Origin of the sequence: Bradyrhizobium sp. SEMIA (assembly GCF_014844175.1) — a bacterium.
Lineage (GTDB): Bacteria > Pseudomonadota > Alphaproteobacteria > Rhizobiales > Xanthobacteraceae > Bradyrhizobium > Bradyrhizobium arachidis.
In genome coordinates this window covers 3,410,663-3,468,333 of record NZ_CP046601.1, presented here as the reverse complement: position 1 = coordinate 3,468,333, position 57,671 = coordinate 3,410,663, and the positions used below count along the sequence as shown (strand labels likewise).

At 65.1% G+C, this 57,671-nt stretch carries 47 protein-coding genes and 3 pseudogenes (1 of these 50 cut by a window edge); 17 read left to right on the top strand and 33 right to left on the bottom strand.

The window, feature by feature from the left end; genetic code table 11:
* Positions 1-1,391: pseudogene (locus FOM02_RS17015) on the top strand (molybdopterin guanine dinucleotide-containing S/N-oxide reductase) (it extends 930 nt beyond the left edge of the window).
* Positions 1,392-1,754: 363 nt separating this feature from the next.
* Entirely contained in the window at positions 1,755-4,151 is a 2,397-nt protein-coding gene (locus FOM02_RS17010; protein ID WP_265441916.1) for a hypothetical protein, read from the top strand.
* Between the two features lie 155 nt (positions 4,152-4,306).
* Here FOM02_RS17010 and FOM02_RS17005 read toward each other — a convergent pair whose 3' ends face one another.
* The 4 genes from FOM02_RS17005 to FOM02_RS16990 form a co-directional block, all read right to left on the bottom strand.
* Positions 4,307-5,293, bottom strand: a complete 987-nt coding sequence (locus FOM02_RS17005; protein WP_027564581.1) for a helix-turn-helix domain-containing protein — start codon at positions 5,291-5,293, stop codon at positions 4,307-4,309.
* A gap of 394 nt (positions 5,294-5,687) precedes the next feature.
* Positions 5,688-6,740 (bottom strand): alpha/beta fold hydrolase, encoded by a 1,053-nt coding sequence (locus FOM02_RS17000; RefSeq protein WP_027564580.1) that lies wholly within the window; start codon positions 6,738-6,740, stop codon positions 5,688-5,690.
* Between the two features lie 75 nt (positions 6,741-6,815).
* Complete coding sequence (locus tag FOM02_RS16995) at positions 6,816-7,523, bottom strand: hypothetical protein (RefSeq protein ID WP_027564579.1); 708 nt, start codon at positions 7,521-7,523, stop codon at positions 6,816-6,818.
* A gap of 118 nt (positions 7,524-7,641) precedes the next feature.
* Entirely contained in the window at positions 7,642-10,476 is a 2,835-nt protein-coding gene (locus tag FOM02_RS16990) for an ATP-binding protein (RefSeq protein WP_027564578.1), read from the bottom strand.
* Between the two features lie 320 nt (positions 10,477-10,796).
* Between FOM02_RS16990 and FOM02_RS16985 the strand changes: the two genes are divergently transcribed.
* The 4 genes and pseudogenes from FOM02_RS16985 to msrA all read left to right on the top strand — a co-directional run bounded on the left by FOM02_RS16985 (position 10,797) and on the right by msrA (position 13,443).
* Positions 10,797-11,465: a sensor histidine kinase gene (locus tag FOM02_RS16985; protein WP_027564577.1), complete on the top strand. Its 669-nt coding sequence runs from the start codon at positions 10,797-10,799 to the stop codon at positions 11,463-11,465.
* 51 nt (positions 11,466-11,516) lie between these two features.
* Positions 11,517-12,205 (top strand): annotated as a pseudogene (locus FOM02_RS16980) (VOC family protein).
* 167 nt (positions 12,206-12,372) lie between these two features.
* The gene (locus FOM02_RS16975) at positions 12,373-12,795 is read left to right on the top strand and encodes an OsmC family protein (protein WP_027564575.1); all 423 of its coding nucleotides are present in this window, start codon (positions 12,373-12,375) and stop codon (positions 12,793-12,795) included.
* 132 nt (positions 12,796-12,927) lie between these two features.
* The gene (msrA, locus tag FOM02_RS16970) at positions 12,928-13,443 is read left to right on the top strand and encodes a peptide-methionine (S)-S-oxide reductase MsrA (protein ID WP_027564574.1); all 516 of its coding nucleotides are present in this window, start codon (positions 12,928-12,930) and stop codon (positions 13,441-13,443) included.
* A gap of 2 nt (positions 13,444-13,445) precedes the next feature.
* Here msrA and FOM02_RS16965 read toward each other — a convergent pair whose 3' ends face one another.
* Positions 13,446-14,135 carry an L-2-amino-thiazoline-4-carboxylic acid hydrolase gene (locus FOM02_RS16965; RefSeq protein ID WP_027564573.1) on the bottom strand — a complete coding sequence of 230 codons (690 nt, stop codon included), beginning with the start codon at positions 14,133-14,135 and terminating at the stop codon, positions 13,446-13,448.
* A gap of 47 nt (positions 14,136-14,182) precedes the next feature.
* Positions 14,183-14,575, bottom strand: coding sequence for a RidA family protein (locus tag FOM02_RS16960; RefSeq protein ID WP_027564572.1), 393 nt, complete (start codon positions 14,573-14,575; stop codon positions 14,183-14,185).
* Between the two features lie 129 nt (positions 14,576-14,704).
* On the opposite strand from FOM02_RS16960, the gene FOM02_RS16955 reads away from it, so the two are divergent.
* Positions 14,705-15,331: a LysR family transcriptional regulator gene (locus FOM02_RS16955; protein WP_027564571.1), complete on the top strand. Its 627-nt coding sequence runs from the start codon at positions 14,705-14,707 to the stop codon at positions 15,329-15,331.
* Between the two features lie 7 nt (positions 15,332-15,338).
* On the opposite strand, the pseudogene FOM02_RS16950 reads toward FOM02_RS16955, so the two are convergent.
* Positions 15,339-18,177 (bottom strand): annotated as a pseudogene (locus FOM02_RS16950) (ATP-binding protein).
* A gap of 296 nt (positions 18,178-18,473) precedes the next feature.
* Here FOM02_RS16950 and FOM02_RS16945 point away from each other — a divergent pair.
* A complete protein-coding gene (locus FOM02_RS16945) occupies positions 18,474-19,463 on the top strand; it encodes a Bug family tripartite tricarboxylate transporter substrate binding protein (protein ID WP_027564569.1) in 990 nt (329 codons plus the stop codon).
* Positions 19,464-19,469: 6 nt separating this feature from the next.
* Here the strand turns inward: FOM02_RS16945 and FOM02_RS16940 are convergent, their stop codons facing one another.
* From FOM02_RS16940 to FOM02_RS16910, 8 genes are all read right to left on the bottom strand, one after another.
* The gene (locus FOM02_RS16940; protein ID WP_027564568.1) at positions 19,470-20,609 is read right to left on the bottom strand and encodes an MFS transporter; all 1,140 of its coding nucleotides are present in this window, start codon (positions 20,607-20,609) and stop codon (positions 19,470-19,472) included.
* A 60-nt stretch (positions 20,610-20,669) separates the two neighbouring features.
* Complete coding sequence (locus FOM02_RS16935; RefSeq protein WP_027564567.1) at positions 20,670-21,998, bottom strand: ATP-binding protein; 1,329 nt, start codon at positions 21,996-21,998, stop codon at positions 20,670-20,672.
* Positions 21,995-22,708: a response regulator gene (locus FOM02_RS16930; protein ID WP_027564566.1), complete on the bottom strand. Its 714-nt coding sequence runs from the start codon at positions 22,706-22,708 to the stop codon at positions 21,995-21,997. Before FOM02_RS16930 ends, FOM02_RS16935 begins: the two co-directional genes overlap by 4 nt.
* 90 nt (positions 22,709-22,798) lie before the next feature.
* Positions 22,799-24,760 (bottom strand): MacB family efflux pump subunit, encoded by a 1,962-nt coding sequence (locus tag FOM02_RS16925; RefSeq protein WP_027564565.1) that lies wholly within the window; start codon positions 24,758-24,760, stop codon positions 22,799-22,801.
* Between the two features lies 1 nt (position 24,761).
* Positions 24,762-25,970 (bottom strand): efflux RND transporter periplasmic adaptor subunit, encoded by a 1,209-nt coding sequence (locus tag FOM02_RS16920; protein ID WP_416207783.1) that lies wholly within the window; start codon positions 25,968-25,970, stop codon positions 24,762-24,764.
* Between the two features lie 23 nt (positions 25,971-25,993).
* Entirely contained in the window at positions 25,994-26,899 is a 906-nt protein-coding gene (locus FOM02_RS46850) for an efflux transporter outer membrane subunit (protein WP_322596988.1), read from the bottom strand.
* Positions 26,854-27,435 (bottom strand): TolC family protein, encoded by a 582-nt coding sequence (locus FOM02_RS46845; protein WP_322596969.1) that lies wholly within the window; start codon positions 27,433-27,435, stop codon positions 26,854-26,856. Before FOM02_RS46845 ends, FOM02_RS46850 begins: the two co-directional genes overlap by 46 nt.
* A gap of 904 nt (positions 27,436-28,339) precedes the next feature.
* On the bottom strand, positions 28,340-28,708 hold the full coding sequence (locus FOM02_RS16910) for a hypothetical protein (RefSeq protein ID WP_092216098.1): 369 nt from the start codon (positions 28,706-28,708) through the stop codon (positions 28,340-28,342).
* Between the two features lie 82 nt (positions 28,709-28,790).
* Here FOM02_RS16910 and FOM02_RS16905 point away from each other — a divergent pair, with 82 nt between their 5' ends.
* From FOM02_RS16905 to FOM02_RS16895, 3 genes are all read left to right on the top strand, one after another.
* A complete protein-coding gene (locus FOM02_RS16905; protein WP_141263128.1) occupies positions 28,791-28,985 on the top strand; it encodes a hypothetical protein in 195 nt (64 codons plus the stop codon).
* A gap of 55 nt (positions 28,986-29,040) precedes the next feature.
* Positions 29,041-31,518 (top strand): outer membrane protein assembly factor BamA, encoded by a 2,478-nt coding sequence (gene bamA / locus FOM02_RS16900; RefSeq protein ID WP_416207782.1) that lies wholly within the window; start codon positions 29,041-29,043, stop codon positions 31,516-31,518.
* A 169-nt stretch (positions 31,519-31,687) separates the two neighbouring features.
* Complete coding sequence (locus FOM02_RS16895; RefSeq protein ID WP_027562325.1) at positions 31,688-32,620, top strand: helix-turn-helix domain-containing protein; 933 nt, start codon at positions 31,688-31,690, stop codon at positions 32,618-32,620.
* 20 nt (positions 32,621-32,640) lie between these two features.
* On the opposite strand, the gene FOM02_RS16890 is transcribed toward FOM02_RS16895, so the two are convergent.
* The 7 genes from FOM02_RS16890 to FOM02_RS16860 form a co-directional block, all read right to left on the bottom strand.
* Positions 32,641-33,561, bottom strand: a complete 921-nt coding sequence (locus FOM02_RS16890; RefSeq protein ID WP_027562326.1) for a catalase family peroxidase — start codon at positions 33,559-33,561, stop codon at positions 32,641-32,643.
* Between the two features lie 153 nt (positions 33,562-33,714).
* A complete protein-coding gene (locus FOM02_RS16885; RefSeq protein WP_027562327.1) occupies positions 33,715-34,947 on the bottom strand; it encodes a Zn-dependent hydrolase in 1,233 nt (410 codons plus the stop codon).
* Positions 34,940-35,725 (bottom strand): ABC transporter ATP-binding protein, encoded by a 786-nt coding sequence (locus tag FOM02_RS16880; protein WP_027562328.1) that lies wholly within the window; start codon positions 35,723-35,725, stop codon positions 34,940-34,942. Before FOM02_RS16880 ends, FOM02_RS16885 begins: the two co-directional genes overlap by 8 nt.
* The gene (locus tag FOM02_RS16875; protein WP_027562329.1) at positions 35,722-36,495 is read right to left on the bottom strand and encodes an ABC transporter permease; all 774 of its coding nucleotides are present in this window, start codon (positions 36,493-36,495) and stop codon (positions 35,722-35,724) included. Before FOM02_RS16875 ends, FOM02_RS16880 begins: the two co-directional genes overlap by 4 nt.
* A 72-nt stretch (positions 36,496-36,567) precedes the next feature.
* Entirely contained in the window at positions 36,568-37,512 is a 945-nt protein-coding gene (locus FOM02_RS16870) for an ABC transporter substrate-binding protein (RefSeq protein ID WP_027562330.1), read from the bottom strand.
* Positions 37,513-37,618: 106 nt separating this feature from the next.
* Positions 37,619-38,347 (bottom strand): histidine utilization repressor, encoded by a 729-nt coding sequence (gene hutC, locus FOM02_RS16865; protein WP_027562331.1) that lies wholly within the window; start codon positions 38,345-38,347, stop codon positions 37,619-37,621.
* A complete protein-coding gene (locus FOM02_RS16860; RefSeq protein WP_027562332.1) occupies positions 38,344-39,702 on the bottom strand; it encodes a formimidoylglutamate deiminase in 1,359 nt (452 codons plus the stop codon). Before FOM02_RS16860 ends, hutC begins: the two co-directional genes overlap by 4 nt.
* A gap of 89 nt (positions 39,703-39,791) precedes the next feature.
* Between FOM02_RS16860 and hutI the strand changes: the two genes are divergently transcribed.
* The 3 genes from hutI to hutU are packed head-to-tail and all read left to right on the top strand — an operon-like array spanning position 39,792 to position 44,260.
* A complete protein-coding gene (hutI, locus tag FOM02_RS16855) occupies positions 39,792-41,006 on the top strand; it encodes an imidazolonepropionase (protein ID WP_027562333.1) in 1,215 nt (404 codons plus the stop codon).
* Positions 41,003-42,562 carry a histidine ammonia-lyase gene (hutH, locus tag FOM02_RS16850; protein ID WP_027562334.1) on the top strand — a complete coding sequence of 520 codons (1,560 nt, stop codon included), beginning with the start codon at positions 41,003-41,005 and terminating at the stop codon, positions 42,560-42,562. The genes hutI and hutH overlap by 4 nt, the downstream gene beginning before the upstream one ends.
* A gap of 27 nt (positions 42,563-42,589) precedes the next feature.
* The gene (gene hutU, locus FOM02_RS16845; RefSeq protein WP_027562335.1) at positions 42,590-44,260 is read left to right on the top strand and encodes a urocanate hydratase; all 1,671 of its coding nucleotides are present in this window, start codon (positions 42,590-42,592) and stop codon (positions 44,258-44,260) included.
* Between the two features lie 7 nt (positions 44,261-44,267).
* Here hutU and FOM02_RS16840 read toward each other — a convergent pair whose 3' ends face one another.
* Together FOM02_RS16840 and blaBJP are read right to left on the bottom strand one after the other, a co-directional pair.
* Positions 44,268-46,277, bottom strand: coding sequence for a putative bifunctional diguanylate cyclase/phosphodiesterase (locus FOM02_RS16840; protein WP_027562336.1), 2,010 nt, complete (start codon positions 46,275-46,277; stop codon positions 44,268-44,270).
* Positions 46,278-46,591: 314 nt separating this feature from the next.
* Positions 46,592-47,476 (bottom strand): BJP family subclass B3 metallo-beta-lactamase, encoded by an 885-nt coding sequence (blaBJP, locus tag FOM02_RS16835; RefSeq protein WP_027562337.1) that lies wholly within the window; start codon positions 47,474-47,476, stop codon positions 46,592-46,594.
* Between the two features lie 260 nt (positions 47,477-47,736).
* Here blaBJP and FOM02_RS16830 point away from each other — a divergent pair, with 260 nt between their 5' ends.
* On the top strand, positions 47,737-49,053 hold the full coding sequence (locus FOM02_RS16830) for an alpha/beta hydrolase (RefSeq protein ID WP_027562338.1): 1,317 nt from the start codon (positions 47,737-47,739) through the stop codon (positions 49,051-49,053).
* Between the two features lie 19 nt (positions 49,054-49,072).
* Here the strand turns inward: FOM02_RS16830 and FOM02_RS16825 are convergent, their stop codons facing one another.
* The 3 genes from FOM02_RS16825 to FOM02_RS16815 form a co-directional block, all read right to left on the bottom strand.
* Positions 49,073-49,357: a TonB-dependent receptor plug domain-containing protein gene (locus FOM02_RS16825; protein ID WP_027562339.1), complete on the bottom strand. Its 285-nt coding sequence runs from the start codon at positions 49,355-49,357 to the stop codon at positions 49,073-49,075.
* Positions 49,358-49,421: 64 nt separating this feature from the next.
* Entirely contained in the window at positions 49,422-50,927 is a 1,506-nt protein-coding gene (locus FOM02_RS16820; protein WP_265441914.1) for a hypothetical protein, read from the bottom strand.
* A gap of 268 nt (positions 50,928-51,195) precedes the next feature.
* Positions 51,196-51,468, bottom strand: coding sequence for a hypothetical protein (locus FOM02_RS16815; RefSeq protein ID WP_265441912.1), 273 nt, complete (start codon positions 51,466-51,468; stop codon positions 51,196-51,198).
* 157 nt (positions 51,469-51,625) lie between these two features.
* Between FOM02_RS16815 and FOM02_RS16810 the strand changes: the two genes are divergently transcribed.
* Entirely contained in the window at positions 51,626-52,435 is an 810-nt protein-coding gene (locus tag FOM02_RS16810) for an extracellular solute-binding protein (RefSeq protein ID WP_027562342.1), read from the top strand.
* Here the strand turns inward: FOM02_RS16810 and FOM02_RS16805 are convergent.
* The 6 genes from FOM02_RS16805 to pstS all read right to left on the bottom strand — a co-directional run bounded on the left by FOM02_RS16805 (position 52,409) and on the right by pstS (position 56,384).
* Positions 52,409-53,107 carry an ABC transporter permease gene (locus FOM02_RS16805; protein ID WP_027562343.1) on the bottom strand — a complete coding sequence of 233 codons (699 nt, stop codon included), beginning with the start codon at positions 53,105-53,107 and terminating at the stop codon, positions 52,409-52,411. The genes FOM02_RS16810 and FOM02_RS16805 overlap by 27 nt on opposite strands.
* A 67-nt stretch (positions 53,108-53,174) precedes the next feature.
* Positions 53,175-53,978, bottom strand: a complete 804-nt coding sequence (locus FOM02_RS16800) for an aquaporin (RefSeq protein WP_084334712.1) — start codon at positions 53,976-53,978, stop codon at positions 53,175-53,177.
* The gene (gene arsC / locus FOM02_RS16795) at positions 53,978-54,388 is read right to left on the bottom strand and encodes an arsenate reductase (glutaredoxin) (protein ID WP_027562344.1); all 411 of its coding nucleotides are present in this window, start codon (positions 54,386-54,388) and stop codon (positions 53,978-53,980) included. Before arsC ends, FOM02_RS16800 begins: the two co-directional genes overlap by 1 nt.
* A gap of 16 nt (positions 54,389-54,404) precedes the next feature.
* Entirely contained in the window at positions 54,405-54,884 is a 480-nt protein-coding gene (locus tag FOM02_RS16790; RefSeq protein ID WP_027562345.1) for an ArsI/CadI family heavy metal resistance metalloenzyme, read from the bottom strand.
* A gap of 11 nt (positions 54,885-54,895) precedes the next feature.
* Positions 54,896-55,240 carry an ArsR/SmtB family transcription factor gene (locus FOM02_RS16785; protein ID WP_027562346.1) on the bottom strand — a complete coding sequence of 115 codons (345 nt, stop codon included), beginning with the start codon at positions 55,238-55,240 and terminating at the stop codon, positions 54,896-54,898.
* A gap of 91 nt (positions 55,241-55,331) precedes the next feature.
* Positions 55,332-56,384 carry a phosphate ABC transporter substrate-binding protein PstS gene (gene pstS, locus FOM02_RS16780; RefSeq protein WP_027562347.1) on the bottom strand — a complete coding sequence of 351 codons (1,053 nt, stop codon included), beginning with the start codon at positions 56,382-56,384 and terminating at the stop codon, positions 55,332-55,334.
* Positions 56,385-56,785: 401 nt separating this feature from the next.
* On the opposite strand from pstS, the gene FOM02_RS16775 reads away from it, so the two are divergent.
* Positions 56,786-57,637 (top strand): 3-hydroxybutyryl-CoA dehydrogenase, encoded by an 852-nt coding sequence (locus tag FOM02_RS16775; protein WP_027562348.1) that lies wholly within the window; start codon positions 56,786-56,788, stop codon positions 57,635-57,637.
* Positions 57,638-57,671: the final 34 nt, after the last annotated feature.

Here is a 57,671-nt window from a genome sequence, read left to right as displayed (position 1 = left end):
TCGACGCCGACGCCATCCGCTCGCTTGCGCGCCGCGCTGCCGGCAAGCGCGCGCTGATCACCGTCTCGCATTCGCTCCAGCGCGCCGAGCATGGCGAGCAGCCGGTGTGGATGGGCATGGTGCTGGCGGCAGCCCTCGGCCAGATCGGACTCCCCGGCGGCGGCTACGCCTATTCGCTCGGCGCGATCGGCTATTACGGCCGCCGCGTCAACGACGTGCCGGGGCCGACGCTGGGGCAGGGCCGCAACGGCGTTGCCGATTTCATTCCGGTGGCGCGCATCGCCGACATGCTGCTCAATCCCGGCGCCACCTATCGCTACAATGGCGAGACGCGGACCTATCCGGACATTCGCCTCGTCTACTGGGCCGGCGGCAATCCCTTCCATCACCACCAGGACATCAACCGCCTGCGCAAGGCGTTTGCGCAGCTCGATACCTTCGTGGTGCACGAGCTCGCCTGGACTGCGACGGCGCGTCACGCCGACATCGTGCTGCCGAGCACGATGACACTCGAGCGCGAGGACATCGGCTATTCCACCAACGATCCCCTCATGGTCGCGATGCACCGCATCGCCGAGCCGTTCGGCCTTGCACGGGACGATTACGAGATATTTGCCGATCTCGCCGAGCGTCTCGGCGCCCGCGAACCCTTCACCGAGGGCCGCACATCGCGGCAATGGCTGGAGCATCTCTACGAGCCGACCCGCGCCTCGCTGGCCAAGCGCGGTCTTGAGGCCCCCAGCTTCGAAACATTCTGGCAGCGCGGCAGCCTGGTCGTGCCGCAGCAGCCCGACGATGGCGGCCGGCTGCGCCGCTTCCGCGAGGATCCCGTCAATCATGCGCTGCCGACGCCGAGCGGCCGCATCGAGGTCTTTTCGCAAAAGATCGCGGGCCATGGCGATGCGGATTGCCCCGGCCATCCGGTTTGGCTGAAAAAGACCGACATGCCGAGACCGGGCGCGCCGTGCTTCCTCGTTGCCAACCAGCCGGTGACCCGCCTGCACAGCCAGCTCGATTTCGGCGGCCATTCGCTTGGCGCAAAGCATCGCGGCCGCGAGGTCGCGCGCATGAACCCGGTTGATGCAAATGCCCGCGGCATCAAGGATGGCGACATCATCCGCCTGTTCAACGAACGCGGCGCGTGCCTTGCCGCCGTCCACGTCACCGACGGCATCGCGGCCGGTGTCGTGCAGCTTCCGACCGGCGCCTGGTACGATCCGATGGACCCCGAGGACGAGGCGCCGCTCTGCGTGCACGGCAATCCGAACGTGCTCACCCGCGACATCGGCACGTCGTCGTTCGCGCAAGGCTGCACGGGGCAGCTGACGACGGTGGAGGTGGAGAAGTTCACCGGCAATCTGCCGCCGATCCGGGCGTTCGATCCGGTGTAGGGGGAAGGCGCCTTCGCCTTCCTGTTTGCGGAAGGGCGCCGTTGCCGGCTACGCATGACTCTGCCGGGCGCCCTGCTGAACGGCCGCTGATGCGCTGCATCAAAAACGATAGCGCAAATGACTGGGGCCGACGCAAGTACCTGCAAGGACGCGGCTTGTAGCGATTTCGCCCCAGTGCATCTTCAAAACGCATCGGTCGTGGTCCCACGAAACCTGTCTGCACGCCCAGCGTCCAGGACGCGCCCCTACACCTCTGGATTGTACGATCGAACAGGAATATACTGGCTAACTGCGCCCCCTTTTTATTAGGCGCCCCGTTGATACGCTTCCACGTTGCTTCCTGCGAATTGCGCGCAGGCGCTGATGCGAACGAAGACTTTTTCCGTATTACAAATAAAGATTTTGAACATGTCGATTCCAGCAGCTGCGGCCCCGCCACGAGGAAGCTTTCCGTTTGTCGTCTGCTTGGTTTGCCTGGCGGCTTACTTCAGCTACCATCTTGTCAAATTCTCCCCGCTCTCGGACTACTTCCTGTACACGGCGGAGTTTGCGCACGACAATTTCGGCTGGCGATTGATCGCTCAATTCCTGCTCTGCATCGGGTTGTATCTGATCTTCGCCATTCTGCTATTTCGCAGAGTCATTTCGCGTGCAAAGGGCACCGCGCTCTCTCCGGCACCATCGGTCATCGAACGATTGGCGCGGTTGATCATTCTCGTCATGCCGGCCGTTGCTCTCAGCTATTTGCTGATCGATGCCGCGGGCCAAGCCGCCGGCGGGTCATGGGTGATCTGGCTGGCTGCCTCCGTTGTCATCATTACCACCGTGATTCAGGCGATCATGGCCTCAATTCCGATAAATCAAGAGCAGCGTGTTGCGTCCGTCGGGAAAACGCTGGCCATTCTGGTGTTGGCCGGCGGCTGCGCGCTCGCGCTTTATTTTTGGCTTTGGTACGACGTGATCGGTGCAACCTTCTTCATCGGTGGCGTCGGAATCATCCTGCTGTTTCTCGTATGTCTGTTGCTGCTCGGTGAGGCCCTCATTTGGTTGAACGGCATCGTTTATGGGGCCACTGCTTGGCTCCTTGTGATAGTTCTGCTGAGCCAATTCATTGGCGGTTCATCGCCTGAATTTCCCTACAGCGTCGTTGACATCGGCGACGCAAAGCCGGAAACGCCCGCGGCAATCGAGAGCACCGTTCAAAATCGCAAGGTGCCAAGCCTTGTTCCTGGTTTCCGCAGCTGGCTGGAACAGCGCCGGATTTCGGCTGGGTCGGGTGAGCAAGGGCGGAAATATCCGATCTTCATCGTAGCAGCGCAGGGAGGCGGTCAGTACGCGGCCTATCACACGGCACTCTCCCTTGCCCGCCTCTATGATAGCTGCCCGAAACTCAAAGACCATGTCTTCGCGATCAGCGGCGTCTCCGGCGGAAGTCTGGGCGCGAGCATCTTCAGCGAACTGTTGCGTCGATCTGAACCGCTCGGGGACGGGTGCTCCGCTGCTCCGGTCAGTGACGGCAAGCTGGAGAAATCCGTCCGCGAGTTCTTTGAATACGATTTGGTGACCCCGGTCGTCGCGAGCGGACTTTTCTTCGATGCGCCAACTCTTGCCATTCCGCAACTGCATCTTGCTCCGGACCGGGCAAACACGCTCGAGCTAGCCGTCAAGAACGCGATCAACGCCGTAACGGGCTCGAACGGAGACGACAGCTCAACACAGTTCTATTCGTCATGGTCTGCCGCAGGTGTTGCTCCAGCGCTGTTCTTGAACACAACCAGCGCGAACTATGGAAGGCCGACCCTGATTTCGCAGCTATATATGACAGACAAGCGTACCGCGGGTGCATTCTCGGAGGTGTTCGCCTCGGTTTGGGGCCGGCTCACGCAACAAACCGAGAAAGATCCTGAGCGGCTGAGGGCTGTTCAGCGCATGGTCACCACCGGGATTCGTTCGAGCGAGTATTCGCGGCCGGCCTATTTCAACATTCTCGAATATCGCCCCAATCTTCAATTGTCGCTTCTGACGGCAGCAATACTGAGTGCGCGTTTTCCCTATGTGACGCCGCCCGGCGTGTTGTATGCGGACAAGAAGATCGTAGCTGCGGACGCGACATTGCGGGAGACCACCGGGCTTCAATTGATCGACGGCGGTTTCTGGGACAACAGCGGCATCGCCACCGCTATCGAGATCATCAAGCAGTTGCAGGCTGCCGAGGACACCAAGACTCTCGTATCAAATCTCGAACTTCATCTGATTTCGTTCGGGCATTCGAATGCAGCATTGCAGTTGGAGGGGCAGCGAGGTGCTCAATCAGAGCTTGTGGCGCCGATCACGACATTCGAAGCGGTGCGGACCGCGCGCAGTCTCCGCCAGGCCGATGCGTTGGCTGCCGGCTTCAAGTTCGTGCACGGTTATCAACTCTTCGATCATGAATTTCAGGCGCCTTTGTCGTGGACGCTGTCGGCTCGTATGCGGGCCCAGATTGAGGAGCGGAGCGGCGGCCGGGCTGATCCATTGGTATGTTGTACGCTGATCTTGCCCGCCTTGCCGTCTATTGTTTCCAACTTCATGTCCTTCTTCGGTTCCATTCCTGAGCTCGTTCTCGACGTCCGTCCGTTCAAGAAGTACCTGGACACAAGCTCCGTCTCCGATCTGCAGCGACAGGGCCTTAAGCTGTTTGCTCCGAACGCGCGGCAATTCGCGGACGTTGTCCGGGCGGTTCGTGAAAATTCAGAGATCCCAAGGCAGCCTTCGAAATAGCCCGCAGGCTGAAATATCGGCCAAGCGGTGCGCCGCACCGGCGCGCATGAGCGGTTCCCGACGGGAAGAAAATGGGGCCGTCCTGTGTGGGCGCGGGGACGGCCCCGAGAGGCTCGCAGGACCCGGGAGGAGGAGGGTGCGAGCCGGCGCAAGTGCTACGCGGCGGCGCTCGTGATCCAATCCCCATCGGCCGAAGGACGGCGTCGCGGCAGCGCTTCGACCTCGAAGCGCTGGTTCTTGCTCGCAAGGCGCCAGCGTGCCGGAGACTGGCCGCTGATGCGCTTGAACACGGTCGAGAAATGCGCCTGCGTGCTGAAGCCCACGGCGAGTGCGATCTCGGCCAGCGGCCGTCCGGTCGTCGCGAGCAGCGTCTTCGCGTGCTCGATCCGGTATTTGAGCAGATATTCGCGAGGACGATAGCCGGTCGCGGCGCGGAATTGTGCCGCAAAGTGCATCCTGGACAGGCCGGCGACATTGGCGAGCTCGGACAGGCTGATGCAGCGGTCGAAATGATCGGCGATGTATTGCTCGACCCGACGCAACCGCCATTTCGGCAAGGCATTGACCCGCGCGCGCGGCAATTCCAGCCGGGTCAGATGCATCGCGAGGGTCTGGCCGATGCAGAAGGTGAATTGGTGGTCGGCGGCATCGCCACGTTCGATCAGCGCCTTGGCAAGCTCGGCTGCGAGCGGGTCGCGCAGCAGCACCAGATCGTTCAGTCCCTCGGCCGCGGCGAGTTGCGCCGGAAAATGGTCCGCGGAGATGTGGAAGTGCAGGAAGGCGCACGGCGACTGGAATTGCACGGCGAGGGGTTTTGATGGCGCGGTGACATACAGCGTGCCCTCGGGCATGGTGCCGTCGAAAACGACCTGGCGGTCCCGGGTCAATTTCGCGCGTGTGGACTTGAGGGCGATGGCGACGAAATAGCAATCCTCGGGCGTCGTCGCCTGATGCGAGGAGGTGCTTCGCGCCTCTTCCCATCGCGAGATCGTGATGTCCGCGATGTCGGCCTGCGGACTGCGGACGACCTGACGCCATTGGCTTTCCCGGGCGATAGCCTCTGTGGCTCGGGACATCTCGTGATCCCGCGAGCAGATCGGAAAATCAATCGAGCCGTGCGCCGCGTGCAAATTGATCGACATCGTTGGTCCTCTCCTGGCTCTGCCGCTCTTGCAACGACGGGCGAGCGCGCAAACCCATTCCTTTTCATGCTGGGAGAATAGGCGCGACTTGGCCAGGAAGCCCGTTAGGGGTGATTAGGATGTGTTAGTTTTTGTGCGTGCTCACTGGGTGCGACAGCCCGCCGCAGTAGCTCTGATTGCGCTCAGTTTTTCAGACAATTGCGTGGATGCCTCGTCATGGGACAGCGCAGCGATAGTCGCGCGGCGATCGATGCGGCCCGGCACGGCCTAACCGAACAGCCATGCCGGACCAAACTGGATGAGCACGAGAAGGACAACGACGAGGAGAGCCGTCGCGGCAAGCAACCTGCGCATGCTTCGTCTCCCGTTGCTGCGGACCTCGCGGGCGTCATGGCTAACTTGCGGCCGCCACGTCCAGGATAGCGTCGGCAAAGGCCTTCGGTGCCTCCTGCGGGAGGTTGTGGCCGATGCCGCCCTTGATGGTCCGGTGCGAATAGTGCCCCGAGAACTTCTTGGCATAGGCCGACGGCTCCGGATGCGGCGCGCCGTTGGCGTCTCCCTCCATGGTGATGGTGGGCACGGTGATCACGGGCGCCTGCGCCAGCTGCGCCTCGTAGGCGTCGTATTTCGCCTCGCCCTCGGCGAGGCCGAGCCGCCAGCGGTAATTGTGGATCACGATCGCGACGTGATCCGGATTGTCGAAGGCCTTGGCGCTGCGCTCGAAGGTGGCATCGTCGAAATGCCATTGCGGCGAAGCGAGCTGCCAGATCAGCTTCGAGAAGTCGCGCCGGTACTTGTCATAGCCTTCGCGGCCGCGCTCGGTCGCGAAATAGAACTGATACCACCATTGCAGCTCCGCCTTCGGCGGCAGCGGCATCTTGCCGGCCTGCTGGCTGCCGATCAGATAGCCGCTGACCGAGACCATCGCCTTGACGCGCTCCGGCCAGAGCGCCGCGACGATGTTGGCGGTCCGCGCGCCCCAATCGAAGCCGGCAAGCGTGGCCTTTTCGATCTTGAGTGCGTCCATCAGCGCGACGATGTCGGTTGCGATCGCCGCCGGCTGGCCGTTCCGCATCGTCGCGTTGGACAAGAAGCGCGTGCTGCCGTAGCCGCGCAGATAGGGGACGATCACGCGACGCCCGGCCGCCGCGAGCATCGGTGCGACGTCGACGAAAGCGTAGATGTCGTAAGGCCAGCCGTGCAGCAGGATCACGGGCGGCCCGTCGGCCGGCCCCGCTTCGGCATAGCCGACGTTGAGGAGGCCGGCGTCGATTTGCTTCAGCGATGCGAAGCTCGTGTTGGCTCCCGGCTTGATGGCGCCGGCGGACTTCGCCGGCTTCGCCGTCTCCGCGGCGGCCGTCGCGGTCAGCGAAAGCTGCGCTGCCGCGAAGGTCATGGCCGCGCCGGCGAAGAACTGGCGGCGTTCACGGTCGATCTTGTCGGACATGTCGATCTCCTCTCGTCCTTGTCTTGCAGGACGTGCGGCCGTTCGCCGTGCTGTTGGTACCGGCTGTCGCCGCCGCTACTCGAACACGGCGTCGAAAATCTCGACGTCCATCAGTACGGGCTTTGCGATCACGCTTCCGTCAGGGCGCAGCGCCTGCGCGCGTCGAAGCGTCGGCACCACGATGCCGCCAAAACTGTCATGCGCCCAGGAGTAATGCGCGACCTTCGTTCCAAAAAGATCGTGATCGGTCCGCCGCTGCAGCGCGTTCTCGTCGAAATAGAAGATCTGCTCGGGCGCGAGCGTGATCAAATGCGGGGGGAATTGCGCCCGTAGCCGCCGCCACGTCTCGGTGTTCTCGCGCCATGGCGCAAGCTCTTCGGTGACGACATCGGGATGGGCGAGCAGGAACGGATTGGTCAGGTAGTTCCAGATCGCGACGCCGCAGAAGAAGACGAGGTGCAACTCGTCGGCGAGCGCAGGGGAGCCGACCTCGGGAAACGCAAGGCTCGGATTGCGCCAGGTCCGCAGCACCTCGCCGTCCACGCTCTCGATCGTGATCGCATCGGGCTGAAAGGTGCCGGAATGTTCGCCCCCGGTGATGCCGGTGAAGCGGACCGATTGCGTGCGGGTCGAGCCTTCCGCGGTCACGTCCTTGAATTCCCTGGCATGCCCAGCGCTGGTGAACAGCGTGCCGCCGACGGAAAGGTGGAGCGTGAACCGGTCCAGGCTGTTCCAGTGGGCCATGCCGCCGCAGGCATCGATTGCATCGTCAAGAAGCGCCATATCCCGTCATGTCCGCCGTGAAGCGGCACCACCATGGCGGGGCGCATGCGGCTTGGCATGTTAGAAGTTGTTAGGAGTTGCGAGCGCTTGGGATGGCAGTATCTCGTTGAAGACGCTCTCAATTCAGCGTGTTCAGCAATCCCTTTGCGGCGACCAGATCGCGGCTCTGAAGACCCTCTTGATATTGCGCGACGAGCGGGGCGAGCAGGGCGCGTGCTTCGCCTGCTTTTCCGGCCCGCTGCCAGATACGGCCGAGGCTGATCGCGCCGCGGAGCTCCCAGCCGAGCGCGCATTGCCGCCGCGCCAGATCGAGCGATCTGCGCAGATAGCTCTCGGCCTCTGCCGGATTGCCCGACCGCGCCAGGATCTCGCCCTTGACCCTGAGCATCTCCGGCATGTCGAACGACTCGCCGTGATCGGGGACCTGACCGATGGCCTCATTGATGGTCTGCAAGGCCTCTTCGGACAGGTCTTGCGCGGCGAGACCCTCGGCGAGCGCGGTCGCGAACACCGTCGTCATGATCCGGTGCCGTGTCACGTACAGCGTCGCCTGGCTGCGGCGGAGGTGCTCGATTCCCGCAGCAACCTCGCCGCGGCGCAGCATCAGCTCGCCCTTCTGGCCGATGCCGACCGCGTGATAGGGACCGAGGAAGTGCCGCGCCGAATGGTCGATCAGCCGCTCGATCAGGATCTCGGCATTGGCGAAGTCACCAACCCAGAGAAACACGTAGATCGTCCAGACCAGGGAGATGCCGAGCGTCAGCGGCTGTTCGAGCAGCTCGGCCTCGCGCACGGTGTATTCGGCCGCCTCGATCGCGCGATCGGGCCGGCCGGTGAGCCACAGCCCGCGTGCCAGCGCCACCAGCGCGACGATGCGGTCGTCATAGCCGAGATGGCCGATATTCAGCCGCTGCGAGCCGGGATTGTGCAGCATCGCGCTTTGGCAGAACTGCACGGCCTTGTCTTGGTTGCCGATCAGATGATGCGCGACGCCCAGCATCCATTCGACGTTCAGCGTCGCGGCGGGATCGTTCAGCTTGCGCGCGACGCTCTCGCCCTGTTCGCCGGTCCCGAGCGCGCCGTGAAAATCTCCGACCCTGGTCAGGTAAATGTGCAAGCCGCGCAGCAGCCAGAGCTGCCAATGCAGATCCCCGAGCTCCCGTGCCAGCTTGAGGCTGCGCGTGAATGCTGCCCGGACCGCGTCGGTATTGCCTTGCGTGAACATCACGGAGACGCCAAGCGCAGCCTGCAGCGTCATCTCCTGGCGGTTGTCCATCGTGCCCGTGTCGAGCGCCTGCTGGGTCCAGCGATAGCACTCCGTCAGCAATGTCAGCTCGAGGAAGAACTGGGCTGCGGAGGCCGCCAGATCCACGCCGATCGTCCGGTCGCCGCCATCCGAGAAGCTCCAGGTCAGCGCGGCCCGGACATTGGGCAGGTGGTCGGCATAGGGAAGGAAGCCGCCTGCCGTCTGCATGCCCGTGGACTTGAGCGCGATGTCGCGCAGGAAGTCGCGGAAATATTCGGCGTGGGCACGCGCGACGCGGGTCGCTTCGCCGTTCTCGACAAGCTTGTCGCCGACGAAGGTGCGGGTGGTGTCGAGCAGGCGATAGCGCAGTCGCCGCTCCGCCGGCGAGGTCGCGATCAGGGATTTGGAGAGCAGGTTCGAGATCGCCTCGGCGGCTTCAGACTCGCTGATGCCCTGGCTGCATGCGACGGCCAGCGCAGCCTCCAGCGTGAAGGGGCCGACGAACACCGACAGTGCGCGCAGCGCCGCGCTTTCGGTCGGCGGCAGCAGATCGTAGCTCCAGGCCAGCGCGGCGCTCAGGGTCTGGTGCCGCGGGATCGCGGTGCGCCGTCCGCGCCACAAGAGCGAGAAGCGGTTGTCGAGCAGCGAGGCGGTCCCGGCGATGCCGTAGGCGTTGACGCGTCCGGCCGCGAGCTCGATCGCGAGCGCGATGCCGTCCAGCCGCCGGCAGATATCGGCGACGAGCGGGGCGTCCTCCTCGCTGAGCTCGAAGTCACCCAGGCTCTCGGCGATGCGCTCCACGAAGAGCTGGCTTGCGGGATAAGCAAGGATGTCGGCGATGCCGAGCCCGTCGCGCTGTGGCGGGCAATCCAGCGGAAACAGCCGATGAACGCGTTCGCCTTCGGTGCGAAACGACTCGCGGCTGGTGGCAAGAACATGCAGCTCGCCCGCCTCGCGGATCATGCGCTCGGCCAAGGGCGCCAGTTCATCGATGATGTGTTCGCAGCTGTCGAACACCAGCAGCATCCGCCGGCTGCGCAGGAACGTCAGCAAGCCAGGCATCGGGTCGTCGGAATTGACGGTCAGGCCGAGCGCGGCCGCAATCGTCCCGGGAACGAGCCGCGCATCGGTCAGCGCGCCGAAATCCACGAAGCTCACCCGGCCGTCGAAAGCCTGGAGCTCGCCATGCGCCACGGCGAGCGCGACCGAAGTCTTGCCGATCCCGCCGGGGCCGACGATGGTGACGAAGCGATGCTGGGCGAGCTCGGCGGAAATCCGCTCCACCGCCTCGTCCCGCCCGATCATCTTCGCAAGCGGCGCGGGAAGTGCGTGAGGAGCGGGGACCGCCGGGCTCGGCCGCCGCTCCGGAGTTTCGGACCGCTGCAGCGGAGCCGCGAAGCAATAGCCGCGTCCGGGCACGTTGACGACATAGCGCGAGCCTTCGCCGGCATCCCCTAAGGCCTTGCGCAGCGTCGTGATGTGGAAGCGCAGACTGCCCTCGTCGACATTCACGTCGGCCCAGACGCGCTTGATCAACTCCCGCTTGTCCACGACCTCGCCGGCGCGCTCGGCGAGAAAAATCAGGATGTCGAGCGCGCGGCCGCCGAGGTGAAGCGGCGCGCCGTCCTTCTCCAGAAGGCGAGACTTGGCGAACAGGCGGAATGGCCCGAAGGCAATAGCCGAATCCTGGTCGCTAATGTTCGGCACGGGCCGTCGATTCCAGTGAAAGAGCTGACATCTGCGCTTTGGTCTAGCAGAACGAGGTCGTCAGTAAACTAACCGAAAGTGGCGAAATCGCGCGGCAATCTGTCAGCCGATCTGTGGCAAATTTTGCTTAAACGCGAGCGGCTTACCGCGCGGTCTGCGACGATTCGTCAGCCTGCTTGACCGTGCAGAGGACAGCTTCGCTGCCACTCTCTGTTTGCAGCCGATCATAACAGAATCTTGCAACGTCTAACGAGCAATGCGCGCAGACTGCATCCAGTATGGCCTCCGAGTTCAGCACTACGTCAAACGGGGAGGCTATGATGTCCGGTATCGGCGCTCGACCGAACGACCACGTTGTTCGACCTGAATTCGTAGCCAGTCTCGACGATCAGTTGCGCGATTGGGAACTCGTGCTGCGGGAATCCCACCATCGGATGAAGAACACGCTGACGCTGCTGGGCGCGTCAGTCCGTCGCGATTTCACGCGGGCAGGGCCAAGGGACGTCTCGGTTGCGTTGGACCGGTTCGAGCGGCGCATCGTCGCCTTCGGCAGGCTTTATCAGCTGCTGTCCGACAACGACGATCCCGCGCCGGTTTCGATCGGGGTCTTCTTCGAGAATTTGTGCGGAGCGCTCTCCGAGGCGGTGCTGGCGCCTGCGGGCATCCGCTGCGAGGCTGCGATCGCGAGCGGCACGCTGTCGGCGTCTCAATGCCATCGGCTCGCGCTGATGTTGACGGAGCTGGTGACGAATGCGGCAAAGCATGCCTTCCCGAACAAGAAGGGTGCGTTGATCCGCATCGACATGGCGCGGCACGACGGCGCCTGGCTCTGTACCGTCGCCGACAACGGCATCGGTGCGACCGGTCCGCTTCAGGGCACCGGCAGCCGCATCCTCGAGGGGCTTGCACGCAGCGTCCAGGCGCGGCTGCATGGCGAGACGGGACAGGGCGGCACGCGGGTAACCATCGTGATGCCGGCGGCCGCCTGAAAAACCATCTCTCTCTTCGCAATCGCTGCACCTCACACCTGGGAGTTCCACATGGCCACACTCGATATCAACCGCGACGCCGCCTCCAAGCCCTCGACATCGCGCAGCGTCGATCTGAAGCTCGAGGTCATCGTCATCCCCGTGTCCGACGTCGATCGTGCCAAGCGTTCTACACGCGTCTCGGCTGGCGATTGGACGCAGACTTTACATCCGGCGACGACTGGCGGGTGATCCAGTTCACGCCGCCAGGTTCGGCCTGTTCGGTGATCTTCGGCCGGAACGTCACGTCCGCGGCGCCCGGCTCGATGCGTGGCCTGTACCTGATCGTCGCCGATCTGGAGGCGGCCCGACAGGATCTGCTCGACCGCGGCATCGCGGTCAGCGCACCGTTCCACGGCGGCGGCGATGTTCACGCCGGGCTGGACGAGCCGTATCTGTTCGGCAGCGTTCGGGTCAGCGGCGCTGACCCGAAGCACGGCAGCTATAGCTCGTTCGCCTCGTTCAGCGATCCCGACGGCAATGGCTGGTTGTTCCAGGAAGTGACGTCGCGGCTGCCTGGACGCATCGAAGGAGGCAGCACGACATTCGCCTCGACGGCCGAGCTCGCGGCAACATTGCGCCGCGCGGCGGCGGCGCATGGCGAGCACGAGAAGCGGACCGGCGGGCATGACGAGAACTGGGCGGATTGGTACGCCGACTACATCGTCCGCGAGCAAGCCGGCCAGCCGCTGCCGTCTTGAGCATGCGTCGCAAAGAAGAAGCGCAAGTGGTCGGCACGCCGCTCGCTTTGTTCTGCATCGGAACCGCTGCGGCGCTCGACCGGTTGGAACGGCCGCAGGCGGTCACGCCGATGTCGCCTCCACCGGTACGGAGCGCCGGTGCTTGAAAACAAACAAGGAGAACCGAGATGATCCGCAAGGCAAAAGCAGTCTGGAAGGGCACTGGTCGCGACGGCACCGGCCATCTCTCGAGCGAATCCGGCGTGCTCACTGATACGCCCTATTCGTTCAAGACCCGCTTCGAGAACGAGAAGGGCACCAATCCCGAGGAATTGATCGCGGCGGCCCATGCCGGCTGCTTCACCATGGCGCTGGCCTTCGGACTGCAGATGGCCGGCTTCACGCCGGACGAGCTGTCGACGGAAGCCGCCATCACGCTGGAGCCGGAAGGCAAGGGTTTCAAGATCAGCAAGTCGGCGCTCACCCTGCGGGCCAAGGTGCCGAATCTGGACGAGGCAGGATTTGCCAAGATTGCCGGCGAGGCCGAGAAGAACTGTCCGGTGTCGAAAGTGCTCAACGCCGCGGTCACGCTGGACGCCAAGCTGGGCTAGCCGCAGGCCTTCAACGCTTGTCCATCCGGTTTTGAGGAACCGGGTGGACATAGGCGAACTGCCCGCCTTTCGGACGGGCAGCCGAATGCATATGATAAGACAGATGCAGGGCGATCAATCGGGAGCGGAGAGATGACGACGGAGCGTGCAGTTTTGGCCGGAGGCTGTTTCTGGGGCATGCAGGATCTGATCCGCAAGCAACCGGGCGTGATCTCGACCCGAGTTGGCTACACCGGTGGGCACGTCAAGAACGCCACCTATCGCAACCACGAAGGCCACGCCGAAGCGATCGAGATCAACTTCGATCCGGCCAAGACCAGCTTCCGGACCATGCTGGAGTTCTTCTTCCAGATTCACGATCCCACCACGCTCAACCGTCAGGGCAACGATCTCGGCACGAGCTACCGCTCGGCGATCTTCTACACCAGCGACGAGCAGAAGCGGGTCGCCGAGGACACCATTGCCGACGTCGAGGCGTCGGGCCTGTGGCCGGGCAAGGTTGTCACCGAGGTCGCGCCGGCGCGCGAGTTCTGGGAAGCCGAGCCGGAGCATCAGGATTATCTCGAACGTTATCCCGATGGCTACACCTGCCACTTCATCCGGCCCAACTGGAAGCTGCCGCGGCGCGCGGCTGCCGTGGGCGGCTAGATCTACTCCGACGGCAGGCGCGAGAAGCGGAAATTGCAGTGGCTCGCGCCGCCGGCCAGCGTTTGCGTCCGTTCCAGGCGGATCCCTCGCGTCGCATACGCGTCGAAATCAAGCCCGCAAATGTTGGGCAGGATGTCCTTGTCGCCATGGCGAGCGGCAAATTTGCAGAAGCCGCAAGCCTTGTAGTTGATGCCGAATTCAAACTTGTCACCCGGGCCGGGCTCGACGAAATCGTAGACGAAATCTTCCGGAAATGCGTCCTGGTGGCTTGCGTTCGTGCTTTTTGCAGCCTGCTCGCGCAGCAAGGCCTGGTTCTCTGACGACATAAATTGGCGCCCCGAAGCGAGACGTTCCGCTTCGGGGACGGTGAGCAATTGCGCCTTGTAGGTTTCGCGCTCGATCTCGCCGATCACGGGCAGCGGTACACCATGCCGCCGCAGCACCCGGCTGATCGCCATGAAGCCCATCAGGCGCATGAAGAAGTCGCTCATGCGGCTCGCCGTGCCGCCCACATAAGGCATCTGGGTGAGCACGATCTCGAATTCGTCCATCACCTCTCGTCTGATCGCGTGGATGTCGGAGACATGCGCGCGCTCGCAGAGCATCGCTTCGGCAAGGTCGAGGCGATGGCGCATGGCGGCCTCCATGGCGTTGCGATGCTGCGCGTAAAAGGGATGGACGGTCTCAGCCATTGGACACCTGACAAGTTTGGCTCATCGCAAAGTCGGCGAAGCCGGTTTCATTCCGCCGCGATTGCCTCGATCTCCAGCAGCCATTTGCTGTTGACGGTCTGGGCGATCACGACCGTCACCGCGGGCTGATGGTCGCCGAGCATCGCGCGGCGAATGGTGCGGTTGGTCACGAGCTGAGCCCGGTCAGTCAGGAACGTGGTGACCTTGACCAGATGCTCGACGCCAAGGCCGGCGGCGGCGAGCACCTCCTTGACGTTGCGCCAGGCCTGCTCGCATTGCGCCTCGAACCCTTCAGGCACGGAGCCGTCGGATCTCTCGGGCACCTGGCCGCTGATGAACAACAGGCGGCGATGCTGCGTCAGTTCAAGTCCCATGCAGTAGCCGCCGGCGGGAGGGTAGACCGTTGCGGGATTGTGGCTGACGATATGAGGTAGGGGCATAGGGTTTCTCCGGATTGCGGCGTAACCGTACCCGGCGACATCGCCGCGGCGCAAAGCATCATTGCTGCGGTTCAGCGCAAGAAAATCTATTGCAAGGCCGGCGCCTATCAGTGTCAAACTTGCGGTGCGATGACCTACGCCCTTCCACCACTCAACGCGCTTCGCGCCTTCGAAGCCGCCGCACGGCATCTCAGCTTCAAGCTGGCCGCGCACGAGCTGCATGTGACGCCCGCCGCCGTGGGGCAGCAGGTGAAAGCGCTGGAGGCACGCCTCGGCGTGCAGCTGTTCGAGCGGCTGCATAAGCAGCTGATCCTCACTGCGGCCGGGCAGGCCTATCTGCCCGGGGTGTCCGAAGGCTTTCGCCACATTGCCGAGGCAACCTCGCAATTGAAGCCGTCAGGTGCAGTGTTGTTGCAATTGGGCGTCCATGCCAGCTTCGACCTGCGCCGGCTCGATCTGGCGGCGTTTCGCAGCGCGCATGCCGACATCGGCTTGCGCGTGCTGCAGCCCGCCGGCCTGCACGAGCTGGTCGAGGGCAAGGTCGACCTCTTGATCGCCCGCGGTCTCGGTCACCATCCGGGCTATCGCTGCGACCGCGTCGATGAGGGATCCGGCCTGGGAGACTGGCTGATCGCGCCCGAAGGCACCGCGGATTGTCCTGAAATCGTCAGCTTCCGCGCGTGGCTGCGCGCTGTGATCGCGCAGAGCCCGCACACAAACCGCCGTCCTCGACTGGTCGGCGGTGTCGGAATTTGAGGCGCCGTCAGCTCCGCAATTGCGCGATCAGGTCGCGCGCGATGCGCATGTCGGCGATCTCCAGGCCCTCGGCAAATGCGGCGCAGGCGTGCTCGAGAGCCGGCAGGGCTTCCGTGGTCCGGCCGGCCCCGATCATGAAGCGCGCGAGGCTGGTCGCACAGCGCAGCTCCCAGAACCGTGCGCCCTGCTGGGCCGCAATGCCCATGGCCTCGCGAAAGCGCGCCTCGGCGTCGCCGGCGTGCCGCGGGCTCCTCAGCATCAATTCGCCCTTGATGCGGATCAGCTCCGGCAGATACCAGAGCTCCTGCCGGTCGTTGCAGCGGGTCAGGACGTCCTCGATCACGTCGAGGCCGCGATCGATCTGGTCGGCCTCCAGAAAGCACGCGGCGAGCTCGCCGAGCAGCGGCAGGAAGCGCGGCAGGAAGCGCGCATCGCCGGCGCGATTGAGTTCTTCGCGCAGGAGCGGCAGGCCTGTTGCGATATCGCCGCGCCTTGCGATCACCGCGGCGTTGAAGGCCCGCGCCCACAGCCCCCACAGCCGGATGGCGTGGCGCTCGGTGTGTTCGACGAGCTCGGCGCCGTGGCGCTCCGCGGCCTCGAAATCGCCGGCCCAGAACGCGATCGGGCAGGTGGCCTGTCCCAGCACGCTGCAGAAGGTCAGCGCGTGGCCGTTGGCGCGGCCCTCCTCGATGTTCCTGGCGGCGAGCGCCTGGGCCTGATCGGCGAGCCCCTGAAGCCACAGGATGCGGGCGCGGAAATATTGCGTAGATATCCGCAGGTCGAGCGGGAAGATTTTTGGCTTCTCCGCCAGCACATGCAGCGATGCATTCACCCGGTCGATGCAGACGCGTGCCTCGTTCTGCTCGCCGAGATAGTGCAGCGCCACGGCCATCAGCCGGTCGCCCAGCATCACATCGGTCCTGTCGGGCGAGTTCGCCGCGGCATTCGCAAACCGATCGGCCAGGGCGCGGGCCTTGCCGAACTGCCCGTTGTTGAACTGGTCGATGCACAAGCCCCAGAGCGCGCGCAGCCGGAAGTCCTTGTCGTCGAGCCGGTCGGCGAGCTCCAGCGTCGTCTCCAGGATCGGACGCGCCTCGCGGGCGCGGCCCTCGCCATACATCAGCGACCAGCCGAGCGCTGACAGGAGCTGCATGCGGACACGCTCGTCGCCGGCATCTCCGAGCGCCGTGAGCGCCGTTCTGGCGCGCTCGCGGCATTCGGCGAACAGCGACAGGCGCACCCACATCGTGACCGCGGCTGCGGTCAGCGCGATTCCCAGCGCAGCGTCGCCGTCGGGCGCGAAGGCCCAGTCCAGCGCCGCGCGCACATTGTCCAGCTCGGCGCCATAGATGCCGAGCCATTCCGGCAGCGGCGTCGACGAGTCGGCTTCGGCGCGCTGGAAGAAATCGCGAAAATGCTCGGCGTGGCGCCGCGCGAACTGCTTGGTTTCGCCGAGCTCGGCGAGCTTTCCCTGCGCGTAGGTGCGCGTCGTGTCGAGCAGGCGATAGCGCAGCATCCGTGAGCCGGACGGCGAGATCAGCGATTTGGTGACGAGGCTGTCGATCGCTTCCAGCGTCTCCGACGTGCTGAGGCCGTCGCCGGATGCGACCGCCGCGGCCGCCTCCGGCGCGAACGGGCCGGCGAAGACCGAGAGCCGGCGCAAGGTGGCGCTCTCGGCGGGAGGCAGCAGGTCGTAGCTCCAGTCGAGCGCTGCGGCGAGGGTCTGGTGTCGCGGCACGGCGGTGCGCCGCCCCCGCCATTGCAGCGAAAAGCGGCTGTCGAGCAGCGATGCCGTGCCGGCGATGCCGTAGGCGTTGACACGGCCCGCCGCGAGCTCGATTGCGAGCGCAATGCCGTCGAGGCGCCGGCAGATGCTGGCGACAAGCGGCGCCTCTTCCGCGCTGAGCTGGAACGGACCCGAGCTCTGCGCGATGCGCTCGACGAAGAGCTGCGCCGCGGGATAGGCGAGCACATCGTCGACACCGAGGCCTCGCGCTCGGGCGGGCAATCCGAGCGGGAACAGCCGGAAGATGCGCTCGCCTTCGCTCCGGAACGATTCGCGGCTGGTGGCGAGCACGCGAAGCTGCGGCACGTCGCGAACGATGCGCTCGACCAGCGGGGCGAGCGTATCCAGCACATGCTCGCAGCTGTCGAAGATCAGCAAAGCGGGGCCGGTCTTCAGGAAGGTCAGCAGGGCCGGCGTCGGATCCTCCGCGCTGATGGTGAGGCCAAGCGCGGAGGCGACGGTGGTTGCGACGTGGCTGGCATCGCGCAGCGGACCGAAATCGACGAAGAAGACGCGCCCGCCGAAATCCGTCGAGCGGCGATGCCCGACGGTGACCGCGACGGCGGTCTTGCCGATGCCGCCGGGGCCGACCACGGTCATGAAGCGATAGAGCGAAAGGCCGTTCGATATTTTTTCGACGATCTCCTCCCGTCCCACCATCTTCGAGAGCGGGCGCGGGGAGGGAGCGGAGCGGCAGGATGTCGACGGTGGGCGGCGCGGCCGGCGCCGTGGCTTGGGCGAACGAGGCGACGAAGCAATAGCCGCGGCCGGGCACGTTGACGACATAACGGGCCGACTTGCCGGTATCGCCGAGCGCCTTGCGCAGTGCTGCGACATGGAAGCGCAGGCTGCCCTCGTCGACATTGACGTCGGCCCAGATCCGCTTGACCAGCTCGCGCTTGTCGACGACCTCGCCGGGGCGCTCGGCCAGAAAAATGAGAATATCGAGCGCACGGCCGCCGACATGCAGAGGCGAGCCCTCTTTTTCCAAGAGCCGGGACTTCGGAAACAGTCGAAATGGCCCGAAGGAAATGGCCGAGTCTTCGCTACGATCTGGCACGCGCCATGGCCCCCGCAACGGGAGTCAAAAGGTATGACTTTCTGCTCTATCAGAACGAGGCGTACAGTAAACTGGCCGAAAGCAGTGGGGCAGGGCTGGCAGCCCTGCGTGCATCGCTTGGGTCAGAGGGGCAGCGGAATCTTGCTTGAAAAGGAATGGGTTAGGCAAATATGACACGGCAATGACGCTGCCGACTTATCCGGAGGGAGCATTGACGGCGGTGAATCATTGCTGCGATGGAAGGGTTCTGGAGCCGGCCCCGCCTCGACAGTGACAACCGACGTCCGGATTCGAACATGCCCTCCTTCTCGCGGCGACAGATCGTCCATGCATTGCCGGGCGCGGCGGCGCTTGCCGCAATCCCGCGCAGTGGACGAACCGCCGACTATCCGTCGCGTCCCATTCGCCTGGTGATTCCCTATGGGGCAGGCGGATCGGGCGACCAGATCGGGCGTCCCTGGGCGGAGAGGATGTCCTCGCTGCTCGGACCCGTCTTCATCGAAAACATCACGGGTGCAGGCGGCGCGATCGGGACAACCGCGGTCGCGCGCGAGAAGCCCGACGGCTACTCGCTGCTGCTCGGAAACGACAGCACGCAGGCGGCCATTCCGCTGCTCGCGCAAAACCCGTCCTATGCAATGGACGATTTCCGCGCCATCTACCGCCTCATCACCAGCGCGCTGGTTTTCGCCGTCCATCCGTCGCTGCCCGTCAAAGACCTGCGCGAACTGGTAGCCTACGCAAAAGCCAATCCGGGAAAGCTGTCCTACGGGACGCCCGGCATCGGTAGTGGAAATCACCTCGTCGGCGAGGCCTTCAAGCTGCAGACGGGTGCGCTGGACATTGTTCATGTCCCGTATCGGGGCATCGCGCAGGCCAGCAACGACCTCCTCGCCGGTCAGATCCCCCTCATCATTGCCGTGATGTCGGTGCAACTGCAGCAGTGGAGCGAGGCCGGCAAGATCCGGATGCTTGCGGTCGCCACCGAAAAACGGCTGAGCGTTGCGCCGGACATTCCGACCGCCATCGAGTCCGGCATGCCGGGCCTGCGCTATGATGGCTGGTTCGGCCTGTTCGCGCCCCGGCAGACCGACGATGCGATCATCGACCGGATCGCGCAGGCGACGCGCCTTGCCATGGCCGACAAGGCGATGCAGGCCAATTACCGCGCCGAGGGCATGGAGCCGGACAGCGACTCCAACCCGGCCACATTCCAGCGCCTCGTCGAGGCGACCTCGGCGAGCCTCGCGTCCATGATCAAATCGATCGGACTGGAGAGGTTTTGACGGAGCTCACGCCGCAGGCCGCGTGACGATGCGCGCCGACAGCGTGACGAGACCCATCAGCGCGGCCAAGAGCCAGAACGCCAGCGGCAATCCCCCGATACGCGCGACGAAGCCGACGCCTGCCGGGCCGATGAGGATGCCGGCATAGCCCGCGGTGGTGATCGCGGCCACCGCAAGCCCCGTCGGCATCACCGTCTGCCGCGCCGCCCGGCGGAACAGCACCGGCACGAGGTTCGAAGCGCCGAGGCCGATCAGCAAGAAGCCGGCGATCGCGACCGCAGCCACCGGCGCCGTGAGCAGGACGACGAACCCCGCGATCGCAATGAGGCTGCCCCAGAGCAATGTCGCGCGGTCTCCAACGCGCGCGACGACGACATCGCCGCCGAGTCGCCCCATCGTCATCGCGATCGAGAACACGATATAGCCGATCCCGCCTTGCGTTTCGGAGACGAGGCCCGCGCCGATCACGAGCAGTGCGCCCCAGTCGAGCATTGCACCTTCGACCAGGAACGTGATGGCGCCGAGCAGCGCCAGCAGCAGCACCGAGCCGTGCGGCAGCACGAACAGCGGTCCCTCCTGCACCTGCACGGAGCGAAGCAAACGCGGCCAGGCGACGAGCATCGCGATCAGCATCAGGGCGGAGCAGACCAGTGTGCATGCAAGCGCGGAGAGTTGCAGCGAGAGCAGCGCGGTCATCAGCGCCGATCCGGCAAAGCCGCCGATGCTGAACAGCGCGTGGAAGCCGGACATCAGCGGCCGGCCCGCATCGCGCTCCACCTCGACCGCGTGGATGTTCATGGCCACGTCGATCGAGCCGAGCGCGGCGCCGAAGCCGAACAGCGCCAGCGCCAGCGTTGCCGGTGTGCTCGCGACCGCCAGCAGCGGCAGCACCAGCGCAAGGCCGAGGCCGCCCGCGATGATGATCGGCCGGCTGCCGTAGCGCGCGCTCATGACGCCGGTCAGCAGCATCGCGAGCACCGAGCCGATGCCGAGGCTGAGCAGCAGCAGTCCGAGCACGCCGTCGTCGACGGCGAGCCGCGCCTTCGCGAACGGCACCAGCGGGGCCCAGCAGGCGATGCCAAAGCCAGCGACGAGAAAGGCGAGCCGCGTCGCAAGACGGGTCGCCGGCCGATCGGCAGAATGCATGGGAACTCCGGGAGATGAAGCAGGCGGGAGCCGCCGACAAGCCCCAGAATTGCCGCGCCTTTATGTCCGAGCGGTGCTCGAATTGTCGCGGCCGGCGCGAGCGAGCTGCAGGCGGACGCGCAAGCCCTTCGGCGCATTGTCGAGCAGCTCGAGCGTTCCGTCATGCGCGGTCACGATCGCCTGCGCGATCGAGAGGCCAAGGCCAAATCCCGATGTCTCGTCCATGGTACGGGCTTCCTCGCCCCGCACGAACGGCTCCAGCATCGCCGCCTTCTTGTCGTCGGGAATGCCGGGTCCATTGTCGGAGACATCGATGACGAGCCGATCTTCGGCCATCACCAGCGCGACCTCGACGTCGGTTCCGAAGCGCGTCGCGTTCTCGACGAGATTGGTCACCGCGCGGATGATCTCGTCCGGCCGCATCACGAACGCGGCCCTCGCGGGTCCCGAATAGGTCACCGCATGGCCGCAATCCGAAAACTGCTCGCTGACCATTTGCAGCAGCGCGGCAACATCCACCAGCGTCGGCTTGACCTGACTCTCGTTGCGCAGCAGCGACAGCACCGATTCCAGCATCGACTGCATCTGGTCGAGATCGCGCACGGTTTGCGTGCGCTGGGCCGGATCCTCGATATATTCCGAGCGCAGCCGCAGCCGCGTGATCGGCGTGCGCAGATCGTGGCTGATGGCCGCGAGCATGCGGGTGCGGTCGTTCATCAGCGCCGTGATGCGCTCGCGCATCCGGTTGAGCGCGCGCGCTGCGGACTTGATCTCCTCCGGTCCGTTTTCAGGGAGCGGCGCGGACGACCGGCTCAGGCTGAAATCCTCCGCCGCGCGGGCGAACGCCGACAAAGGCGAGGAGAGCGCGCGGCCGGCCCAGACGCCGAGCAGCGTGACGCTCGCGACCAGGAACAGCAGCGTGGAGGTCCACAGGCCGCTGACGAAGGCCGGCATTTTCGGCGAGCCGATCGTTGCCTCGAGCACGTCGTCCTTCGACAGGTGAAACCAGACGCGATCGTCTTCCGACGTGCTGCCGCGAATGAGGTCGACTTCGCCATTGAGCGGCGAGGGGACGTTCAGCGTCCGCTGCGGCAATGGCACGGTGGAGGCGGAAACGCCTTCTAGCAAGCGGAGCCTCAACGCCGGAAAGGTCCGGCTGACGCTCTCCAGCACGGTCGCTCGCTCGGCCTGTGGCGTGTTGGCGATGATCCGAACGATCAGCGCGAACTGCTCCAGCGGCCTGTCCGCCAGAAGCTTCGGCCTGTTGAGCAGGAAATATCCGCCGATCAGGACATGGATCAGGACCAGCGAGAACAGGACCAGGGCGGCGATCTGGCCGCTGATCCGCCTGAAGCTGAACAGCGCGATGACGTCGGCAACGCGCCTCATGCTTCCTCCACGACCGGCGTGAAGATGTAGCCGCCGGTGCGGATGGTCCTGATCATGGACGTGCCTTCCGTCCGGTCGAGCTTGCGGCGCAGCCGGCTGACCAGCACGTCGATGCTGCGGCCGAAGCTGCCGCCGGGACGGCCGCGCGTCATGCTCAGCAGATTGTCGCGGCCGAGCACGCGGCCGGCACGCTCGCAGAAGGCTTGCAGCAGATCGAACTCGGCGCTGGTCAGCGGCACCTGCGCGCCTTCGGGGTCGCGCAATTCCCTGAGGCGCAGATCGATGGTCCAGCCCTGGAACTTCAGGCGCGTCGCGGTGGAGGCGGCAGTGAGGCCGCTGGCGTTCCGGCGCAGCACCGCATTGATCCTGGCGAGCAGCTCGCGCGGGTTGAACGGCTTCGGCAGATAATCGTCGGCGCCCATCTCGAGGCCGAGGATGCGGTCGAGGTCCTCGCCCTTGGCGGTGAGGATGACGATCGGCGTCATGGACTCCATGCGCAGCCGGCGGCACAGGCTGAGCCCGTCCTCGCCTGGCAGCATCAGGTCGAGCACGATCAGATCGACCCGGTTCTGCGAGAGGTAACGGTCCATCTCCTTGCCGTTCGTGACGGTGCTGACCGCAAACGAATGGTCGTGCAAATAGCGCGCGATGAGGTCGCGGGTCGGCTGATCGTCCTCGACGATCAGGATGTTCGGCGTGCCGTTGGTCATGGTTGAAATCGCATCGGGATCGCCGATCGTTGGTCGATTTGCGGACGGTTGTCTCGTCCGAAGAACTACGGGCATGGTGCAATCCTAGAGTTAGTCACGGCTGAGCGCCACCACGGGGTCGAGGAAGGCGGCACGGCGGGCGGGGAAGAAGCCGAAGGCGATCCCGATCCCGGTCGAGGTCAGGAACGCCGCGCCGACCGAGAACATCGAATAGCTGACTTGGAATCCAGGCACCGCGGCGTTGATGGCGACGCCGAGCAGGATCGCGATCAGAATGCCGGCGATGCCGCCGATCGAGGAGATCAGCGTCGCCTCGACCAGGAACTGCTGGAGGATGTCGCTGCGCCGCGCGCCGACCGCCATGCGCACGCCGATCTCGCTGATGCGTTCGGACACCGACACCAGCATGATGTTCATCACGCCGATGCCGCCGACGACCAGCGAGATTACCGCGATCGCGGCGACCAGGAAGGCGAGGGTCTGCGTCGTGCTGGTGATGGTGCGGCGGATGTCGTCGGTATTGAGGATGACGAAATCCTTGGTGTTGTGCCGCTGCCTCAGAAGCGTGGTGACCGCGTCCTGAGCCAATGTGGTCGAGATCTCGTCGCTGATCCGCAGCAGCACGCTGCGCAGCGCGCGGTCGCCGGTGAATTGCGCCTGCACGGTGGTGTAGGGCAGATATACAGACAGGTTCTGGTTCGAGCCGAACCCGCCCTGCTGCTGGGCGATGACGCCGACGATGCGGCACGGCACCTTGCCGAGCCAGATCACGCGGCCGATGCCCGAGGTCTGGTCGTCGGCGAAGAAGGTCTTGCGGGTGTTGTCGTCGATGACGGCCTGCCGCTCGATGTTGCGGACCGCATCGGCGTCGAACAGGCGGCCTTTTGCCAGCTTGGCGCCCTTGACCTGGAAATAGCTTTCGCCGACGCCGTTCACCAGCACGTTGGATTCGTTGCCGCGATAGCGGACGGTTGTGCTGGTCGAGACCGTCGGCGTGACGCCGGCGATAAAACTCTGCCGGTCGAGCGCGCGGGCATCGTCGAGCACCAGCGTCTTGATCTTGCCGGCGCGCGCATCGCCAAAATCCTTGCCGGGAAATACCTCGATCGTGTTGGTGCCGAGGCTTGCGATGTCCGACAGCACCTTGCGTTGGGACGCATTGCCGAGGGCAACCACGGACGAGACCGCGGCGATGCCGATGATGATGCCGAGCATGGTCAGGAACGCGCGCAGCCGGTGCGCGGCCATCGCGACCAGCGCCATGCGCGAGGCCTCCCGCAGGCGCCGCAATCCGCCGGACCAACGAGCGCCGCCGTTCCCTGAGGTCCGGGACGCCGGGGCAGGCGGCTCCGCCATGGCCTCGCTCTCCGTGCGGCGATCGGAGACGATCTTGCCGTCGCGCAGCTCGACGATGCGCTCGGCCCGCGCGGCGACACCGGCATCGTGGGTGACGATGATGATGGTCCGCCCCTCGCGGTGCAGCTCTTTCAGGATCTTCAGGACCTCCTCGCCGCTGCGCCGGTCGAGTGCGCCGGTCGGCTCGTCCGCCAGGATCACCTCGGCGCCGTTGATCAGCGCTCGCGCGATCGAGACGCGCTGCTGCTGGCCGCCGGAGAGCTGGTTCGGGCGATGGCCGCTGCGTTCGCCGACGCCGAGCCGCGCCAGCAGCCGGTCCGCGCGCGTGCGCCGCTCCCGCGCCGTCATGCCGGCATAGACGGCGGGAATCTCGACGTTGTCGGCCGCGGAGAGATCACCGAGCAGATTGTAGCGCTGGAAGATGAAGCCGAAATGCTCGCGCCGCAGCGCCGCCAACTGATCCGCATCTAGCTCAGAGACGTTCTTGCCCGCGACCCGATAGGTGCCTGACGTTGGACGGTCGAGACAGCCCAGGATGTTGAGCAGCGTCGACTTACCCGACCCGGACTGACCGATGATCGCGACCATCTCGCCGGGCTGGATGCTCAGCGAGAAATCATCGAGCGCCACCACAATGGTGTCGCCGGCCGCGAACTCGCGGCGGATGTTCTGGAGATCGATGATCGGGTCGGTCACCTCATGGGCCTCCCCCTCCGGGCGGGCCGCCCGGCATGCCGTGCGATGCGGTCTGCTCGTTGGCTTCCCCGGTGACGACCCGTTCGCCCTCGTCGAGGCCGGATCGGATCTCGACGGTGGTGCGATCGTTGAGGCCGGTCTTGACCTCGCGCTCGCTTACGTCACCGGATGCGGCAAGCGTCCGCACCGTGCTGCGGCCGTCGGATTTCCGCATCACCGCCAGCGCGGGGATGACTTTTACGCGCTTAGCCTCGCCGGTGACGATGTGCACCTCGGCGGTCATGTAGGTCCGCAGTGCATAATCCTTGTTCGGCACGTTGAAGACGCCGATGTAGTAGATCGCCGTGCTGGTCGAGCTCGATGAACTGGACGAGCTCGAACTCGACGTGGTGGTCGAGGAGAAGCTGGCGTCGTTCTTGATCGATTCGGGCGCCGGCTCGATCTGTTCCAGGCGGGCCTCGTAGCGATGGTCCTGGTCGCCGAGGATCGTGAAATAGAGCGATTGTCCCGGCCGGACCTTGACGATATCGGCCTCGGAGATCTCCGCCCGCACCGTCATCGTCTCCAGTTGGCCCAGCACGACGATGGTCGGCGCGGACTGCACCGCGTTGACCGTCTGTCCCTCCTGCACCACGGTGGCGAGCACCGTGCCGTCGATCGGCGCGGTGATGCGGGTGTATTCGAGATTCACCCGCGCGGTCTGGACGCTGGCCTCGGCGCCGACGATCAGCGCCTCGAGGGCTGCGATCTGGGCGCGGGTCTGGCGCACGGTCGAATCCGCGCTGTCGAAATCGCTGCGCGAGGTCGCGCGCTGCGCCAATGTCGCCTGCTGGCGCACGAGGTTCGCCTCGGCCAGCACCAAGGCGGCCTCCTTCTCCTCCTTCTGCGCGCGATAGTTCTTCAGCGAGGCTTCCGAGCTGCGCAGATCGTTCTGCTTGGTGACGGGATCGATCTGGGCGATGACGTCGCCGGCCTTGACGGTGTCGCCGATGCGGACGTTGAGCGCGGTGATGCGGCCGGACACCTGGGCGCCGACGGCGGTCAGCCGCGCCGGTTTCAGGGTGCCGCTGGCGAGTACCTCCTCGCGCAGATCGCTGATCGTGACGGGTGCCGTGATGTAGGATTGCGCCTTGCTCGACGTTCCCGGGAAACGCGAGGCCGCGACGACGCCGGTCGCAACGACGGCGACGATTGCGGCGGCGACCTTCATGTGCCTGGCGGTGATGAACTCGGTCACTTCTGCACCTCCCGGAGATGCGGTCCGGTGTTGGTGTCCACGATGATCGGCCTCGAGACGTCGACTGGATCGGTCCAGCCGCCGCCGAGCGCCTTGGCGAGCGAGATGTAGTCCTTGGCCGCCGCGACCTTGCTCTGGATCAGCGAATCCTCGGCCGAATAGAGCGATCGCTCGGCATCGAGCACGTCGATGAAGCTGGCGCTGCCGGTCTCGAACAGCGAGCGCGACAGCTTTGCCGCCTCGCGGTAGTTCGTCGCCGCTTCGGTCAGCTTGCTGGCGCGGACGCGTTCCTGGGCCAGCGAGACCAGCGCGTTCTCGACATCTTCGAGCGCGGTGAGCAGGGTCGAATGGAACGTGGCGAAGGCCTGGTCGCGCTGCGCTTCCGCGATCCTGACCGTCGCGAGGCGCTTGCCCGCATCGAACACTGGCACGGTGACGGAAGGGCCGACCGACCAGCTCACGCTGGAATATTTTGCGAGATCGCCGACGCGCATCGCCGAGGTGCCGACCGAGCCGGTGAGCGACACCGCCGGGTAGCGGTCGGCCTCGGCCGCGCCGATCTTGGCGGTCACCTGCGCCAGCTTGCGTTCGGCGCTGGCGATGTCGGGGCGGCTCATCAGCAGATCGGCGGGCAGCCCCGTTGGCAATGGCATGCGCGGCGCCGGCACCGGCGCGGACTTCGCCAGCAGCGCCGCGACGCCGTTGGGCGGGCGGCCGAGCAGGATGCCGAGCCGGTGGATGTCGGCGGCAAGCGCCGCCTGATAGGTCGGGACGTTGGCTTCGGTGCTGGCGGCCTGCGCCGTCGCTTTGGCAAGATCGACGGCGTTGCCGCTGCCGGCGTCGTATTTGCTGCGGGTCAGCTTCTCGGTGTCGCGCTGCGAGACCGATGTGCGCTCTGCCAGCGCGATCCGGGCCTGATAGCCGCGCGCCTCGACATAGTAGGCGCGACGTCGCCGATCAGGGTGACGAGGCTGTCGCGCAAATCCTCCTCGGCGGATTGTTCGCCGCGCACCGCCGCCTCGATGCTCCGCTGCGTGCCGCCGAACAGGTCGAGCTCCCAGCTCGAATCGAAGCTCCCCTGGTGCAGCGTGTAGGGCGCGCTGTCCGCGATGGCCGAGGCGGAGCCGGAGCTGGTCTTGTTGTTCGTCCCCGAGGCCGTGCCGCTCACGGACGGAAACAGGCCGGCGCTGGTCTGCTGCACGGTTGCGCGCGCTTCGCGCACGACCGCTTTCGCCTTGGCGACGCTGGGATTGGCTTCGACGGCCTCTTCGATCAGCCGGTTGAGCAGAGGATCGCGCAGGCGCAGCCACCAGCGATCAAGCGTGCCGGCATCTCGCCGCGAAGCGGCCTTGGTGCTCCAGTGCGAAGGCAGGTTCAGCCTTGGCGGACCGGCATAGTCCGGACCCACCGCGCAGCCGGTCAATGAGCTACCCAGCATCAGCGCGAAGCAAACTGATCCGCCACGCGACAGGGCGGCGCGCAACAGGCTGGGCGTTGGATGGGGATTCTCCTTTGCGGATGGCACGGGGATTGCGACGAACGAGTGAGACGGCATCAAATCGGCTGAGATCCATTGGCCTGGCCCGGGAAGGAACGGCGCCCATCGTCCTCGGAGGCGGGGTCGAGGCAGGAACCACTAGCCGGGCGATCGTGGCCTTTCGGCAGCCCCAATGTTTCTGAATGTAAACAGATATTGCGCGGCATCTCGGCGCTGGCGGCACGGTGCCCGCCGGGAAGAACATCGGCCCTGTGTCGCCGCCTGGTCAAGCCCTCTAGACAAAAATATTCCACTTTACCGAAATTCGGATTTGTCGTATGTCTTGCCCATCCCGGCTCATCCTTGAGGGGCGATCGTGAGGTCGTCATGTTCGCGAGCCGGGCTTGCGGTGGACGCGGCAGCGTCGGGCGCGAGAGGTTAGGGCGGGGCGGATTGCTCTCCGCGAGCCCGAAACCGCGCGTGGACGAACGGCGCTGTCAGGTTCGTCTCGCCTGTAAGTTTCCGGCTCTGTCGACAGGGCTGGGAAAACTGCTCACCTGTATGCTGCTGTGCGGTCTCCTTGCGCTACCTATTCGCGCAGCGGACCGCGGGTGCTAGCCGGCACCCGGCCTTCCCTGCGCCCTCTTGGCTTTGAGGGTGGAATGACCAAGCAAAGCTCGGGTGAATTGAGCCGCGAGAAGGCGAAGGCGCGTCCGCAGCGCCGTAGGATGGGTAGAGCGAAGCGAAACCCATCATGCTTCGGCGCCAACGAGTCGATGGGTTTCGCTTCGCTCTACCCATCCTACAAGAGCGGAAATCTGAGATGCCGCCTCCGGGCGTTGCCGCGTGTCCGGGACACGTCTGGTCACCACGAGATCGGGATCCTTTGCACAAATCCACCGAGATCCGAGTCAGGGCTCAGCGGCTGCCGATCGAGCGGCCGGTTGTTGTTGCCGCGCGCGAACGACGTGCCGGGCGGCAGGGCGTAGTCGGTGAACTTGCGCTCGCCGGGAAGCACCTCGGTCCCGCCATCCAGCCACGACCGCTTGCTCACATAGATGCGCGTGTGCGGGCCTGAGGGGTAGGAGCGGTTGGGGCCGTTCGGACCGTACTCATAGGCGGCATTCTGCCTCGTCGGCGATTGATCGCGCTTGCCGGCTGTCTCGGCATGCGCGGCGAGGGTCGAGGCGAGGAGGGCGACCAGCGCCGTTCTGGTCATGACAATCGCGTTCATCGGCAAACACCCCATGCGAGTTCCTGATGCCGCCGCCTCTCGCACCGGATCGGGGGCCTGTAAAGAATTCGGGCGTTGCGCGATGTTGCTGAAGCTGCACATGGGGCAGGCCGCTTCGCGGCGGCTTCAACCTCAGCCAGCCGCCATTGATGGCCCGCGCCGTCATCGTGGCGGCAACGCCGACGCGGCTGATCGGCCAATCAAATTCAACGACCGGAAACAGTACAGCAATCTCAAAGCCACACCGCGGCCACAGCCGTTTCGTTTGAGCAGGTGACGTGCTCTTGAGGTGTGGAATGTCGGTTTTGCGGGCCTGGCTGATCGCGGTGGCGATGAGCGGTGTATCGATTGCGAGTTCAATTCCGGTCGCGCTGTTGCCGCAACCGGCCGCCGCGCAGAGCGTGGAGACGATCGTGGTCGAAGGCAATCGCCGCGTCGAGGCGGAGACGGTCCGCTCCTACTTCAGGCCCGGCCCTGGCGGACGGCTCGATCAATCCGCGATCGACGACGGTCTCAAGGCGCTGATCGGGACCGGCCTGTTCCAGGACGTGAAGATCAGCCAGGCCGGCGGCCGCATCACCGTGTCGGTGGTCGAAAACGCCGTGATCGGCCGCATCGCCTTCGAGGGCAACAAGAAGATCAAGGACGAGCAGCTTTCGGCCGAAATCCAGTCCAAGGCGCGCGGCACCTTCTCCCGCGCCATGGTGCAGTCCGATACGCTGCGCATCGCCGAGATCTACCGGCGCTCGGGCCGCTACGACGTCCACGTCACGCCCGAGATCATCGAGCAGCCGAGCAACCGCGTCGACCTGATCTTCACCATCGAGGAGGGCGCCAAGACCGGCGTCAAGTCGGTCGAGTTCATCGGCAACAACGCCTATTCGGCGGCGCGGCTGCGCGACGTGATCAAGACGCACGAAAGCAACCTGCTCAGCTTCCTCGGTAACAACGACATCTACGACCCCGACCGCGTCGAGGCCGACCGCGACCTGATCCGCCGCTTCTATCTCAAGAACGGCTATGCCGACGTCCAGGTCGTGGCCGCGCTCACCGAATACGATCCGGAGAAGAAGGGCTTCAACGTCACCTTCAAGATCGAGGAAGGCCAGCAATATCGGGTCGGATCGGTCGACTTCCGCTCCAGCATCCCGAATTTCGACGCAAGCTCGATGCGTTCCTATTCGCGCGTCGGTACCGGTTCGCTCTACAATGTGGAAGCGGTCGAGAAGTCGACCGAGGAGATGCAGATCGAAGCCTCGCGACGCGGCTATGCTTTCGCCATCGTCCGGCCCAGCGGCGACCGCAACTTCGAGGCGCATACAGTGTCGGTCGTCTTCAACGTCGACGAGGGGCCGCGCACCTATATCGAGCGCATCAATCTGCGCGGCAACACGCGCACGCGCGACTACGTGATCCGCCGCGAATTCGACCTCTCGGAAGGCGACGCCTACAACCGCGCCCTGGTCGACCGTGCCGAGCGGCGGCTGAAGAACCTCGACTACTTCAAGAGCGTGAAGATCACGACCGAGCCGGGCTCGTCGAGCGACCGCGTCATCCTGGTCGTGGAGATGGAGGAGAAATCGACCGGCGACTTCTCGATCTCGGGCGGTTACTCCACCACCGACGGCGCCCTGGCCGAAGTTTCGGTCTCCGAGCGCAACCTGCTCGGCAAGGGGCTCTACGCCAAGGCATCCGTCAGCTACGGCCAGTATTCGCGCGGCATCTCGCTGTCGTTCGTCGAGCCCTATCTGCTCGACTACCGGCTGGCGCTCGGATTCGACACCTATTGGCGCCAGCAATTGTCGAACAGCTATACGAGCTATGGCGTGACGACGCTGGGCTTCTCGCCGCGCCTCGGCTTCGCGCTGCGCGAGGATCTCTCGCTCCAGCTGCGCTATTCGCTCTATCAGCAGAGCATCACGCTCGCCAGCGCCTACAACAACTGTAACAACAACGCATCGAACAGCTCGCTGGCCTTCAATCCGACGCCGGCCTACATCAAGAACGTCCTAGGCGGCGTGGACCCGACCAATGCGACGGATTCGGGCGTCTATGGCTATGGCTGCTACGGCGACGGCGAGTCGAGCCTGCCGGTCCGGAAGGAATTGGCGAACGGCGCGACCTGGACTTCGGCGCTCGGCTACACGCTGAACTACAACACGCTCGACAACAACAAGAACCCGACCGACGGTCTGCTGGTCGACTTCCGGCAGGATTTCGCCGGGGTCGGCGGTGACGTCACCTATCTGAAGACCGCCGTGGACACCAAGTACTACACGTCGCTGGTGTCCGATATCGTCAACGTGATCCACCTCCAGGGCGGTATCCTCAACAAGATCGGCAACAACGATCTGCGCATGCTCGATCACTTCCAGATGGGCCCGAATCTCGTCCGCGGCTTCGCTTCCAACGGCATCGGCCCGCGCGACATCACCTATTACAATTACGGCACCGCGGGCGATGCGCTCGGCGGCACCAAATATTGGGGCGCGTCGATGGAATTGCAGATGCCGTTCTGGTTCCTGCCGAAGGAAGTCGGCCTCAAGGGCGCGGTCTATGCCGACGCCGGCTCGCTCTGGGGCTACCAGGGGCCGACGTCATGGTCGGCCACCGGCGAGGTCAACACCAAGGCCTGTCCGACCTGCGGACTGCAATATGACGACGGCAATGTGGTGCGCTCGTCGGTCGGTGTCGGCCTGATCTGGGCCTCGCCGTTCGGGCCGCTGCGTTTCGACTATGCGGTGCCGATCACGAAGGGCAAATACGACATCGTCCAGGAGTTCAGGTTCGGCGGCGGCACCTCATTCTAGGACGCGGTGCTGCGGCGGGACGCCGCGGCATGCCTCGTGCGTTTGTGAAAATCTGTGATGGGCTTGTTGCGCGCAAGCGTGGACAGCTATTGGCGAATGTCCGATAATGCGCGCTGCAATTGCAGGGCCCTGTGGCCTGCACTTGAGTTTCCACAGAAGGACGATCCCGATGACACAGGCAGGCGCCTACGGGCAGAGGCTTGGGCAATTCCTGCGTTTGAAGGATGCGCCGCCCTCGCTGGTCACGCGCTCGCTGCGCAGCGCCGCGCTCGCGGTCACCGAAACCCGCAATGACCGCCCGGTGCGTGGCCTGTCCGGCTCGCTGACCGCCGAAGATGCCTTTCTCGTCAGCCTGAAGCTGCACGATTATCCGGACTGCGAGCTCTGGGAGCGCGGCAAATGCATCATGCGGGCGGATGTCCGCGCCGGGACGACCTATCTCTACGATCTCAAGCGCGATCCGCGCTACGTGATCGACAAGCCGTTCCACTCGCTGTTTTTCTACATTCCACGCTCGGCGCTCGACAGCATCGCCGAGCAGTGCAATGCGCCGCGCGTCGACGAGCTCGACTGTCAGATCGGCATCGGCCATGACGACGGAATCATCCGTCACATCGGCGCCTCGCTCCAAGAGGGCCTGCGCAGACCGGACGAGGCCAATCAGCTGTTCATCGATCACATGATGCTCGGCCTGACCGCCCATGTGGCCCAGACCTATGGCGGGCTTCAGCGTACGACCGCATCCGCGCGCGGCGGCCTCGCGCCATGGCAGGCGAAGCGCGCCTGCGAGCGGCTCGAATCCGACCTCAGCGGCAAGCTCTCGTTGCAGAAAGTCGCGGCCGAACTCGACCTCTCGGTCAGCCATTTCTCGCGCGCCTTCCGGATTTCGATCGGCCTGCCGCCGCACCAATGGCTGCTGCATCAGCGCGTCAAGGCCGCCAAGCAGTTGATGAGCGTTCGCGACCTGCCGCTGTCGGAGATCGCGATGTCGGCCGGCTTTGCCAATCAGAGCCATTTCACGCGGGTGTTTTCCTCGATCGTCGGCGTCAGCCCGGCGGTATGGCGCCGCGAGGCGCTTGGGGCCTCGCGCGTCGGGGCTTGAAATCGGTGATGCCGTGCGCCTCAGCGGCGCTTGGCCAGTGAAATGGTGTAGGCGGCGCGCCGCGCCGCAAAGATCTCGTCCGGCGGGTGGCCGATGCCATCGGCGAGATTGGCCGGATTGAAAATGGAGGCGTCGCAGGCCTCGTTCGGCTCGAAGCCGGTGATCACGATCGTGCCGAGGCGCACCTCTTCGCGATCATCCTCGTCGGGCCAGCGGATCGTGACGTCCTTGATGGGATCGCCGGGACGATCGAGCAGCGCCATCACGTTGAAGCGGGCATGGCCTGCCGCGATCCGCGTGCCGAGATCGTCGCGCAGGAAATCGGCCGGCTTCGCTCTCGCTTCGTCCTCGCTCAGCGTGATGTCGCCTCCGGCCGGGGCCACCTTGAACTTGATGAAGCGCGTCTCGCCTTGCTCATTCGTTGCCGGAAAGGCGTGCACGCCCCAATAGGTCGTACCGGCAAGGCTTCCGGGCAACGGGCGCGCAGCGATGTAGTTCGCCTGATTGAGTGTCTCGGGATTGGCCACCGAGAACGCCTTGACCTTTGCCATATCAGGCTTGCCGTCGGCGCCCGGAACGCGCGCCTTGAGGAAGGCCAGCATCTGCTCGAGCGTTCGCGCAAAATGCACCGGCGCGCTCTCGACGAGAATGTCGGATCGATGATCCTCGTCGCCGAGCTTGAAGCTGAAGCCGCGCAGCACCAGATTGTTGGTGTCGGCGACGCCAGGATTGCCGCCGCCGACCGAGAAGCGGGCTAGCACACGCGATGGCCTTGTGAAGCTCTGGGATCGCGTGATCTCTCCCGCGCGGTCCGATGGAGTGTAGGTGCCGCGAACGCACCAGCCTTTGGCGAAACTCGCGCGCACCTTCGGCGGATTGCCGGCAACCGCCTTCAGGGCATCGACGATGGCGGCGGGCGTTGCCGTGGGACTCCGGGGCATGATGGGCCTTCTCGCGTGGGGGCGCGCAGATTAGGCCTCGTGCGAAATCAGAGTCTTTCCCGAACCGATCGCGCTTGGCACGATCCTGCCCAAGATGCGTGCATGGCTGAGCGCGCGGACTTGGCCGCCGCGCGCCGGCTGGACGGCGCCCGGCTAACCGCCGAGGATCCGCCGGCAGGCGTCGACGAACACCTGCGCGCCGGTGACGATATCGGCGTCGGCAGTATTTTCGGTCCAGTGGTGGCTGATGCCGCCGATCGACGGCACGAACAGCATGCCTGCGGGCATCACGGTTGCCAGCATCTGCGCGTCGTGGCCGGCGCCGCTCGGCATGCGAATGGAGCGTCCGTCAGCGAGAGCCTTGCTCGCGGCCTCGATCGCGTCCTGAATGCCCGTGTTCATCATGGCGGGCGCGCCGGTGCGGATCTTCTCCACGGTGACGGTGCAGGGGCCTTTCGCGCTGGCCTCGTCGGCCATGGTCCGCAGCAGCTCCTCCAGCCGCGCGATCACGGCCGGGTTGTCATCGCGGATCTGGAACAGCATCTCGGCGCCGCCCGGGATGATGCTCGGCGCACCGGGATCGAGCGTGATGCGGCCGGTGGTCCAGACGGTGCGGGGTCCGCAGGCGCCCGGAAAACGCTCGTCGATCGCCACGCAGAATTTGGCCAGCGCGAGACCGGCGTCCTTCCGCACGGTCATGCGCGTGGTGCCGGCGTGGTTCTGCTCACCGGTGAAATTGATCTTGTATTGCCAGATGCCGACGATGGAGGTCACGACGCCGATCGCAAGCTTGCCGCTTTCGAGCGTGTCGCCCTGCTCGATATGCGCCTCCAGATATCCGAGGTGCCGGCCCGGCTCGGCGGCAACGCGCGCCCGCCCGGCGAGACCCATGTCGGCGAGGGCCTCGCGCATGGTCCGGCCGCTGGTGCGGTCGCGCGCGGCGTCGATCTCGGCTTCGGTCACTTGTCCCACATAGGACCGCGAGCCGAGAAAGCTGCCGAAATGACCTTCTTCGTCGCACCACGCTGCGACCTCGACCGCGCCCCTGAGCGCGGGATCGGCGTTGAGCACGCGGGCGGCTTCAAGCGCATAGACGACGCCGAGCGGGCCATCGAGCCAGCCGGCGTAATTCTGGCTCTCCAGATGCGAGCCGGCGAGCAGTTTTGGCCCCGGCTTGGCGCTGGTGCCGAATACGTTGCCGATGCCGTCGATCGCGGCGGCAAGACCGGCGTCGGGCAGCTTCTGCACCAGCCAGTCCAGCGATTGCCTATGCGGCTCGGAGAAGGTCGGCTTGTGCACGCCGGTCTTGTAGGCGCCGATGGCGCGGAGGGCATTGAGGTCGGCGAGAACGCGCTCGCCATTGGCGCGCGGCTTGGTGTCAGGCATGTTCGGCAACCTTGAGCGCCTCAGTGCGGATCTCCTCGACCAGCCGTTCCTTGAGCTGGACGAATTCCGGCGTCGTCTTGATCTTGTAGGAGCGCGGATGCGGCAGGTCCACATTGATCTCGGCCTTGATCCGGCCCGGGCGTGCGCTCATGACGATGACGCGGCTGCCGAGGAAGATTGCCTCCTCGATGTCGTGGGTTACGAACAGCACGGTCTTCTGGTCGCGTTCCCAGATTCCCAGCAGCATTTCCTGCATCAAGGCGCGGGTCTGGTTGTCGAGTGCGCCGAAGGGCTCGTCCAGCAAGAGAATCTTGGGATCATTGGCGAGCGCACGCGCGATCGCGGTGCGCTGCTGCATGCCGCCCGAGAGCTGTTTCGGCCAGTGATTCTCGAAGCCGGACAGCCCGACCTGGCGGATGAAGGCATCCGCGATCTTGTTTCGCTCCGCCTCGGCCACGCCGCGCTCGCGCAGGCCGAAGGCGATGTTCTCGCGCACGGTCAGCCAGGGGAACAGCGTGTAGGACTGGAACACCATGCCGCGATCGGCACCCGGGCCGGTCACCTCGCGGCCGTCGAGCGTGACGCGGCCGCTGGTCGGACGGTCGAGGCCGGCAACGATGCGCAGCAGCGTGGACTTGCCGCAGCCGGAGGGCCCGAGGATGGTGACGAAGTCGTTGTTGGCGATGGTGAGGTCGGTCGGCTCCAGCGCCCTGGTCGGCGCATTGCCGTGGCGGGCGGGGAAGGTGCGCGAGACCTGCTCGATTCTGAGCGTGGTCATGCGAGCCTCCACGGAAACAGCCAGGCGTTGAACGCCTTGAACATGAAGTCCGAGAGGAGGCCGATCAGTCCGATCACGATGATGCCGAAGATGATCTGCCCGGTGTTGAGCAGCGCCTGGCTGTCGGTGATCATGTGGCCGATGCCCGAGGACGAGCCGATCAGCTCGGCGACGATGACGTAAGTCCAGGCCCAGCCCAGCACCAGGCGCAGGATTTCCGCGATCTCGGGCGCGGAGGAGGGCAGCAGCACGCGGCGGATGATGCCGCGATCGCTGGCGCCCAGCGTATAGGCCGCCTCGACCAGATCGCGCCGCGTGGCACCGACGGTGACCGCGACCATCAGGATGACCTGGAATACCGAGCCGATGAAGATGACGAGCAGCTTTTGCAACTCGCCGATGCCCGCCCACAGGATCAGCAGCGGAATGAAGGCGGAGGCGGGCAGATAGCGTGCAAAGGACACGAACGGCTCGAGGAACGCCTCGACCGGCTTGTAGGCACCCATCAGCACGCCGAGCGGCACCGCGATGATGGCGGCGAGCGCAAAGCCGCCGACGACGCGCCAGATCGTCATGCCGATGTCGTAGATGAATCCCTGCTTGGCCAGGAGGTCATAACCTTCCTGCACCATGGTCAGCGGATTGGCGAGGAAGGTCTTCGACACATGGCCGCCGAGCGTCGCCCATGACCAGAGCGCAACGAACAGGACAAAGAACGCAAGGCCGTAAACCATGCGCTGCTTCGATGTAACAGGGTCCAGGGGACGCATCGACGATCTATCCAGGCGGTGAACAGATTTGCCGGCCCCGCCGCGAGACGGGGCCGGCAGCTCCAAAGTGACTTACTTGATGTAGCTCGCGTCGAAGAGGTCCTCGACCTTCGGCGCGGCCTTGATGATGCCGATCTCGAGCAGAAGGTCCGCGGCCTCCTTGTTGAAGGTCAGGAAGTCGCCGGCGAAGAATTTCTGGTTCGCGGCCTTGTCCTGCCAGCGCAGGTACTTTGCCGAGTTGCCGAACTGCTCGCCGCTCTGCTTCACGTCCGCGCCCATGATCTCATAGGCCTTGGCCTGATCCTTGGCGATCATGTCGAGCGCCTCGAAATAGCTGTCGGCGAGCGCCTTGGCGGCTTTCGGGTTCTCGCTGAGGAACTTCGGCGTGCAGCCAAAGGTGTCCATGACCATGGGATAGTCGAGCGTGGTCGCGATGATCTTGCCCTTGTCGGGCGCGGCGCGGACCGTCGACAGATACGGCTCATAGGTCATGGCGGCATCGTTCTGGCCGGAGACGAAGGCTTGCGCGGCCGCGGCCGGCTCGAGGTTCACGACGGTGACGTCCTTCACCGACAGACCATTTTTCTTGAGCATCCAGGCCAGCGCGAAATAGGGCGATGTGCCGGGTGCGGAGGCTGCGACCGTCTTGCCCTTCAGCTCCTTGATCGCGCTGACGTCGTTGCGCACGGCCATGCCGTCGGCGCCATAGCTCTTGTCGAGCTGGAAGATCTGCTTGGTCGCAACGCCGTTGGCGTTCCAGGAGATCCAGGTCTCGACCGTCGTCGCCGCGCATTGGACGTCGCCGGAGGCGATCGCGAGATGACGATCCTTCTGCGGGATCTTCTTGATGGTGACGTCGAGGCCGTTCTTCTTGAAGATGCCGGCCTCCTTCGCCAGCGTCAGCGGCGCGAAACCGGTCCAGCCGGAGATGCCGATGCCGACCTTGACATCGTCGGCGAGCACGGGAGTGGAGGCCGCAAGAGCAATGATTGTCGCAAAAATCGTCGAACTACGCATGATTGTCGTCCTCTTGCCGATCGATGGATTGACGTCCTGTTGATCTCTGTCGGCCCCTACGGACCGTTGCCCGAAGCATTGCACGAATTGTGCCGACATTGCTCTCTCAACCTCCCTTGAATCGGGCGACAAGGCGGTGGGAGTCACCGGGATAGAGCAGGCGGACCGCGGTGATCGTGCGCGCGCTGCGCCAGGTATAGCGGTCGATCACGAGACAGGGCGCGCCGATTGCGATGTCGAGCGCTTCCGCCGTGCGATCATCCGCGACGATGGCGCTGATCGTATGCTCGGCCTCTGTCCATGGGACATGATGAAGCAGCCACGAGCCCGGCGGCTCGCGCGAGAAATCCGCGGTCGCAGCACTGGGCACGGAGGCGAGATCGATCAGCCTGTCCTCGACCGCGAATGGCACCTTGTCGGCGCTGTGACGGCAGGTGATCGCGACGACCTTGCCGGCTTTCTTGACGCCGAGACGCTCGCGGTCGGCGGCAGTCGCCGCCCGCAGCTTGCGGCCGATCAGCTCGTAGCCGTAAGCGCGCCCGAGCGCGGTGATCTCGGCGCGGATGTCGGCGATCTTGAGCACGGCTGACTGATGCTGCGGTCGCCGTACGAACGAGCCGGCGCGCCGCCGTCGCTCGATCAGATCGGCTTGCGCCAGTTCCGACAGCGCCTTGTTCACCGTCATGCGCGAGCAGCCGTAGCGCGCGACGAGCTCGTGCTCGAATGGAATGCGATGTCCGGGCGGCCATTCGCCGGTGAGGATCCGCTTCTCGATGTCGGCGCGGATACGCTTGTAGAGTGTCCGCTTGTCGGCGGCATCGCTGGCAAGGCTCATGCGACGAGCCTCCGCACCGCCGCGTTGAATCGCTCGCGCGCGGCCTGGCGTAGCCTGTGCCGACCGCGCTCGACGACTTTGTGGCCGCCAGCCCAGACGCAATCGATCACGCATCCGCTGGCGGCAAAGATCCAGCCGTCGATGACCGCGTCGTGCGTGCGGCCGGCCAGCGACGGATGCGCCGCATCGAGCGTGACGATGTCCGCGCGCGCGCCCGGCGTGAGGCCGACCATCGCCTGCGCCATTGCCTGTGCGCCGCCGGCGAGCGCTTGATCGAATAGCGTACGCCCCGTCGAGCGGCCTGCACCGCTGGAGAGAACGTTGCGCTGGCGATGCTTCAGGCGCTGGCCGTATTCGAGCTGGCGCAATTCGTCGGCGACGCCGACCAGCACGTTGGAATCGGTGCCCACACCGAACGCGCCGCCGGCGGCGAGAAATTCGCGCGCCGGAAAGATGCCGTCGCCGAGGCTCGCCTCGGTGATGGGGCAGAGGCCAGCAACTGCACCGGTCTTCGCGAATGCCGTGATTTCCGCATCGGTCATGTGGGTCGCGTGGATGAGGCACCAGCGCTGATCGAGCGGCGCGTGCTCCAGCAGCCACTGCACCGGGCGCCGGCCGGACCAGGCGAGGCAATCCTCGACCTCCTTGACCTGCTCGGCGGCGTGGATGTGCACCGGCCCGCCGTTCGCAAGCGGAATGATCGCCGCGAGCTCGTCCGGCGCGACCGCGCGCAGACTGTGAGGCGCAATGCCGATATTGGCGCCCGGCAATGTTGCGATCGCCTTGCGCGATGCATCCATCAACGCGGCGAATTCATCGACCGAGCAGATGAAGCGGCGCTGGCCGTCATGCGGCGCCGCGCCACCGAAAGAGCCGTGCGCGTAAAAACTCGGCAGCAGCGTCAGTGCAATGCCCGAGGCCTCGGCAGCCTGCGCAATGCGCCCGGCCATTTCGCCGATATCGGCGTAATGCGAGCCGTCGCGATCATGATGCAGATAATGGAATTCGCCGACGCGGGTAAAACCCTGTTCCAGCATCTCGACATAAAGCAGCGTGGCAACGGCGGTAACGTCATTCGGGGTCATCGCCAGCGCGAAGCGATACATCGTCTCGCGCCAGGTCCAGAACGTGTCGGTGCTGTCGCCGCGCAGTTCCGCAAGTCCGGCCATGCCGCGCTGGAAGGCGTGGCTGTGCAGGCTCGCAAGTCCGGGAAGTGCGATGGCGTGGCGTTCGTCGCCGGCGGCCGGCGCCACGCCTGGCGTCACCTCCGCGATCGCGCCGGCGGTGATCACCACCTGCACGTCATTGGCCCAGCCCGGGGGCAGGAGCGCGGAGGCGAAATGCAGTCGGGTCATGATTGATTACACGCCGGCTGGACAGAACCGCCTTACGATTATATGTCTAGACATATAAGTCAAGCATCCCACGGCGAAGGGACACCTTCATGGCAGAGCGCTTCGACCGGATCTGGCATAATGCCCGGCTCGCCACGATGCGGGCCGACCGTCCCGACCTCGGCGAGATCGAACGTGGCGTGATCGCCGCGCGCGGCGGCCGTATCGTCTATGCCGGCGCAGCAGCAGATTTCCCTGCGGATGCGGACGCCATCGAGCGGATCGATTGCGAGGGACGCTGGATCACACCGGGTCTCGTCGACTGCCACACCCATCTCGTCTATGGCGGCAACCGCGCGCACGAGTTTGAGCTGCGCCTGAAGGGGGCAAGCTATGAAGAGATTGCGCGGGCCGGCGGCGGCATCGTCTCGACGGTCGCCGCGACTCGTAAGGCGAGCGAGGCCGAACTCGTCGCAAGCGCGCTTCCGCGGCTCGACGCGCTGATTGGCGAGGGCGCAACCACGGTCGAGATCAAGTCGGGCTACGGCCTCGATACCGAGACCGAGATGCGGCAGCTGTCCGCCGCGCGCAGCCTCGTCGCTCAGCGGCCGGTTGCGATCCGCACATCCTTCCTCGGCGCACATGCGCTGCCGGTGGAAGCCGACGGCGACAAGGATCGCTACATCGATCTCGTGTGCAAACAGATGCTGCCCGCCGTCGTCAAGGCTGGCCTTGCCGATGCCGTCGATGCCTTCATGGAAGGGATCGCGTTCTCGGCTGAGCAGACTGCGCGGGTCTTCGAGGCCGCGAGAGGGCTCGGGCTGCCGGTGAAGCTCCACGCCGACCAGCTGTCGAATCTCGGCGGCGCCGCGCTCGCCGCAAAATTCTCGGCACTGTCGGCCGATCATTTGGAGCATACCGACGAGGCCGGCGCCGCTGCGATGGCGAAGGCCGGAACGGTGGCCGTGCTGCTGCCTGGCGCGTTCTACTTCATCCGCGAGACGCAGAAGCCGCCGGTCGAGGTGTTCCGCAAGCATGGTGTTCCCATGGCGCTTGCGAGCGACTGCAATCCCGGCAGCTCGCCGCTGACCTCGCTGCTGCTCGCCATGAACATGGGCGCGACGCTGTTCCGGATGAATGTGGCCGAATGCCTCGACGGTGTTACCCGAGAAGGTGCGCGCGCGCTCGGCGTGCTCAATGAAACTGGCACGCTCGAACCCGGTAAGTGGTGCGACCTCGCGATCTGGGACATCGAGCGGCCCGCCGAGCTGGTCTACCGCATCGGCTTCAATCCGCTGCACCGCCGGGTGTGGAGGGGACAGTGACGGAGCAGGGCGCAGCGATCGTCGTTAAGCCGGGAACGGTCACTCTCGACGATCTCGCACGCGTCCTTGCGGGTGCGTCCGTCGTGCTCGATCCCTCGTTTTGGCCGCGCGTAGAGGCGGCTTCGGAGATTGTCGCGAAGGCCGCGCATGCCGCCGCGCCAGTCTACGGCATCAACACCGGCTTCGGGAAGCTGGCCTCGAAGCGCATTCCGCCCGATCAAACCGCGCTGCTCCAGCGCAATCTCATCGTCTCGCATTGCTGCGGCGTCGGCCCGGCGACGCCCGAGCCGATCGTCCGCCTGATGATGGCGCTGAAGATCATCTCGCTCGGGCGCGGGGCCTCCGGCGTCCGCCGCGAGGTGATCGAGCAATTGCAGGCCATGCTGACGCGCGGCGTCTACCCGCTGGTGCCGCAACAAGGCTCGGTCGGCGCCTCCGGCGATCTTGCGCCGCTCGCGCATATGACCGCGGTGATGATTGGCGAAGGGCAGGCGATTTTTGACGGGGTGACTATATCCGGTGGCGAAGCGCTCGCCGCTGCCGGCCTTACGCCACTGACGCTCGGCCCCAAGGAGGGGCTGGCGCTGATCAACGGCACGCAGTTCTCGACCGCTTACGCCATCGCCGGCGTGCTGCGTGCATTCCGCCTGATCCGCGCCGCGCTCGTCACCGGCGCATTGTCGGTCGATGCGGCAATGGCCTCGACGGCGCCGTTCCGTCCCGAAATCCAGGCGCTGCGCGGCCATGCCGGTCAGATCGCCGCGGCCGCCACCTTGACCGTGCTGCTCGACGGCAGCGATATCCGCCTGTCGCATCTCGAAGGCGACGAGCGCGTGCAGGATCCTTATTGCCTGCGCTGCCAGCCGCAGGTCGCAGGCGCCGCGCTGGACCTGATCACGCAGGCCGCGCGCACGCTGATCGTCGAGGCCAATGCCGTCACTGACAATCCGCTGGTGCTGGTCGAGACCGGTGAGATCGTCTCTGGCGGCAATTTCCACGCCGAGCCGGTCGCCTTTGCCGCCGACGCCATCGCGCTTGCGCTGTCGGAGATCGGTGCGATCAGCGAGCGGCGCATCGCGACGCTGGTCGATCCCGCTCTCAATTTCGGTCTGCCGCCGTTCCTGACACCGGATCCCGGCCTCAACTCCGGCTTCATGATCGCCGAGGTGACGGCGGCCGCGCTCTATGCCGAGAACAAGCAGCGGGCGGCTGCCTGCTCGATCGACTCGACGCCGACCAGCGCCAACCAGGAAGATCACGTCTCGATGGCTGCCCACGCCGCGCGGCGCCTCTCGGATATGGCCGACAATCTCACCGCCATCTTGGGAATCGAGCTGCTGGTCGCAGCCCAAGGCATCACGCTGCGGGCGCCGCATGCGACCAGCGCGCCGCTCGTTGCCGTCATTGCCAGGCTTCGCGAGCAGGTGCCTGCACTCGGTACTGACCGCTACATGGCCGGCGATCTCGCCAAGGCTGCGGCGCTTGTCGAAGCTGATGCGCTGCCGGTCGCGGCGATCGCCAAGCTTTCAGCCGATCCGTTTCCAAAACTTGACTGAACAAGACTTGACTAAGGGGTGTTCCGCATGAACCGCCGACTGGACAATGACCGCACTATCCGTGCTCCCCGCGGCAGCGAGATCAGCGCCAAGAGCTGGTTGACGGAAGCGCCGCTGCGCATGCTCATGAACAATCTCGATCCTGATGTTGCGGAGCGTCCGAGCGAGCTGGTCGTCTATGGCGGCATCGGCCGCGCCGCGCGCGACTGGGAGAGCTTTGACCGGATCACCGCGGCCTTGCGCAAGCTCGAAGCCGACCAGACGCTGCTGGTGCAGTCCGGCAAGCCGGTCGGCGTCTTCCGCACCCATGCCGATGCGCCGCGCGTGCTGATCGCGAACTCCAACATCGTGCCGCACTGGGCGACGCTCGACCATTTCAACGAGCTCGATCGCCAGGGGCTGATGATGTACGGCCAGATGACCGCGGGCTCCTGGATCTATATCGGCAGTCAGGGCATCGTGCAGGGCACCTACGAGACCTTCGTCGAGGTCGGCCGTCGTCATTATGGCGGCAGCCTCGCCGGCAAATGGATCCTCACTGCCGGCCTCGGCGGCATGGGCGGCGCGCAGCCGCTGGCGGCGACCATGGCCGGCGCCTCGATGCTCGCGGTCGAGTGCCAGCCGAGCCGCATCGAGATGCGGCTGCGGACGGGCTATCTCGACCGCCAGGCAGCCACGCTCGACGAAGCCCTTGCGATCATGGAAGAGGCCAAGAAGACCAAGAAGGCGGTCTCGGTCGGGCTGCTCGGCAATGCCGCGGAGATTTTCCCCGAACTGGTGCGCCGCGGCGTCAAGCCCGACATCGTCACCGACCAGACCAGCGCGCACGATCCGATCAACGGCTATTTGCCGAAGGGCTGGTCGCTTGCCGATTGGGAAGCCAAGCGCGCGTCCGATCCGAAGGCGGTCGAGCGCGCCTCGAAGACGTCGATGGTCGAGCATGTCCAGGCCATGCTGGATTTCCATGCGCAGGGCATTCCGACGCTCGACTACGGCAACAACATCCGCCAGATGGCGCAGGACATGGGCCTGAAGAACGCGTTCGATTTCCCCGGCTTCGTGCCGGCCTATATCCGCCCGTTGTTCTGCCGCGGCGTCGGCCCGTTCCGCTGGGCCGCGCTGTCGGGCGATCCCGAGGACATCTTCAAGACCGACGCCAAGGTCAAGGAGCTGATGCCTGACGACAAGCATCTGCACAATTGGCTCGACATGGCCAAGCAGCGCATCAAGTTCCAGGGTCTGCCGGCGCGGATCTGCTGGGTCGGCCTCGGCGATCGTCATCGCCTCGGCCTCGCCTTCAACGAGATGGTGGCGCGCGGCGAATTGAAGGCGCCGATCGTGATCGGCCGCGATCATCTCGACAGCGGCTCGGTGGCAAGCCCCAACCGCGAGACCGAGGCGATGAAGGACGGATCGGACGCGGTGTCCGACTGGCCCCTGCTCAACGCGCTGCTCAATTGCGCCAGTGGCGCGACCTGGGTCTCGCTGCATCACGGCGGCGGCGTCGGCATCGGATATTCCCAGCATGCCGGCATGGTGATCGTCGCCGACGGCACGCCGGAAGCCGCCAAACGCATCGAGCGCGTGCTGTGGAACGATCCCGCCTCTGGCGTCATGCGCCATGCCGATGCGGGCTATGACATCGCGATCGACTGCGCGCGCGACAAGGGGCTCGATCTGCCGAGCCTGGCGAAATAGCCTCGCCTCAAGCCACGACCCTGGCCGCTGCACCATCGAGGCGTTGCCCCTCGTTCGCGAGGTAGTCGCCGATCGCATCGCCCGGCATCGGCTTTGCGAAGTAGTAGCCCTGGATGTAGTCGCATCCGAGGCGGCGCAAGGTGTCGAGCTGCGCGCGGGTCTCGACGCCCTCGACGACGCAGGCGATCTCCATGTCGTCGCACAGGCCCGTGAGCGACTTGATGATCTTGTGGCTGACAGGATTTTCGTTGATGTCGGCGACGAAGCTGCGGTCGACCTTGATCTTGTCGAGCGGCAGCCGGTGCACATGGCTCAGCGAGGAATAGCCGGTGCCGAAATCGTCGAGCGAGATGCCACAGCCCATCGCCTTCAGCGTCGCGATCGACTGCTGCGCGCGCACGAAGTCGAAGGTGACGGCGGTCTCGGTGATCTCGAAATCGATCCGGTGCGGCGGCAGGCCGCTCCTCTCGATGATCGAGATCAGCGGCAGGATGCCCTCGGCTGCGCAGACGTCGTGGGCCGAAAGGTTGAACGACAGGCGGATGTGGTCGGGCCAGATCTTCGCCGCTGCAAGCGCGCGCGCCAGCAGGGCCTGCGTCAGCGGCCGGATCAGGCCGATGCGCTCGGCGGCCGGAATGAAGTCGGCCGGAGAGACCCAGCCGAGGCGGGGACTACGCCAGCGTGCCAGGGTCTCGAAGCCCGCAGTATGCTCGCTCATGGCATCGACGATCGGCTGAAACACCAGCTCCATTTCCGTGTCGAAATCCGCACTGCGCAGCAGGGTCTCGATCACGCCGCGGCTGCGGATCTCCGCCTCCAGCTCGCTCGAGAAGATTACGGTGCGACCGCGCAGATGGCGCTTGGCGTGGTAGAGCGAATAGTCCGCGCATTCATAGAGCGCCTCCGCCGTCGTTGCGGAGTCCGGATAAAGCGCAAAGCCGATCGAGCAGGACAGGCCGGTGTGGGCAGTGTCGAGCTGGTAGGGCAGCTTGACCCGCTCGCCGATGCGTTCGCCGAGCCGCACCAGATCGGCGTCCTCGGGGTCGCCGCACACGACGAGACCGAACTCGTCGCCGCCGAGCCTTGCGAACTCGACGCGCTGCGGACCGAAGCCTTCGCAGACCTCGCGGATGCGCCGGCCGGCCTCGATCAGGACGCGGTCGCCGACCGAATGGCCGTAATTGTCATTGATCGGCTTGAAGCCGTCGAGGTCGATGATACCGACCGCGACGCGAACGTTCCTGCGCTCGGCGTCGATGAAGGCACTCGACAGCTCGGCGAAGAAGCGGCGGCGGTTGGGCAGTTCGGTGAGCGAATCCAGATTGGCAAGACGGAAGTTCTCGTCCGACAGCGCTTGCGTCGCCGCCTGCTGCGCCAGCAGCGATTTGCGGCTGGCGACGAGATCGGCGAAGTCGCGATAGTAGATGACCAGCACCGTCACCATCGCGCCGGAAACCAGAAGGTTGTTGACGGCGATCGCCTTCAGCGTCGGCTCGCCGGTGGTCCAGAAGAACAGCACATAGGGGACGTCGACGACCAGCGTCACGATCAGTGCCGCCGAGCGCAGATGCATCAGCGAGAAGATGCAGCCGATCACGGTAACGGCCATGTAGAAGGCGACCTGGCTCTTGGCGAAGGGATCACCGTAAGGATAGAGCGCGAAGGACCATGCAGTGAAGCCCGCACCGATCGGCAGCGTCATCCAGTTGGTGGCGCGCAGATTGCGCAGGATGTCGGCATCGCTGCGCACGAGATGACGCTGGCGCAGCCACCAGATGGTCCGGAGCGCCGCAAGCACAGTCAGCACGGAGGGCACGATCATCGTCAGCCAGTCCGGCGCCACGTTCACATACGTATAGGCGACGGCGATCGTGTTGCTCATCAGGATGAAGTAGAGCAGCGGGACCTGCTTGGAGAAGGCGTCGAACTGCGCGCGCGTCAGGTCCGGGTTGTCGACCGGCACGCGAAACAGCCGCATCGCGGCGGCGAAGTGAGACTTCAAATCGGCGACAGGCATTGCAATACGCGCCCCGTATCCCTTCAAAAACGGGGGCGATCTTGCACGGCGGGGGTAAAGGGCGCGTTAGACGGGTTCCCTGCGAAAAGGCCAGCGCAGGTTGCGCGCGGCCGCAAAAATTTCCGGCCGCGTGCATTGGTCAGGTCCCGTTAAGCATTACAGGCTGCCGGGGGCAGCGCTTCGGCCCCATCGGCGCGTTCGTGGTCACGTCCTGCTAACCATGCGCATGGGCGCCGCGGATCGCCGCACGCCGGTCGTGCCGGACGACGTGCGGCATCCACCTCTCCGCGTTGGAGTGAGGTGAAGTATCTCCGCTATTTCTTCTCCAGCGCCGCGGTCTGCTTGGCGAGCTGCTTGTCGAAATCCTCCGACAGGCCGGTCGCGTAGGTGGTGAGCTCGCCCGGCTTGACGAACGGGTTCGGCGCGCCGTCCTTCATCTCCGCACGCTTGGCCTGCATGCCATAGACTTCCGGATGCGGCCCGAGCAGCACGTCGACCTTCATCGCCTTCACCTTCGCGTAAGTCGCGCGGTAATCGTCGACGATGCCGGGATAGGTCGGCTGGCCGACCAGGCGGTTCAGCGAAACGGTGCCGCTACAGAAGAACAGCACGTCGCGGTCCTGGTTGCCGTCCTTGACGGTCATCTCCCAGCTCGTGCAGCCCGGCGAGTGGCCTGGTGTCGCATGCGCCGTCAGCGTGGTGTCGCCGAGCGTGACCTTGTCGCCTTCCTTCACCGTGCGGTCGACCTTCACCGCGGGGAAGGAAAGGTCCGCGTTCTTCTCGTCACCAGGATAGTAGCCGCCTTCGAGCAGCGGCTTGTCGCGCTCGCCGGCGATGAGCTGTGCGCCGGTTTCCTTCTTGATCTCGGCGAAGCCGCCGGTGTGGTCGAGATGGGCGTGCGTGTTGAGGATGATCTTGATGTCGGCAACCTTGAAGCCGAGCTTGGCGATGTTGTCCTTGATCATGCCGGTCGACTGGGGCATCGCCGTGTCCATCAGGATCAGGCCCTGTGAGGTCTTGATGACGTAAACGGCGATGCCGTCGGTGCCGACATAGTAGATGTTGCCGATGAGCTGGAACGGCTCGAACGGCGCCGTCCACTTCTGCATGACCGTTGCCAGGAAGTCCTTGATGGTCTGCGCCTGCGCGCCGGTTGTGAGGAACGCCAGCGCACACAGCGCGGCCGTAAGCTTTCTCATGGTTGCCTCCCGAGTGTTCTTGTCGTTTCAGCCAGACGCGGCATCTGCGCGGCCGATGCGCAAGCTACGTCGTGCGAAGGGCGGCAGCAACGGCATCAAGCTCTCAAATTTTCGCGGCATGCGCGGAATAAGGGACGCCGTCCGGTTTGAGCATGGGCCATCGCTGCAATGCGGCCGCTTGCTGTTTGACCCGGCATCGGCGGCCCGGCATACTTTGCTTCAAGATGGGCCAGCAAGACTCGTCGGCACGGGGAGCTGAAATGACCAATCCATTGTTCGTCCTTGCGGGGACGCTGATTTCCGTCGTCTCATTCTCGTCGATCGCGTCGGCCCAGCCGGTCTGCGTCACCCAGAACATGGCCGTGCCGCCTGGTGCCAACACCACCGACAAGGCCGCGCCCTTCTTCATCGACACGACAGGCCTCGATTTCAAGACAGCGCCGCCGACGCGAGATCCCCTTAGTGCCAACTACCCGCGCGCGACCGAGCTGCCGGACGGGACGCTGCCGCCGCCGGGCGCCGAAGGCAATTTCATCATCGGCCCGACCCACAATCCCGCCCCGGAGACGATCGCAAAGGAGGGCGTGCCGCGCGGCACGACGAAATCCTTCACGCTGTCATCGAAAGAGAGCGCGGTCTACAATCCCGGCCTGATCCGCGACGACGTCGCGGGCTGCACCAATTCCTCGATCATGACGACGGTCACTGCGGCGGACGACAAGTCGCACATGATCGTCATCACCAGCCATCCCGGTGTCTGGTCGCGCACGATCGACGTCTACGTGCCGGCCCAATATGTGCGCGGATCCGAAGCGCCGTTCATCGTGGTCGGCGACGGCGGCTCCAACGCTTACAAGGACCTTGCCACGACGCTCGACAACCTGATCGCGCAGCGCCGCGTGCCACCGATGATCGCGATCCAGATCGGCAATGGCGGGCAGGATGCGCAGGGTAGCCAGCGCGGTCGTGAATATGACGCGGTCTCGGGCATCTATGCGCAGTTCGTCGAACGCGAGGTGCTGCCGCTGGTCGAGAAGAACGCCGACGTCAAGCTGACGAGGAATCCCGACGGACGCGCGACGATGGGATTGAGCTCGAGTGGCGCCGCCGCCTTCACCATGGCCTGGTTCTATCCGGATCTCTATCACCGCGTGCTGGCCTTCTCGCCGACGATGGTCAACCAGCAATGGCCGCATGATCCGTCGCTGCGCGGCGGCGCCTGGGAGTATCACAGCGCCTGGACGGGGCCGGCTGGTCCCAATTTGATCTCCAAGGCGGGTGTGCTGACGCCGGCCGAGCCGCCCGGAGTGCCGCTGATCGTCGCCGCGCCGGCCAAGCCGATCCGCTTCTGGTTCTTCGGCGGCGACCAGGACCTGTTCTATCCGAACCCCACCATTCCCGACGGCATGCACGACTGGACCCTGTCGAACGCGCTGATGGCCAAGGTGCTGGCGGAGAAGGGCTATCACTACCAGTTCCTGTTCGTGCGCAACGCCAAGCACGTCGATCGCCCGACGATCGCGCAGACGCTGCCGTCGGCGCTGGAGTGGGTCTGGAAGGGCTATCCGATCCCCTGAGCGCAAAGCGGATCAGGCTTTAGCGCCCGATCGTCACGCCGGCGGTCGAGCGCATGGCGTCGCGGAGGCTGGTGGCGTTCATGTCGTCGAGCCTCTGACGCGTCAGCACGGTGGTCTGGCCGGGCGTGTTGAGGATGGTCTCGCCGCGCGAGGAGGACAACCGGTCGGCCTTGTAGGGTGCTGCGGGATCGGTCGCGGCCGCCGTTGCCGGCACGTGGCGCGGCCGTTTGCCGGACGCCGCAAAAGCTCCTTGCGAGACGCAGAGAGCAGCGATCACGACCAGTCGCAATGATGTTGCGAACATGCGGTCTCCCATATCCAGGGTGTCAGCCTAGCATATGGCGAGCGCGATCGCAGATGAAAAGGGATCAGGCGAGGGCGGCCTGGCGTTCCCGCGCCGGTTCGCGGACCCGCTCGGAGTGACGCGGCTCGGCGAGCCGGGTGAAGCTGCGCCTGTCCGCCTGCGCGGGCGCTTCGACGATGACACCCTCGCAGACGATCTGCCCGCCGAGCATCTTGAATTCCAGCTTGTCGTAGCGCGGCATCGTCTCGCCGGGCGCGGGCGGCAGCAGCCCAATCCGCCCCTGGATGTTCAGCGTCGCATCGCCACTGCCGTGAAGCCGCGGATTCCACATCCTGATCCCGGTCTCCGCCCAGCGCTGCCGGATCAGCGCGGCACGGTCGGTGGGTTCCGTGACCTTTGCGCGGGCCTTCGCTGCGCGGGAGATTTCCGGAACGGGAGACTCGAGAGCCGGCTCCGGCGCGCTGTCGGCGATGCCGCTGGCAGCCTCAGCGGAAGAATCCTCAGCGGCGACCACCATGACAGGGGCAGGATCGTTGGCGGTGGCAGGCTCGATCTCCGCCGCGACGCTGGGCGAGGGATCGCCGTCGATGCTGCTCTCGGAGACATCCAGGACATTGTCATCGGCGCACGCGACACACGAGCCGTCGATAGCGGCCGGCGCGTCATCCACGAGAACGTCAGGAGCGGAGTCGTCGGTGACGAGAAGAACGGGAGCATCGACCGCGTCGATCGCGACGTCGACCGACGCGACCGGAGTCTCCTCCGCGGCAGCGGGCTCGATCTCGGTCACGAGCTCGTATGATGGGACGCTGCCGATGGCAGCTTCGAGAGCCTCGGCCGGCTCGCTCGCAACCGCGACAGACGAGACCGGCGTCTCTTCCACGATGACGGGCTCAATGCTTGCAAGCAGTTCCGCCGGAGGATCGTTGCCGACGACTGCGGGAGCCGCAACGTGCTCGCTCGCGACGTCGACCGACGCGACCGGAGTCTCCTCCGCGGCAGCAGGCTCGATCTCGGTCGCGAGCTCGAACGATGGAACGCTGCCAATGACAGCCTCGGGAGCATCGGCGAGCTCGCTCGCAACCTCGATGGATGAGACCGGTGCCTCTTCCACGATGACGGGCTCAACGCTCGCAGGCGATTGCGCCGGAGGATCGTTGCTGACGACTTCGGGAGCCTCAACCTGCTCGCTCGCGACATCGACCGGCAAGACCGAAGCCTGCTCGACGACAGCAGGCTCGACGTCCACGCTTGTCTCGCCGGAGGGTTCGTCGCTGAGGCTGATACCAGCCGGCGTTGCTGACGGGCTCTCCACGATGACGGAGATCGCGGGCTCGGCCTCGACGACGGGAGTCGTGACCGTGATGTCGGCCTGGCCATGCAACGGTTCGGCGCTACTCGCGTCGCGCACCGGCGCGGCTTCCGCGACGTCGGCAAGGATGGCAGGCGAGTCACTTGCTTCGTTCGCCGCGACGTCGATGCTGCCGCTGTGCGGCAAGGGCCGAAGCCGGGTGAACGCCCATTTCACCGCTGGAATGCGGCGCAGCAACGATATCAGTCTCGAAAGCACTGGGAGTTGTCCAAGAGGTACTCGGCGTGAGGCAATCGCTGATTCGTCAGCAATATGAAAAACTGCCCCGCCTGTCACACCGATGTCAATCTGACTGGGACCAATTGCAGAACATCCACACGTGCCGTGCAGATGAGATTACCGTCGGCAGTTTCCAAGACTTTCCGAACGTCGATGTCGCGTGCCTCGCGGTGCGGTAAGAGTCGTCCGAGATCGTTGATCCCGCGGGAAGGCACAGTCGTGCCTTCCCGACATGTCGATCTTGCGGCTATTTCCTGGAACCGGCGCCGCCGCCGACCTGGCTGCCCATGTTGTTGGTGTTGGCGCCGCCCGCGCTCGGCGACTGTGTGCCCTTGCTGCTGCCGGCCTCGTTCTGCATGTTCGACGACTTGCCCGTCGTCATGCCCTTGGTCGCGGGACCTCGCGAGGATTGACCGACGCCGCCCTGACCAGATGCGTCCGGCGCGGGTTGTGTCTGCGCAAAGGCGCCACCGGTCGCCAGCGCCATGATGCAGGCGGATGCGAGAATGATTTTCTTCATCAGGATCTCCCTGGGTTCGTGTCTGGACAACCGGGACACGGGAGCGACGTTCCTGAGCGGCCGGATCGCGCCCGGGCGGGGCCGATCGTCGGGGTTCCCTGCGCAGTTTGCCTGACGTAATTTGCAGCACTCGATATCCAGGTGTGAGGACGACGCAATGAGGAAGCTTGCCGCCATCGCAACGGTTCTGTTCTGGTCGACATGCTCATTCGCGCAGGATCGCAGCATCACCGTAGCCTCGACGACGTCGACGGAGCAATCTGGCCTGTTCGGCTACCTACTGCCGCTGTTCTCGAAGGCCGAGGGTATCGAGGTGAAGGTCGTCGCCGTCGGCACCGGTCAGGCGCTCGACATCGGACGGCGCGGCGATGCCGATGTGGTGTTCGTCCATGACAGGGTGGCGGAGGACAAGTTCATGTCCGAAGGGCAGGGCGTGAAGCGCTTCGACGTCATGTACAACGACTTCGTCATCGTCGGCCCGAAGGCCGATCCCGCACATATCGCCGGCGGCAAGGACGTCGCTGATGCCTTGCGCAAGATCGCGGCTGCGAAAGCGCCGTTCATCTCGCGCGGCGACAAGTCCGGCACGCACGCGGCCGAGCTGAGATTGTGGAAAGAGGCAGGCATCGACATCGCTGCCGCCAAGGACAGCTGGTATCGCGAGATCGGGCAGGGCATGGGCCCGGCGCTGAACATGGCCTCGTCGTCGAGTGCCTATCTGCTGTCGGACCGCGGCACCTGGCTCTCGTTCAAGAACCGCGGCGAGCTCACCATCCTGACCGAGGGCGACAAGCGGCTGTTCAACCAGTACGGCGTCATGCTGGTGAATCCGGAAAAGCATCCGAACGTGAAGGCGAAGGAAGGGCAGGCCTTCATCGACTGGCTCGTCTCGCCGAAGGGGCAGGATGCGATCGCCGGCTACAAGGTCGGGGGCGAGCAGCTATTTTTCCCCAACGCGTCCCACTAGCAGGAATGCGACGGTCGATACCGCGACGCTGAGCGCGAGCAGGATCAGCCCGAGCCCAAGCGCCAGCGGCAGGTCGCCCTTGCTGGTCTCCAGTGCGATCGCTGTCGTCATCGTGCGCGTGAAACCGCGGATGTTGCCGCCGACGATGATGATGGCGCCGACCTCGGCGATGGCGCGCCCGAAAGCCGCGAGAAAGGCGGTCAGCAGCGAGGTCCGTCCCAGCGCGAACAAAAGCGCCATGCTGCGCAGCGCCGACAATCCGTCGATCCGCGCCAAGTCGCCGTACTCGGCCCACAGCAGGCTTGCCGGCCGGTGCACCAGCGCCACCACGATCGGCGTGGCGAGCAGGGTCTGCGCGATCACCATGGCGGTCGGCGTGAACAGCAGGCCGGCAGCCCCGAGCGGACCGGACCGCGATAGCAGCAGATAGAGCGCGAGCCCGACCACGACCGGAGGAAGGCCGAGCAGCGCATTGGTCAGCACGATGATGACCTGCCGTCCGCGGAAACGGGTGATGGCTAGCAACGCCCCGAACGGCGCGCCGATCAGCAGCGCGACGATGCTGGCGGTGAGGCTGACGCGGACCGACAGGGCGACGATGCCGAGCAACTCGGCATCGGCTTCGCCGATCAGCGTAAAGGCCGCGGCAACGGATCGCGCGAAATCGTTCATTCGGCCGGACGCTTTGGCGCCGGGCGGAATGCCTCGGAATCATCGATGTCGAAGCGACGTGATCGCGTCACGGATCGGTCTCTGCTGGTCTTGTCGACATGCACAGAATACCCGCGGGAAGCGATTTGGAAACGCGATTCATCTCAGGAAATGAATTTGAGGCCTGGTTATCAGGCCCGCCGGACGGGAGCTGAGGAGCGCTCCACGTTTCAGGGGCTCCGGCCCAGAGCCAGCGTGCCAGCAGAACGGCAAGGCCGGCCCCGATGAGTTGAGCGGTGATGAAAGCTGGAACGCCCCAAGGGGCGATCCCTGCGAACGTATCAGATAGCGAGCGGGCGATGGTAACGGCGGGATTGGCGAACGATGTCGACGACGTGAACCAGTAGGCCGAGGTGATATAGAGGCCGACCGCGTAAGGAACGGCCGCTGGGGTCCGATAGCCGACGCCAAGGATCGTCGATAGCAGGCCGAAGGTGGCGACGGCCTCGGCCAACCATTGTCCGGCGCCGCTGCGTTCCGTGAGCGACAGCTGGAGGAGTGGAAGCTCGAACATCAGATGCGCGAGCCCCACGCCCGCGATTGCGCCGGCGATCTGGGCGGCGAGATAGGCAATAGCGTCGGTCCATGGTACCTCGCCGCGCAAAGCGAATGCCAGCGTCACCGCCGGATTGAAATGCGCACCCGATATCGGGGCGAACATCAGGATCAGCACGACGAGGACAGCGCCGGTGGCGATGGTATTGCACAGCAGCGCCAGCGCGACGTTTCCGCCTGAGAGTCTCTGCGCCATGATCCCGGAGCCGACGACGGCTGCGAGCAGGAACGCCGTTCCGAGCCACTCGGCGAAGGCGCGCTGTGCAAGCCCTGGCATCAGGCGCCGCGATCCAGCCTGACGCGCTCGCCATCTTCTTTGACGAATTCGCCGTGCTGCGCCGGCAGCAGATCGAGCACCAGTTCGGAGGGGCGGCAGAGCTTCACGCCTTTCGGCGTCACCACGATCGGACGATTGATCAGGATCGGGTGCGCCATCATCGCGTCGAGCAGTTGCTCGTCGGTCAGCGCCGTATTGCCGAGCCCGAGCTCCGCGTAAGGCGGCGCCTTCTCGCGAACCGCCTCGCGTACCGAAATTCCCATGCGCGCGATCAACTGCTGCAACAGCGCGCGCGACGGTGGCGACTTCAGATATTCGATCACGTGCGGTTCGATGCCGGCGTTCCGGATCATCGCAAGCGTGTTGCGCGACGTGCCGCAATCGGGATTGTGGTAGATGATCGCGTCCATTCGAGAACCTCCGCGCTCAGCAGCACGCCTTTGAGGCCGTCGGCGCCGCCTGCGGCGCGCAGCAAGCCGACTGCGTCTGTTGCTTCTCGTGCGCGACCCGCGCCCGGTTCTCGCCGCTGCCGTCGCCGTAATCGGTGCTCTCGCCCGTGGTGTGGAAGGTTTCCCAGGCGATGCCGGCGGGATCGTCGATCCAGGATTTTTCCGACTTGGCATAGCAGCAGGTGGTCTGCCCCTGTTCGATGATGTCGCCGCCGGCCTGGCGCAGGCGTGCATAGACCTCTTGCAGCTCCTCGCCGGTCTCGACCTGGATGCCGAGATGGTCGAGGCCTGCCGCGCGTCCGCGTGTCGAGATGGCAAAATTTACGCGCGGGTCTTCAAGCATCCATTTGGCATAGTCGGCTTTCACGACCGAAGGCTCGCTTGCGAACAGGGCGGAGTAGAACTCGATCGAGCGGGAGAGATCCTCGACGGAGACGTGAACGTGCAGGCGCTTCATGGTCTGTCCCTTCAGGTTGGCACTTTGCTGCGCTTTCGCGCGGATGTCGCAGGCGCCGCCGGAGCGCATGACGCTCCGCCGCAGCAGTTTTCGGTGAGGAAGCCGACGAGCGCGTTCATGGTCTCGAACCGCGCCGCATAGATCATCGAGCGCCCCTCGCGCCGGACGGTCGCAAGCCCCGCCATCCGCAGCCGGTCGAAGTGGAATGTCAGCGTGTTGGGGGCGAGATCCAGCGCCTCGGCGATCGCGCCCGCCGCCATGCCGTTCGGGCCGGCCTGCACCAGCAGGCGGAAGACATCGAGACGGTTGTCCTGGGCGAGCGCGGCGAGTGCCGCGACGGCATCTGTCTTTTCCATATTTCAACGATTATGGAAATATCGGGTGTCTGTCAATCGAGATCGGGGCGAGCATGCCCCGATCTCGACCTGACGGCCGGCCCTTTGGGCCTCAACGTTTCACGCTGGCCGCTGCGGAGACCGTCTGCGCTTCAAAGTTCTGCTGCCAGTAGCGCTCGATCTGATCGATCAGGGCGGCGGGCAGGGGGACGTAGTTGAGCGTCTCGGCCTGCGACTTGCCGTTCTCCAGCGACCAGCGGACGAAGTCGATCGCGGCTGCGGAACGCTCCTGTGATTTCGGCATCTTCGGCATCAGCACGAAGGTCGTCGCCGTGATCGGATAGGCGTCTTCGCCCGGCGCATTGGTGAGCACGAGATGGAAATCCTTCTCCGCCTTCCAGTCCGCGCTCGAGGCCGCCGCCTGGAACGAGGCGGCGTCAGGGACGACGAAATTGCCGGCGCTGTTCTGCACGACACCGAATGAGATTCGATCGAGCCGCTGCAGCGCGTAGGTGTATTCGAGGTAGCCGATCGCGCCCGGAACGAGGCTGACCAGCGAGGCGACGCCGTCATTGCCCCTGCCGCCGAGGCCCAGCGGCCATTCGACCGAGGTGCCTTCGCCGACGCTCGTCTTCCATTGCGGGCTGACCTTCGCGAGATAGTTCGACCAGTTGAACGTCGTGCCGGATCCGTCGACGCGATGGACCACCGTGATCGCCGTGTTCGGCAGCTTGATGTCGGGATTGATGGCGCGAATGGCCGGATCGTTCCAGGATCTGAGCTTGCCGAGATAGATGTCGGCGAGCATGGGCCCGGTGAAGCGGATCTGGCCGGGCTTGACGCCGTCGATATTGACCACCGGCACGACGCCCCCGATAACGATCGGGAATTGCATCATGCCGAGCTTGTCCAGCTCCTTGGGATCGAGCGGCATGTCACTGGCGCCGAAATCGACGGCTTCCTTCTTGATCAGGCCGACGCCGATGCTCGAGCCGACGGCTTGGTAGCTGACAATGTTTCCGGTCTTCGACCTATACGCGTCGATCCATTTCGCCATCACGGGCGAAACGAAGGTTGAGCCGGCTCCCTTGGTCTCGGCAGCCAGGCTCTGCGTGGCGACCAGCAGAGCGGCGAGGACGATGGGAAGTGCAATATGTTTTGTCATGTGCGCGACGCTAACAGGTGGGGCACGAGGCTGATGTGGGCTATGTCACAATGGCGTCGCGAAGCATTCGCACTGGCCATTGCGCATCAATTACAGCACACCGTCAGCGAGCTCCGCATCGTCCGATTGATGTAGATCAAGGTGGTCCGAACGGGCCGGGTCCAGCCGCCCCGCTGCAAGGCGCTGGGGGTAGAGCACGCGCAGATTCGGGAAAACCGCCTGCCAGACCGCCAAATCATGCCGTTTTGCGGCCGAATGGCGGCTTTATTCCCGCTTCGGATGCTTTAAGGAAGGGGCATGATCAGGTCGCCCCCGCCCGGTGGCGGTGCTAGACCCTGATGCAGAAACAATTGGGGCCGGGCCGTACCGGCACGCCCCGCAAGGATGAAGGATGTGAGGCAATGATCCAGACCGTTGGCATCATCGGGGCAGGTACCATGGGGAACGGCATCGCGCAGGTTTGCGCCGCGGCCGGGCTTTCGGTCGTGATGGTCGACATTTCGGATGCGGCGGTGAACCGCGGGCTTTCGACCGTCGGCGGCAGCCTCGAGCGCCTGGTCAAGAAGGAGAAGATCTCGGCCGCCGATCGCGAGGCTGCACTCAAGCGCATCACAGGCACCACCGATCGCGCCAAGCTCTCCGACTGCGACCTCGTCATCGAAGCGGCGACCGAGAACGAGGAGCTCAAGGTCAAGATCTTGAAGGACCTCTGCGCCACGCTGTCGCCGCGCACCCTGGTGGCAACCAACACCTCGTCGATCTCGATCACCAAGCTGGCCGCCGCGACCGATCGTCCCGATCGTTTCATCGGCATGCATTTCTTCAATCCGGTTCCGGTGATGGCGCTGCTGGAACTCATCCGCGGCTTGCAGACCTCCGACGACACTCACGCCAAGGCGCTCGATTTCGCCCAGCGCGTCGGCAAGGTGGCGATCACGGCCAAGAACAGCCCGGGCTTCGCCGTCAACCGCATCCTGTGCCCGATGATCAACGAGGCGATCTTCGCGCTGCAGGAAGGGATCGCAACGGCGGAAGAGATCGACGCCGGCATGAAGCTCGGCTGCAACCATCCGATCGGACCGCTGGCGCTGGCCGATCTCGTCGGCCTCGACACCATGCTCTCGGTGATGGAGGTCTTTTATAAGGGCTTCAACGATCCTAAATACCGTCCGGCCCCCTTGCTCAAGGAAATGGTCGACGCCGGCCATCTCGGCCGCAAGACCGGGCAGGGCTTTTACACTTACGGCACCTGATCATGGTGCAGGCGGCGGGCCTTTCGCGTCCGCC

Bases quoted from the DNA above. Each gene is read 5' to 3' on its own strand.
- FOM02_RS17010 (WP_265441916.1), top strand. From the start codon at position 1,755: ATGCGAACGAAGACTTTTTCCGTATTACAAATAAAGATTTTGAACATG.
- FOM02_RS17005 (WP_027564581.1), bottom strand. From the start codon at position 5,293: ATGTCGATCAATTTGCACGCGGCGCACGGCTCGATTGATTTTCCGATC.
- FOM02_RS17000 (WP_027564580.1), bottom strand. From the start codon at position 6,740: ATGTCCGACAAGATCGACCGTGAACGCCGCCAGTTCTTCGCCGGCGCG.
- FOM02_RS16995 (WP_027564579.1), bottom strand. From the start codon at position 7,523: ATGGCGCTTCTTGACGATGCAATCGATGCCTGCGGCGGCATGGCCCAC.
- FOM02_RS16985 (WP_027564577.1), top strand. From the start codon at position 10,797: ATGTCCGGTATCGGCGCTCGACCGAACGACCACGTTGTTCGACCTGAA.
- FOM02_RS16975 (WP_027564575.1), top strand. From the start codon at position 12,373: ATGATCCGCAAGGCAAAAGCAGTCTGGAAGGGCACTGGTCGCGACGGC.
- msrA (WP_027564574.1), top strand. From the start codon at position 12,928: ATGACGACGGAGCGTGCAGTTTTGGCCGGAGGCTGTTTCTGGGGCATG.
- FOM02_RS16965 (WP_027564573.1), bottom strand. From the start codon at position 14,135: ATGGCTGAGACCGTCCATCCCTTTTACGCGCAGCATCGCAACGCCATG.
- FOM02_RS16960 (WP_027564572.1), bottom strand. From the start codon at position 14,575: ATGCCCCTACCTCATATCGTCAGCCACAATCCCGCAACGGTCTACCCT.
- FOM02_RS16955 (WP_027564571.1), top strand. From the start codon at position 14,705: ATGACCTACGCCCTTCCACCACTCAACGCGCTTCGCGCCTTCGAAGCC.
- FOM02_RS16945 (WP_027564569.1), top strand. From the start codon at position 18,474: ATGCCCTCCTTCTCGCGGCGACAGATCGTCCATGCATTGCCGGGCGCG.
- FOM02_RS16940 (WP_027564568.1), bottom strand. From the start codon at position 20,609: ATGCATTCTGCCGATCGGCCGGCGACCCGTCTTGCGACGCGGCTCGCC.
- FOM02_RS16935 (WP_027564567.1), bottom strand. From the start codon at position 21,998: ATGAGGCGCGTTGCCGACGTCATCGCGCTGTTCAGCTTCAGGCGGATC.
- FOM02_RS16930 (WP_027564566.1), bottom strand. From the start codon at position 22,708: ATGACCAACGGCACGCCGAACATCCTGATCGTCGAGGACGATCAGCCG.
- FOM02_RS16920 (WP_416207783.1), bottom strand. From the start codon at position 25,970: ATGAAGGTCGCCGCCGCAATCGTCGCCGTCGTTGCGACCGGCGTCGTC.
- FOM02_RS46845 (WP_322596969.1), bottom strand. From the start codon at position 27,435: ATGCTGGGTAGCTCATTGACCGGCTGCGCGGTGGGTCCGGACTATGCC.
- FOM02_RS16910 (WP_092216098.1), bottom strand. From the start codon at position 28,708: ATGAACGCGATTGTCATGACCAGAACGGCGCTGGTCGCCCTCCTCGCC.
- FOM02_RS16905 (WP_141263128.1), top strand. From the start codon at position 28,791: ATGTTGCTGAAGCTGCACATGGGGCAGGCCGCTTCGCGGCGGCTTCAA.
- bamA (WP_416207782.1), top strand. From the start codon at position 29,041: ATGAGCGGTGTATCGATTGCGAGTTCAATTCCGGTCGCGCTGTTGCCG.
- FOM02_RS16895 (WP_027562325.1), top strand. From the start codon at position 31,688: ATGACACAGGCAGGCGCCTACGGGCAGAGGCTTGGGCAATTCCTGCGT.
- FOM02_RS16890 (WP_027562326.1), bottom strand. From the start codon at position 33,561: ATGCCCCGGAGTCCCACGGCAACGCCCGCCGCCATCGTCGATGCCCTG.
- FOM02_RS16885 (WP_027562327.1), bottom strand. From the start codon at position 34,947: ATGCCTGACACCAAGCCGCGCGCCAATGGCGAGCGCGTTCTCGCCGAC.
- FOM02_RS16880 (WP_027562328.1), bottom strand. From the start codon at position 35,725: ATGACCACGCTCAGAATCGAGCAGGTCTCGCGCACCTTCCCCGCCCGC.
- FOM02_RS16875 (WP_027562329.1), bottom strand. From the start codon at position 36,495: ATGCGTCCCCTGGACCCTGTTACATCGAAGCAGCGCATGGTTTACGGC.
- FOM02_RS16870 (WP_027562330.1), bottom strand. From the start codon at position 37,512: ATGCGTAGTTCGACGATTTTTGCGACAATCATTGCTCTTGCGGCCTCC.
- hutC (WP_027562331.1), bottom strand. From the start codon at position 38,347: ATGAGCCTTGCCAGCGATGCCGCCGACAAGCGGACACTCTACAAGCGT.
- FOM02_RS16860 (WP_027562332.1), bottom strand. From the start codon at position 39,702: ATGACCCGACTGCATTTCGCCTCCGCGCTCCTGCCCCCGGGCTGGGCC.
- hutI (WP_027562333.1), top strand. From the start codon at position 39,792: ATGGCAGAGCGCTTCGACCGGATCTGGCATAATGCCCGGCTCGCCACG.
- hutU (WP_027562335.1), top strand. From the start codon at position 42,590: ATGAACCGCCGACTGGACAATGACCGCACTATCCGTGCTCCCCGCGGC.
- FOM02_RS16840 (WP_027562336.1), bottom strand. From the start codon at position 46,277: ATGCCTGTCGCCGATTTGAAGTCTCACTTCGCCGCCGCGATGCGGCTG.
- blaBJP (WP_027562337.1), bottom strand. From the start codon at position 47,476: ATGAGAAAGCTTACGGCCGCGCTGTGTGCGCTGGCGTTCCTCACAACC.
- FOM02_RS16830 (WP_027562338.1), top strand. From the start codon at position 47,737: ATGACCAATCCATTGTTCGTCCTTGCGGGGACGCTGATTTCCGTCGTC.
- FOM02_RS16825 (WP_027562339.1), bottom strand. From the start codon at position 49,357: ATGTTCGCAACATCATTGCGACTGGTCGTGATCGCTGCTCTCTGCGTC.
- FOM02_RS16815 (WP_265441912.1), bottom strand. From the start codon at position 51,468: ATGAAGAAAATCATTCTCGCATCCGCCTGCATCATGGCGCTGGCGACC.
- FOM02_RS16810 (WP_027562342.1), top strand. From the start codon at position 51,626: ATGAGGAAGCTTGCCGCCATCGCAACGGTTCTGTTCTGGTCGACATGC.
- FOM02_RS16805 (WP_027562343.1), bottom strand. From the start codon at position 53,107: ATGAACGATTTCGCGCGATCCGTTGCCGCGGCCTTTACGCTGATCGGC.
- FOM02_RS16800 (WP_084334712.1), bottom strand. From the start codon at position 53,978: ATGCCAGGGCTTGCACAGCGCGCCTTCGCCGAGTGGCTCGGAACGGCG.
- arsC (WP_027562344.1), bottom strand. From the start codon at position 54,388: ATGGACGCGATCATCTACCACAATCCCGATTGCGGCACGTCGCGCAAC.
- FOM02_RS16790 (WP_027562345.1), bottom strand. From the start codon at position 54,884: ATGAAGCGCCTGCACGTTCACGTCTCCGTCGAGGATCTCTCCCGCTCG.
- FOM02_RS16785 (WP_027562346.1), bottom strand. From the start codon at position 55,240: ATGGAAAAGACAGATGCCGTCGCGGCACTCGCCGCGCTCGCCCAGGAC.
- pstS (WP_027562347.1), bottom strand. From the start codon at position 56,384: ATGACAAAACATATTGCACTTCCCATCGTCCTCGCCGCTCTGCTGGTC.
- FOM02_RS16775 (WP_027562348.1), top strand. From the start codon at position 56,786: ATGATCCAGACCGTTGGCATCATCGGGGCAGGTACCATGGGGAACGGC.